The sequence below is a fragment of the Hymenobacter puniceus genome (assembly GCF_014333525.1).
In the GTDB taxonomy this organism is placed as follows: domain Bacteria; phylum Bacteroidota; class Bacteroidia; order Cytophagales; family Hymenobacteraceae; genus Hymenobacter.
This window is the reverse complement of sequence record NZ_JACSCX010000003.1, coordinates 690,959-747,897: the sequence shown is the minus strand read 5'-3', so window position 1 is coordinate 747,897 and position 56,939 is coordinate 690,959. Positions and strand designations below refer to the sequence as shown.

The 56,939-nt window shown below is 57.9% G+C and carries 51 protein-coding genes, 1 tRNA gene and 1 pseudogene (2 of these 53 running past the window's edge); 32 read left to right on the top strand and 21 right to left on the bottom strand.

Features of this window, described 5'->3' with window-relative positions:
- Window positions 1-303: the 3' end of a bifunctional phosphoribosyl-AMP cyclohydrolase/phosphoribosyl-ATP diphosphatase HisIE gene (hisIE, locus tag H8B14_RS11830; protein WP_187315834.1), read on the top strand. The gene continues 336 nt to the left of window position 1, outside the view; 303 of the gene's 639 nt are visible here — the last part of the coding sequence; its start codon lies beyond the left edge, outside the window; it ends in the stop codon at window positions 301-303.
- Between the two features lie 178 nt (window positions 304-481).
- Here hisIE and H8B14_RS11825 read toward each other — a convergent pair whose 3' ends face one another.
- The 5 genes from H8B14_RS11825 to H8B14_RS11805 form a co-directional block, all read right to left on the bottom strand.
- On the bottom strand, window positions 482-1,510 hold the full coding sequence (locus H8B14_RS11825) for a hypothetical protein (protein WP_187315833.1): 1,029 nt from the start codon (window positions 1,508-1,510) through the stop codon (window positions 482-484).
- 1,261 nt (window positions 1,511-2,771) lie between these two features.
- Window positions 2,772-3,914, bottom strand: a complete 1,143-nt coding sequence (locus tag H8B14_RS11820; protein ID WP_187315832.1) for a tetratricopeptide repeat protein — start codon at window positions 3,912-3,914, stop codon at window positions 2,772-2,774.
- A gap of 155 nt (window positions 3,915-4,069) precedes the next feature.
- Window positions 4,070-6,631, bottom strand: coding sequence for a DNA gyrase subunit A (gene gyrA / locus H8B14_RS11815; RefSeq protein WP_187315831.1), 2,562 nt, complete (start codon window positions 6,629-6,631; stop codon window positions 4,070-4,072).
- 125 nt (window positions 6,632-6,756) lie between these two features.
- The gene (locus tag H8B14_RS11810) at window positions 6,757-6,999 is read right to left on the bottom strand and encodes a hypothetical protein (protein ID WP_187315830.1); all 243 of its coding nucleotides are present in this window, start codon (window positions 6,997-6,999) and stop codon (window positions 6,757-6,759) included.
- 78 nt (window positions 7,000-7,077) lie between these two features.
- Window positions 7,078-7,737, bottom strand: a complete 660-nt coding sequence (locus tag H8B14_RS11805; RefSeq protein ID WP_187315829.1) for an HD domain-containing protein — start codon at window positions 7,735-7,737, stop codon at window positions 7,078-7,080.
- A gap of 388 nt (window positions 7,738-8,125) precedes the next feature.
- On the opposite strand from H8B14_RS11805, the gene H8B14_RS11800 reads away from it, so the two are divergent.
- The 4 genes from H8B14_RS11800 to H8B14_RS11785 all read left to right on the top strand — a co-directional run bounded on the left by H8B14_RS11800 (window position 8,126) and on the right by H8B14_RS11785 (window position 10,899).
- The gene (locus H8B14_RS11800) at window positions 8,126-9,469 is read left to right on the top strand and encodes a L,D-transpeptidase scaffold domain-containing protein (RefSeq protein ID WP_187315828.1); all 1,344 of its coding nucleotides are present in this window, start codon (window positions 8,126-8,128) and stop codon (window positions 9,467-9,469) included.
- A gap of 87 nt (window positions 9,470-9,556) precedes the next feature.
- Window positions 9,557-9,629, top strand: a tRNA-Thr gene (locus H8B14_RS11795).
- 278 nt (window positions 9,630-9,907) lie between these two features.
- Window positions 9,908-10,471, top strand: a complete 564-nt coding sequence (locus tag H8B14_RS11790) for a hypothetical protein (RefSeq protein WP_187315827.1) — start codon at window positions 9,908-9,910, stop codon at window positions 10,469-10,471.
- A 245-nt stretch (window positions 10,472-10,716) separates the two neighbouring features.
- Window positions 10,717-10,899, top strand: coding sequence for a hypothetical protein (locus tag H8B14_RS11785; protein WP_187315826.1), 183 nt, complete (start codon window positions 10,717-10,719; stop codon window positions 10,897-10,899).
- Between the two features lie 300 nt (window positions 10,900-11,199).
- On the opposite strand, the gene H8B14_RS11780 is transcribed toward H8B14_RS11785, so the two are convergent.
- Window positions 11,200-11,670 carry a DUF4199 domain-containing protein gene (locus H8B14_RS11780; protein WP_187315825.1) on the bottom strand — a complete coding sequence of 157 codons (471 nt, stop codon included), beginning with the start codon at window positions 11,668-11,670 and terminating at the stop codon, window positions 11,200-11,202.
- 290 nt (window positions 11,671-11,960) lie between these two features.
- Here H8B14_RS11780 and H8B14_RS11775 point away from each other — a divergent pair, with 290 nt between their 5' ends.
- Both H8B14_RS11775 and H8B14_RS11770 read left to right on the top strand, forming a co-directional pair.
- Window positions 11,961-13,586, top strand: a complete 1,626-nt coding sequence (locus tag H8B14_RS11775) for an ABC-F family ATP-binding cassette domain-containing protein (protein WP_187315824.1) — start codon at window positions 11,961-11,963, stop codon at window positions 13,584-13,586.
- Between the two features lie 14 nt (window positions 13,587-13,600).
- Window positions 13,601-14,425: a hypothetical protein gene (locus H8B14_RS11770; RefSeq protein ID WP_187315823.1), complete on the top strand. Its 825-nt coding sequence runs from the start codon at window positions 13,601-13,603 to the stop codon at window positions 14,423-14,425.
- Window positions 14,426-14,533: 108 nt separating this feature from the next.
- Here the strand turns inward: H8B14_RS11770 and H8B14_RS11765 are convergent, their stop codons facing one another.
- Complete coding sequence (locus H8B14_RS11765) at window positions 14,534-14,704, bottom strand: lmo0937 family membrane protein (protein WP_187315957.1); 171 nt, start codon at window positions 14,702-14,704, stop codon at window positions 14,534-14,536.
- 354 nt (window positions 14,705-15,058) lie between these two features.
- Here H8B14_RS11765 and H8B14_RS11760 point away from each other — a divergent pair, with 354 nt between their 5' ends.
- Both H8B14_RS11760 and msrA read left to right on the top strand, forming a co-directional pair.
- Window positions 15,059-15,949: a 3-hydroxyacyl-CoA dehydrogenase family protein gene (locus H8B14_RS11760; protein ID WP_187315822.1), complete on the top strand. Its 891-nt coding sequence runs from the start codon at window positions 15,059-15,061 to the stop codon at window positions 15,947-15,949.
- A gap of 247 nt (window positions 15,950-16,196) precedes the next feature.
- Entirely contained in the window at window positions 16,197-16,739 is a 543-nt protein-coding gene (gene msrA / locus H8B14_RS11755) for a peptide-methionine (S)-S-oxide reductase MsrA (protein ID WP_187315821.1), read from the top strand.
- A 96-nt stretch (window positions 16,740-16,835) separates the two neighbouring features.
- Here msrA and H8B14_RS11750 read toward each other — a convergent pair whose 3' ends face one another.
- Window positions 16,836-17,627, bottom strand: a complete 792-nt coding sequence (locus H8B14_RS11750; protein ID WP_187315820.1) for a hypothetical protein — start codon at window positions 17,625-17,627, stop codon at window positions 16,836-16,838.
- Window positions 17,628-17,753: 126 nt separating this feature from the next.
- Window positions 17,754-18,578: a 2,3,4,5-tetrahydropyridine-2,6-dicarboxylate N-succinyltransferase gene (locus H8B14_RS11745; RefSeq protein WP_187315819.1), complete on the bottom strand. Its 825-nt coding sequence runs from the start codon at window positions 18,576-18,578 to the stop codon at window positions 17,754-17,756.
- Between the two features lie 132 nt (window positions 18,579-18,710).
- Between H8B14_RS11745 and H8B14_RS11740 the strand changes: the two genes are divergently transcribed.
- From H8B14_RS11740 to H8B14_RS11720, 5 genes are all read left to right on the top strand, one after another.
- Window positions 18,711-19,922, top strand: a complete 1,212-nt coding sequence (locus tag H8B14_RS11740; protein ID WP_187315818.1) for a glycosyltransferase family protein — start codon at window positions 18,711-18,713, stop codon at window positions 19,920-19,922.
- Between the two features lie 76 nt (window positions 19,923-19,998).
- The gene (locus H8B14_RS11735; RefSeq protein ID WP_187315817.1) at window positions 19,999-21,009 is read left to right on the top strand and encodes a 3-oxoacyl-ACP synthase III family protein; all 1,011 of its coding nucleotides are present in this window, start codon (window positions 19,999-20,001) and stop codon (window positions 21,007-21,009) included.
- Between the two features lie 120 nt (window positions 21,010-21,129).
- Entirely contained in the window at window positions 21,130-21,801 is a 672-nt protein-coding gene (locus tag H8B14_RS11730; protein ID WP_187315816.1) for a metal-dependent transcriptional regulator, read from the top strand.
- Window positions 21,802-21,880: 79 nt separating this feature from the next.
- The gene (gene mnmE / locus H8B14_RS11725) at window positions 21,881-23,272 is read left to right on the top strand and encodes a tRNA uridine-5-carboxymethylaminomethyl(34) synthesis GTPase MnmE (RefSeq protein WP_187315815.1); all 1,392 of its coding nucleotides are present in this window, start codon (window positions 21,881-21,883) and stop codon (window positions 23,270-23,272) included.
- A 231-nt stretch (window positions 23,273-23,503) separates the two neighbouring features.
- Window positions 23,504-24,793: a citrate synthase gene (locus tag H8B14_RS11720; RefSeq protein ID WP_187315814.1), complete on the top strand. Its 1,290-nt coding sequence runs from the start codon at window positions 23,504-23,506 to the stop codon at window positions 24,791-24,793.
- A 92-nt stretch (window positions 24,794-24,885) separates the two neighbouring features.
- Here H8B14_RS11720 and H8B14_RS11715 read toward each other — a convergent pair whose 3' ends face one another.
- From H8B14_RS11715 to lepA, 7 genes are all read right to left on the bottom strand, one after another.
- Window positions 24,886-25,245: a hypothetical protein gene (locus H8B14_RS11715; RefSeq protein ID WP_187315813.1), complete on the bottom strand. Its 360-nt coding sequence runs from the start codon at window positions 25,243-25,245 to the stop codon at window positions 24,886-24,888.
- Window positions 25,246-25,555: 310 nt separating this feature from the next.
- Window positions 25,556-25,918, bottom strand: a complete 363-nt coding sequence (locus H8B14_RS11710) for a hypothetical protein (protein WP_187315812.1) — start codon at window positions 25,916-25,918, stop codon at window positions 25,556-25,558.
- A gap of 290 nt (window positions 25,919-26,208) precedes the next feature.
- A complete protein-coding gene (locus tag H8B14_RS11705) occupies window positions 26,209-28,149 on the bottom strand; it encodes an OmpA family protein (protein ID WP_187315811.1) in 1,941 nt (646 codons plus the stop codon).
- 11 nt (window positions 28,150-28,160) lie between these two features.
- Window positions 28,161-28,742, bottom strand: coding sequence for a 7-carboxy-7-deazaguanine synthase QueE (locus tag H8B14_RS11700; RefSeq protein WP_187315956.1), 582 nt, complete (start codon window positions 28,740-28,742; stop codon window positions 28,161-28,163).
- Between the two features lie 336 nt (window positions 28,743-29,078).
- On the bottom strand, window positions 29,079-29,990 hold the full coding sequence (locus tag H8B14_RS11695) for a bifunctional 5,10-methylenetetrahydrofolate dehydrogenase/5,10-methenyltetrahydrofolate cyclohydrolase (protein ID WP_187315810.1): 912 nt from the start codon (window positions 29,988-29,990) through the stop codon (window positions 29,079-29,081).
- A 12-nt stretch (window positions 29,991-30,002) separates the two neighbouring features.
- A complete protein-coding gene (locus tag H8B14_RS11690; RefSeq protein ID WP_187315809.1) occupies window positions 30,003-30,194 on the bottom strand; it encodes a hypothetical protein in 192 nt (63 codons plus the stop codon).
- Between the two features lie 275 nt (window positions 30,195-30,469).
- Complete coding sequence (gene lepA, locus H8B14_RS11685) at window positions 30,470-32,257, bottom strand: translation elongation factor 4 (protein WP_187315808.1); 1,788 nt, start codon at window positions 32,255-32,257, stop codon at window positions 30,470-30,472.
- 286 nt (window positions 32,258-32,543) lie between these two features.
- Between lepA and H8B14_RS11680 the strand changes: the two genes are divergently transcribed.
- From H8B14_RS11680 to H8B14_RS11665, 4 genes are all read left to right on the top strand, one after another.
- A complete protein-coding gene (locus H8B14_RS11680) occupies window positions 32,544-32,963 on the top strand; it encodes a GlcG/HbpS family heme-binding protein (RefSeq protein WP_187315807.1) in 420 nt (139 codons plus the stop codon).
- 41 nt (window positions 32,964-33,004) lie between these two features.
- Window positions 33,005-34,237, top strand: a complete 1,233-nt coding sequence (gene fdhA, locus H8B14_RS11675) for a formaldehyde dehydrogenase, glutathione-independent (protein ID WP_187315806.1) — start codon at window positions 33,005-33,007, stop codon at window positions 34,235-34,237.
- Window positions 34,238-34,431: 194 nt separating this feature from the next.
- Window positions 34,432-35,286: a carboxypeptidase-like regulatory domain-containing protein gene (locus tag H8B14_RS11670; protein WP_187315805.1), complete on the top strand. Its 855-nt coding sequence runs from the start codon at window positions 34,432-34,434 to the stop codon at window positions 35,284-35,286.
- 51 nt (window positions 35,287-35,337) lie between these two features.
- Window positions 35,338-35,940, top strand: a complete 603-nt coding sequence (locus H8B14_RS11665) for a Uma2 family endonuclease (RefSeq protein WP_261989974.1) — start codon at window positions 35,338-35,340, stop codon at window positions 35,938-35,940.
- 8 nt (window positions 35,941-35,948) lie between these two features.
- On the opposite strand, the gene H8B14_RS11660 is transcribed toward H8B14_RS11665, so the two are convergent.
- A complete protein-coding gene (locus H8B14_RS11660) occupies window positions 35,949-36,419 on the bottom strand; it encodes a DUF6188 family protein (protein WP_187315804.1) in 471 nt (156 codons plus the stop codon).
- 111 nt (window positions 36,420-36,530) lie between these two features.
- On the opposite strand from H8B14_RS11660, the gene H8B14_RS11655 reads away from it, so the two are divergent.
- The 5 genes from H8B14_RS11655 to H8B14_RS11635 all read left to right on the top strand — a co-directional run bounded on the left by H8B14_RS11655 (window position 36,531) and on the right by H8B14_RS11635 (window position 44,551).
- Window positions 36,531-40,049: a methylmalonyl-CoA mutase family protein gene (locus H8B14_RS11655; RefSeq protein WP_187315803.1), complete on the top strand. Its 3,519-nt coding sequence runs from the start codon at window positions 36,531-36,533 to the stop codon at window positions 40,047-40,049.
- A 64-nt stretch (window positions 40,050-40,113) separates the two neighbouring features.
- A complete protein-coding gene (locus H8B14_RS11650; RefSeq protein WP_187315802.1) occupies window positions 40,114-40,686 on the top strand; it encodes a hypothetical protein in 573 nt (190 codons plus the stop codon).
- Window positions 40,687-40,839: 153 nt separating this feature from the next.
- Window positions 40,840-41,475 (top strand): ABC transporter ATP-binding protein, encoded by a 636-nt coding sequence (locus H8B14_RS11645; RefSeq protein ID WP_187315801.1) that lies wholly within the window; start codon window positions 40,840-40,842, stop codon window positions 41,473-41,475.
- Entirely contained in the window at window positions 41,472-42,593 is a 1,122-nt protein-coding gene (locus tag H8B14_RS11640) for a hypothetical protein (RefSeq protein WP_187315800.1), read from the top strand. Before H8B14_RS11645 ends, H8B14_RS11640 begins: the two co-directional genes overlap by 4 nt.
- Before the next feature lie 134 nt (window positions 42,594-42,727).
- Window positions 42,728-44,551 (top strand): peptidoglycan D,D-transpeptidase FtsI family protein, encoded by a 1,824-nt coding sequence (locus tag H8B14_RS11635; RefSeq protein ID WP_187315799.1) that lies wholly within the window; start codon window positions 42,728-42,730, stop codon window positions 44,549-44,551.
- 42 nt (window positions 44,552-44,593) lie between these two features.
- Here the strand turns inward: H8B14_RS11635 and H8B14_RS11630 are convergent, their stop codons facing one another.
- The gene (locus H8B14_RS11630; RefSeq protein WP_187315798.1) at window positions 44,594-44,959 is read right to left on the bottom strand and encodes a hypothetical protein; all 366 of its coding nucleotides are present in this window, start codon (window positions 44,957-44,959) and stop codon (window positions 44,594-44,596) included.
- The gene (locus tag H8B14_RS11625; RefSeq protein WP_187315797.1) at window positions 44,946-45,443 is read right to left on the bottom strand and encodes a DoxX family protein; all 498 of its coding nucleotides are present in this window, start codon (window positions 45,441-45,443) and stop codon (window positions 44,946-44,948) included. The genes H8B14_RS11630 and H8B14_RS11625 overlap by 14 nt, the downstream gene beginning before the upstream one ends.
- Before the next feature lie 258 nt (window positions 45,444-45,701).
- On the opposite strand from H8B14_RS11625, the gene H8B14_RS11620 reads away from it, so the two are divergent.
- The 3 genes and pseudogenes from H8B14_RS11620 (at window position 45,702) to H8B14_RS11610 (ending at window position 48,886) form a co-directional block, all read left to right on the top strand.
- Window positions 45,702-46,754, top strand: a complete 1,053-nt coding sequence (locus tag H8B14_RS11620; RefSeq protein ID WP_187315796.1) for a serine hydrolase domain-containing protein — start codon at window positions 45,702-45,704, stop codon at window positions 46,752-46,754.
- 57 nt (window positions 46,755-46,811) lie between these two features.
- A pseudogene (locus H8B14_RS21135) lies at window positions 46,812-47,690 on the top strand (aldo/keto reductase).
- Between the two features lie 77 nt (window positions 47,691-47,767).
- On the top strand, window positions 47,768-48,886 hold the full coding sequence (locus H8B14_RS11610) for an OmpA family protein (RefSeq protein WP_187315795.1): 1,119 nt from the start codon (window positions 47,768-47,770) through the stop codon (window positions 48,884-48,886).
- Between the two features lie 117 nt (window positions 48,887-49,003).
- On the opposite strand, the gene H8B14_RS11605 is transcribed toward H8B14_RS11610, so the two are convergent.
- Entirely contained in the window at window positions 49,004-49,501 is a 498-nt protein-coding gene (locus tag H8B14_RS11605) for a hypothetical protein (RefSeq protein WP_187315794.1), read from the bottom strand.
- Window positions 49,502-49,759: 258 nt separating this feature from the next.
- Here H8B14_RS11605 and H8B14_RS11600 point away from each other — a divergent pair, with 258 nt between their 5' ends.
- The 6 genes from H8B14_RS11600 (at window position 49,760) to H8B14_RS11580 (ending at window position 56,421) form a co-directional block, all read left to right on the top strand.
- The gene (locus tag H8B14_RS11600) at window positions 49,760-50,758 is read left to right on the top strand and encodes an alpha/beta hydrolase (protein WP_187315793.1); all 999 of its coding nucleotides are present in this window, start codon (window positions 49,760-49,762) and stop codon (window positions 50,756-50,758) included.
- 170 nt (window positions 50,759-50,928) lie between these two features.
- Window positions 50,929-51,063, top strand: a complete 135-nt coding sequence (locus H8B14_RS21130; RefSeq protein WP_261989973.1) for a hypothetical protein — start codon at window positions 50,929-50,931, stop codon at window positions 51,061-51,063.
- Between the two features lie 254 nt (window positions 51,064-51,317).
- A complete protein-coding gene (locus H8B14_RS11595; RefSeq protein ID WP_187315792.1) occupies window positions 51,318-51,953 on the top strand; it encodes an FKBP-type peptidyl-prolyl cis-trans isomerase in 636 nt (211 codons plus the stop codon).
- Window positions 51,954-52,054: 101 nt separating this feature from the next.
- Entirely contained in the window at window positions 52,055-52,609 is a 555-nt protein-coding gene (locus tag H8B14_RS11590) for a hypothetical protein (RefSeq protein WP_187315791.1), read from the top strand.
- 121 nt (window positions 52,610-52,730) lie between these two features.
- Window positions 52,731-54,665, top strand: coding sequence for a KUP/HAK/KT family potassium transporter (locus H8B14_RS11585; protein ID WP_187315790.1), 1,935 nt, complete (start codon window positions 52,731-52,733; stop codon window positions 54,663-54,665).
- Window positions 54,666-54,855: 190 nt separating this feature from the next.
- The gene (locus tag H8B14_RS11580) at window positions 54,856-56,421 is read left to right on the top strand and encodes a S8 family serine peptidase (protein ID WP_187315789.1); all 1,566 of its coding nucleotides are present in this window, start codon (window positions 54,856-54,858) and stop codon (window positions 56,419-56,421) included.
- Window positions 56,422-56,573: 152 nt separating this feature from the next.
- Here the strand turns inward: H8B14_RS11580 and H8B14_RS11575 are convergent, their stop codons facing one another.
- A protein-coding gene (locus H8B14_RS11575; protein ID WP_261989972.1) for a M61 family metallopeptidase crosses the window boundary here: on the bottom strand, window positions 56,574-56,939 show its 3' portion. 1,440 nt of this gene lie beyond the right edge of the window; the window shows 366 of its 1,806 coding nt (coding positions 1,441-1,806); its start codon lies off the right edge, out of view; it ends in the stop codon at window positions 56,574-56,576.

Below are 56,939 nucleotides of genomic sequence, written 5' to 3'. Positions count from 1 at the left end.
GTCGGGGAGCTGGAGCGCTTGGTGCAGCGCCGCCACCAGCACCCCGATGAAGACCCCAAGTCGTACACCGCCTCGCTGTTTCGCAAGGGCATGCCCAAAATTGCCCAGAAAGTGGGAGAGGAGGCCGTAGAAACCGTCATCGACGCCGTGGGCGGCAACGTGGAGGGCTTGAAAGGCGAGGCCGCCGACCTGCTGTACCATTTGTTGGTACTGCTGACGGCCTCCGGACTTTCCATGGAAGACGTGGTAGACGTGCTCAAGCAGCGCCACACCACCATTTCTGGCGGGGTGCGCCGGGAGTAGCCGACGAAAGTTGCGGAAGGGACTCCGGTTTGGTGGTTCTCTCCGCTGCCGGATCGGAACCTCCTCCTAACGGCCGCCGCATCGTTCGTAACTTGGGTTAGCCAAATGCTTTAAATCAAAAAAGCCCCTTGCCAACTACACGTCGGTAAGGGGGCTTTTTTGATTTAAGAGGAACTATCTATCTGTTAGCCAGATTCTTCCTGATTTTCTCCAGTAGGATCCTGACAATATCCAGGTCGTCTACGTCCTGAATGCTCAGTTGGGTGTCCAGACCCGGCCCGGCAATGTGAATAAGGTAGCCCTCAGTGGGTGGGGCCACTGTCGGTTCGGATACTCGGGGGGAAGCCGGCGGTGCCGGCCGGGGTGTCGGTGCCGATAGGGGCTCAGGCGGGGTGGCATCGGCCGGAAGTATAACAGGAGGTACAACCGCTGCTTCCGGGTTATACTGTGTGGCCGGAGCGGGAGTTTTCCGGTTTAAACCAAACAGGGCCGATACCGGATCCGAGTCCATTGTAGCGTCAGTAACCAACTCAGAAGGCGCAGAAGGTACAAGACTAGTTTCAGGGAATGTGCTGTCTGTAGCGTAGCGCTCTGTAGGGTCTAAACGGGGGGGCTGAGAATATGCTACGGCAGGAGAGGAGGAAGATGCATCGGGAGCGTCTGAAGCCTTGAACAGATTCAGCGGCATCTCGCCACTGGCAAGTTCGCGGCGCGGGCCCTGCTGTGCGGCCAGTTGGTCGATATCGGCAATTACGTTGCGCTCATCCAGAATCCCGGCCATGCGGGCGCCATCTACGAATGCCTTGGCCACATTCTGCGCATTAATTTCTTCCACCCCAAATTCCCGGATCAGCATGATGTCAAACATCTGCACGGGGAGTTCCTTGTTCCTGAACTTGCGGCTTATCTGGGAGAACAGCGGCGGATGCAGGAAAGCTTCGCGATGGTAAAGCAATTCCTCCTGCTTATCGTACGCGTGCTTGATGCGGCGAAACAGATTCGTTGTGGTGAGTAACTCCCGTTTGCTGGTAAGCAATCCAAACTTCACCGCTGAACCCAGAATAGCTTTGAAGGAGCCACTAACCTTACGATTGAGCTTACGGGCGCAAGCTTCGATAGAACACTTGCCACCCGTGTCGTCAACTACTTCTGCTACTTCCCAGGCACCGGCATAGGAAGTTCTGGGATAGTCTATAGTCTTTGGCATATAGCAGGTGAGTCTTATGTGATGAAACAGTACGTAAATATAAGAGCACAAACGTAAATTACCAGTAGTAAAAAGCACAAAATAGTTAATAGAGGTAATACTTTTTTGTACTTTATATGCTTTTATTTACTATTTTGATATAGATGCCTTATAATTCCCCTCAATTTGACTATTACCTTAATAGAAACAATAGTCTATACCTCTGTAATTTATATACCACACTAATACAAGGCGGGGCGGGGCCTTGCTAGATCCTGCATGAGGACTTCATATCGATCCTTACTAGAGTACTCATAGAGTTCGTTTCTGAACCGTGACAATTTCGCCTATCGCTGAACTGGGGCCCAGACGAGTGCTAATATGCCTAAGCATGACATGCCCGTGCAAATGCCTGTGCATACAGGATTGTTCAGATATACTAAATAGGAGAGAGGCCCCCAGAAAAAAATCACCCGGGTAGATAGAGTCTCGTTTTCTAAACCAATGGACCATGCTTGCTGGAAGGGAAACCAAGCTTTATCAAACGAATCCTCAAATGCTACTTAGCTTCGACAGCAACTGGAGCCAAGAGCAATTCGGCGACGGCAATTTGAAACCATGAATCTATTAGTCGGGTGCACATACACAGTCCGACTAAGGAATTAAGTACCAGTCGTTAAGTAATTACCGCGCTGGCCAGCGTCCAGGCCGGACACGGCCAAGAGCGTATCACGTGGTGAATCATCTGGACTCTGGTAGTTTCATTTTTATCGTCCACTATGACACGGCCGCAGCCGCGGGCTCAACTATAGCTAATCACCGCCGGATCGAAGCTTGTAACTCTCCAGTAACGCCACACTTGTAAATTTCGAACGTCGCCTTCTTTTCCTCGTTGGTCCAGGTGCCCAGCGGAGAAAGGGTTTGTGCTGAATGAGGTTCTAATGCGGCAACAGGCGTCCGCTGAAGCTTGCGGCCAATGCCTCATAGAGAAAGGCCTCGGCTGCGTCTATACATCACTAACGCTTCCGCAGTACACGAGCAAACAGGCTCATGTTATCTTGCCCATAATCATCAGGCGTGCAAAGCCCGCCGTTAATCTTCTACTAAGCTCATACATGACAATCCATAGCCGCTAGAAACCGGCATCGAAAGAACTAAATCTATTTGTCTTATAATTTATATTATGTTAAGTGATAATCAGAAAACCATCCCGACTGGATGCCGGGATGGTTCATGGTGCTACCCTATTGTTATAGTGACAAGAACCATAACAAAGACAATGTTACTTTTTTAGAGCGTCAAGGCGAGCATTCATCCGCTCAGCATCAGCATTCCGACCTAGCTTAGTATAAACTTTACCAAGTGAAGAAATCGTAGCACGATCATCAGGCTGAGCGGCCAGTGCCTTCTCAAAGTATGGCAACGATTCTGAGAAGTACTTCTTGCCGTCAGCTTCGAACTTCTTCCCAGACTTGTTATAGGTAGCTAAGTCCATCTTGCTGGCCTTAGTGTACAAATCAGCGGCCTTGTTATAATTATACACGCCCAAGTTGAAGTTAGCATCAAAATTATTGGGCTCAGCTTCAACTGCCTGACGATATGCTTTCAAGGCTTCCTCAGGCTGCTTTGCTTGATCCAGCAGCGAACCTTTTACCGCATACAAGTTGGCATTCTTAGGATCAGCGGCAATTGCTTTGTCAATTTTAGCCAGTGCCTCTTTCCCGCGACCAGCGCTAAGGTCAGCGTTCAGGTCTTCCAGCATAAAACCCTTGTTCGTTGGGTATGCCTGAAGCGCCTGCTGCAACACTTTTGAAACCTCTGCTTCGTTTTTTTCCTGCTTCGCAATCTGCAGCATGCGCCCATACATCTGTGGCGACTTATAGTTCATAGCAATCAGCTGGCCATAGGTGGACTTTGCGGTTGCAAAATCGTTCTTAGCTTCTGCAGCATAGGCCGAGTACAGATAGGCCGTAGTATCCTGCGGACGAATCTGCTGAGCCAACTGGTACGCCTTGATGGCGCCGTCGTAGTCTTTACCGTTGTAGCTTTCTACACCGGCATTCAGCGCTATGCCATACAGGTTATCGAGCTTGGCCGCGGCCTGCTTGCCATACTCACCATCTTTGCCTTCCAGCTCGATGGCTTTCTTATACGACTCAAACGCCATGCGCGTACCCTCACCGGCGCCCAAGGACTTGCCATAAATTGGGCTGGCGGCCATTGCCTCGTAGATTTCACCTCGCGTGTACCAGGTTTTAGCTTTGGTAGAGGTCTTTTCGTTGAGGACTGCTTTGTCGATATCCGTGCGGGCTTTGTCGAGCAGGCCCTGGCGCTGGTTCAGAATGGCGTTGGTAACGGCCGAAGTCTGAGCCGAGGCAGAAGTCAGTGCCGCCGCAGCGACAAGCGTCAGAAGGATCTTCTTCATAGGGAGGTTTTTCTGAAGAATGGTCAAAAAGAAAAAAAGGAAAGAATTTCAGGGAAAACGGGGAAACTGGCCTTGAAGTTCAGCCAAACGGCAGACAAGCCAGGAAAGCAAGAGGCTGGTCGTAAAACCAGCCTCTTCCCTCCTTTTGCGCAATATTATTTGGTTTCGGCCGAATCTGCATCGGCAGCAACTTCCGGGTCTGCCACGACGTCAGCTATTTCAGCATCCGATACAGCACCTTCAGCAACCAGCGACTCCAATTCAACTTCTTTTTCTTCCTCGGCCGCCACTTTAGCTACCGAAGATATTTCATCACCTTCGTTGATTTTCAGAAGCCGGACGCCTTGCGTAGCCCGACCAATGATGCGCAGATCAGCCACACGTAGACGAATAGTGAGCCCCGACTTATTGATTATCATCAGATCGTCGGTATCGTTTACGTCCTTAATGGCCACCAGCGCACCGGTTTTCTCGGTGATTTTCATGGCCTGCACACCCTTACCACCGCGGTTGGTGATGCGGTACTCCTCCAGCTCCGAGCGTTTGCCGTAGCCGTTTTCCGATACCACCAGCAGTTCCTGCGTAGGGTCCGAAACACATACCATGCCTACTACCCGGTCGGTGTCCGAAGCCAGCGTGATGCCACGCACCCCGGCGGCCGTGCGGCCCATGGAGCGCACTTTACCTTCGGGGAAGCGTACGGCCCGGCCGGAACGCAGCGCCACCACAATTTCCGAGTTGCCATTGGTCAGGCGCACATCAAGCAGACGGTCACCCTCGTTGATGGTAATGGCATTGATGCCCGCCGTCCGCGGACGCGAATAGGCTTCCAGCGGCGTCTTTTTCACGGTGCCCTGCTCGGTGCAGAACATCAGGTAGGTATTTTCCAGGTAGTCCGGGTCGCGCAGGCCACGCACATTCAGCACAGAACGTACCGAGTCTTCGCGCGGAATCTCAATCAGGTTCTGGATAGGCCGGCCTTTGGCATTTTTGCCGCCCTCGGGCACTTCGTAGACTTTCAGCCAGAACACCCGGCCCAGCTCCGTAAAGAACAACAGGTACTCGTGCGTGGTAGCTACAAACAGGTGTTCAGTGAAGTCGTCCTGCTTGGAGCCGGCGCCGCGGGCACCTACCCCGCCACGGCCCTGCGACCGGTACTCGGCCAGCGGAGTACGCTTGATGTAACCGTCGTTGGAGATGGTGATTACCATGCTCTCGTCGGCAATCATGTCTTCCATCGAGAAGTCGCCGCCGGCGTACTCAATGGCCGTGCGGCGCTTGTCGCCGTACCGCTCCCGAATATCGATCAGCTCGTCCTTGATGATCTGACGCTGCATTTCCTCAGACGCCAGCACCGACTTCAGGTAATCGACCAGCTTCATCAGCTCGTCGTATTCCTGCACAATCTTGTCGCGCTCCAGGCCCGTAAGGCGCTGCAGACGCATATCCAGGATGGCGCGGGCCTGCACCTCACTCAGTGAGAACCGCTCGATCAGCTGGCCGCGGGCTACTTCGCCGTCGCGCGAGCCCCGGATCAGGGCAATCACCTCGTCGAGGTGGTCCAGCGCAATCAGCAAACCTTCGAGGATGTGGGCCCGCTTCTGGGCTTCAGCCAACTCGTAGCGCGTCCGCCGCACCACCACGTCGGCGCGGTGATCCACGAAGTAGTGAATCAGCTCCTTCAGGTTGAGCGTCATCGGGCGCCCTTTCACCAGACACACATTGTTGACGCCAAACGACGACTGCAGCTGTGTGTAACGGTAAAGCTGGTTGAGCACCACGTTGGGCATGGCGTCGCGCTTCAGATCGTAAACGATGCGCATCCCGTCCCGGTCGGACTCGTCACGCAGGTCGGCAATGCCTTCGATGCGCTTCTCGTTGATGAGGGCCGCCGTTTTTTCAATCATCGACGCCTTGTTCACCATATAGGGAATTTCGGTGATGATGATCTGCTCTTTGCCGCTGGCCAGGGTTTCGAAGTGCGCCTTGGCCCGCACCACAATGCGGCCCCGGCCCGTTTCGAAGGCCTGCTTGACGCCTTCGTAGCCGTAGATGGTGCCACCGGTCGGGAAGTCGGGCGCCAGCACGTGCTCCATGAGCTCGGCAATGGTGATGTCCGAATTTTCGAGGTAGGCAATGATGCCGCTCACCACTTCGGTGAGGTTGTGGGGCGCCATGTTGGTGGCCATACCCACAGCAATACCAGTGGTTCCGTTCACCAGCAGGTTCGGGAACTTGGCCGGCATCACGCTCGGCTCTTCCAGCGAGTCGTCGAAGTTGGGCTGGAAGTCAACGGTTTCCTTGTCCAAGTCGCCGAGCAGCTCGTCGGCCAGGCGCTTGAGACGGGCCTCCGTGTAGCGCATAGCCGCCGGCGAGTCGCCGTCGACCGAGCCGAAGTTGCCCTGCCCGTCCACGAGCGGGTAGCGCAGGCTCCAGTCCTGAGCCATGCGCACCATCGTGTCGTACACCGAGGAGTCGCCGTGCGGGTGGTATTTACCCAGCACCTCGCCCACAATACGGGCTGATTTTTTGTAGGACTTATTATAGGATACGCCCAGCTCGCTCATGCCGTAGAGCACACGCCGGTGCACGGGCTTGAGGCCGTCGCGCACGTCGGGCAAGGCCCGGGAGATGATAACCGACATCGAGTAATCGATGTAGGCGCCGCGCATCTCGTCTTCGATGTTAATCGGAATGATTTTTTCGCCTTCCGCCATAGGGAGAACTTAGTCGGCTGGCTACTGCCCTGAAAGGCCGCGCCAGCACTGTGAATGAAGGGTGCGTTAAGCCTGCAAGATAGGCAAAAAAGGCCGTTTTTCCAACCTCTGACCGCGCTTCCCCCCTACTTCAGCGACTTACTTTTATCAGCTTTGTGCTTACCGGCCTTGGGGTTGTAGGTCTTGATTTTTTCGCCGATTGCCGGGTTCTGTTTCTTCAGGATCGGCTGCCCCCGGTACTTCACGCCGTCGTGGAAATGCACCTTGCGGGTATGGCAGGAATTGATGGGGCAGGTACGGCAGGAAGCGGCCAGCAGCAGCACAAGCCCGGGCACCAGCAAACGGGAATAAAACGAGCGGAATGTCATGTGGCAAAGATGGCAGTTTCTGGTTGTTCGAGGCGGCTTAGGCTTATACCCCATAGTGGGCCCGGCTGAAATTAGGCTTTAGCTCAGATCCTGACCCTCCCACTCGCGCAGGAATTGTGTCAGGAAGGTTTCCATGAACGCATGGCGCTGCTCAGCTACGCGGCGGGCGGCGGGCGTATTCAGCCGCTCCCGCAGGTGCAGCAGCTTTTCGTAGAAATGGTTGATGGTGGGGGCCACGTTCTGCTTATAGCTCGCAAACGAGGCGTGCTGCACCGGCGGCACCGTGGGGTCGTGCAAAGGCCGGCCTTTATGACCACCATAGGCAAAGGCCCGGGCTACGCCAATAGCCCCGATGGCATCAAGACGGTCGGCATCCTGGACCAACGCACCTTCGATGGTGCTCATGGGCGTAGGTACGCCAAGGCCTTTAAAGCTGACTTCGCGGATAATGGTTTCTACGGCCTCAATGACGCTTTCGGGCGCATGCTGGCTTTCCAGCCAGGCTCGGGCAGCCCGGGGGCCGGCTTCCTCATCGCCATCGTGAAACTTCCAGTCGGCTACATCGTGCAGCAGCGCGCCCAGTTCGGTGTGCAGTAGGTTGGCGTCCGGAGTATCGAGGGCCAGGGCCCGGGCCACCTGCCATACCCGGCGGATATGCTCCCAGTCGTGCCCGGAACCTTCGTGTAAGAACTTTTCCCGAACGAAGTCGGCAGTGCGGCTAATAAGGGCAGTTTCCAAAACCTGAGGGTGCTAGTGAGGCTGCAAAGCAACAACACCCGCACCACAAAGTAACCAGCCTACTTGCCTGAACCGGCACCCGCACCGCCAGATTCGCGAATAAGTAGCTGACCACAACACGCCTGCCCCGCTGCGACGGCACGCCCTCGTTTGTATTCACCGGCCGCAATTCGTATCTTATGGAAGTGTGGTGCCAGCCGGATACCCTTTCTCTGCCTATACAAAACCGCTTTGCTTTCCTACAGCCATGGACCGGTTAAGACGTTGCAGCCGTGTAGCTGCCTGCTGGGCTTTGATAGGCGGTCTGCTGCTGCTGGCACCATTGCCTTTACCGGCAGAAGGCTTACGCAATGACCCTCCACTCCTACTAGCTTCGGGCCCGGGCGCAGTGGTTTCGCTGCGCACACTGCTGGATACGGTGGCGCTTGGCTCGACGGCTACCTACGAGAAACTGGCCCTGAAAGCCGGTTTCGCGGTCCAGTCTTTCTATCTGCAGCGCAACTTCGCCCCGGCCTGGACGCACCCCGACTCCGGCTGGAACCACACTGCCCTACAGGCCCTTTCGCTGCTGAAACGCGCCCCTGAGTTTGGGCTCAACCCGGCATCCTACGCTTGGCCAGCACTGCAAACCCTCCCCGACTCCTTGCACCAGGCTGCCAGTGGGGCCGCCAGCTTAGGTGGCTTTGAGTTGCGCCTGACGGATGCCTTGCTGCTCTATGCGGCCCACTTGCGCTACGGCCGGCTCCAGCCCTACACCACCAGCCCAACTCAACTACACGGACCGATAGGCCAACAAAGCATTACCCGGCTCACAAGTGCATTAGCAGCCGTGGAATTTGAGCGAACATTTTTAGAGTGCCAACCCACAACCCGGGCTTACCAGGCGCTTCAGCAGGCCTGGCACCGCACCCTTCCTACTGACTCAGCTTCAGTTACCCAGCGCCACCCAATTTATGGTAATGCCGCTGATTTTCGCCGGGTGGCCCTCAACCTGGAGCGGCTTCGCTGGGATGTTGCCCTACCCGATTCGGAGGCATATATTCTGGTAAATATCCCGACGTATTCTCTTCAAATTATAGAGCAGGGGCAAGTGGTACAGATGCACCGTGTAGTAGTTGGCAAGCCTGATACCCCCACTCCTACTCTTGACAGCCGCATTACTGTATTTATGACGGCACCAGAATGGCGCGTACCACACAGTATTGCCGTTCGGGAAATTTTGCCTGAGCTACAAGACGATCCTGGCTTTCTGGCTGACAATAACTACCGATTGTTCGATGTCCGAAACCGCCTCATCAATCCGTGGCGAGTCCAATGGGGCCGCATTACGCCACAAAATTTCAATTTTACGATCCGGCAAGAGGCCGGCCGACATAATGCCCTTGGCAGCCTGGTATTTTACTTCGCCAACCACCATGCTGTATACTTGCACGACACACCAGCCCGGGCCTTGTTTAAGGAGCCCCGCCGTGCACGCAGCCATGGCTGCGTACGGCTGGAAAGGCCTCTTGAGTTAACGAGCTATCTGCTGCGGCGTGAGCATCAGCAAGCTGCGCTGCCTGACATTCGGCGGAATATAGCCACTCATACCACTTGCCGCTATGATTTAGCCCAAGGTATGCCCATTCGTATTCGATATACTACGTGTGAAGCCCAGAACAATCAGCTGCGCTTCTATCCGGATATCTACTGCTGGGACGAGGCCCTAACAAGTATTTTAGCAAATCCCTGACTATGTGCAGGTTTAAAAATAACTCAATTCTTTTTACTGCTCCCGCTTGAAAATCTAAATTTAGCCCCTAGTTTTGCACCACAATTCGCCTCCTTAGCTCAGCTGGTAGAGCAACTGACTTGTAATCAGTAGGTCGTTGGTTCGATCCCGACAGGAGGCTCATAAACGACGAAATTCCATTGTAAATCCTTGATTTACAATGGAATTTCGTCGTTTATGCTATTCTTTGTTTATGAACATAAAATCCCCGAACTGCCAGGCTATTCGTCACCGGCCACGGTTCCAACTAATTGACCGTGATATATACAAAGTAGAGGTTGCTAACGACAAAGTGAACGTTCGAAGCCCTTTCTGCAACAGAGACAAATGGCACCCGTAGGAAGTACGTCGTTGCAACGACACAAGTCTCTTCCAACTATTTTCAACCCGTCTATTGGTATGGCCAAGCAAGTTCCCGCTACGAAAGCTGATAAGCTTAATAGCTTATACAAAGAATGCGGCTTGATTAAGGAGGACGTGTTTCAGCACCAGCATTACACCATCCTAACTCGTTCAGGTATTGAGAAGGTGCAAGCGCACTACGGAATCCAGGTGCGCTATAAAGCCCTGAAACTGGAACCCAAATACGCTGTTATCAAGGCTGTAGCAAAGATGGAGGAGGCGACAGTTGAAACCTACGGCAGCGCCGTCCCCGAGAACTGCAAGAACAGCTACTTTGCCGAAACAGCTGAAAAAAGGGCGCTAAGCCGGGCAGTGCTTAAGTTAACAGGCCTCTACCAGCACGGCTTTTTCGGGGAAGAGGAATCCGAGCAATTGACGGCAGAAGCAAAAGCTGCCCCACAACAGCAAGCAGTAGATGCTACCCTCACTGACGCTATGAGCCGCTTACAGAGTGGCGACGCCCCTGGCACCGTCTGGAAAGCGTATCCTGGGCTACACGAACACGAAGGTTTCAAGGCTGCAGTAAAGGCGGAATCAGAACGACGTAAAGCAGCAGCATAGCATCACCCAGATCAGGCTGTTCTTGAGCACTTGTATCCCGCAGACCGGACAGCAGTCCGTAACCAGCTTTACTCACGAGTCCGAATCATTATGAGCTGAGAACTGGGTTAGGCATATAAGTGTATAAGAGATAGCAAGCACACAAGGGTGGAAATAAGAGCGGAAAGGCGGCTATAAGGCTTGCTCTAGTTCTATTTCATCCTTACTCCGTTTCCTCTCTACTTATTGTTCAGCTTCTTGTAATCATGGATACGACCAACCCAGAGCAACCAGAATCACCGGACAGCGCGTCTCATATCCTTCCCAAACTGGAAGACCTGATTGCCGTGACAGGTTTGTTCACGCCCGAGCTGATTGTTGAAGAACTGCAGGAATTAGAGCAGTTGGATGAGCAGCAGGAACAGACAGAACAGAATAATCAGCCGTAGCAACAACGCAGATGGCCTCGCATAACCAGGTGATAAGCCGGCGGCTGTCACCTGGTTATGCGAGGCCATCTGCGTTGCTATCTACGACATACAGGTTGCTGAACATGCGTGTGGCCGCTTGGTAAAAGTCAGCAAGCAACAGGTCTTTTTTCCGGTTACTCAACAGGCGGCGCTTCATTCCCTTTTACAAACCCAAGAGGTATAAAAGAGAATGAAGCGCCGCCTGTTGAGTAGTATAAGCTACTACTCTGTTACATCTGGTATGCCCAGCGAGGCTGGAATACTAGCTGGTTGGGCAACCTATTCAATACCTTCAATGGGCTTGTGGTCGGGGCTTTTGAAATACTGCATAGCAACCAGAGAGATAATAACTCCCACCATAGCTCCTTGCAGAAGAATAGCCAAAAACGCAATCAACGCTGATAGTTCCAGCCCAAACAGGTCACGGGCATGGATCTGGTCCATGATGTCGGGCCGCAACGCGGTAAAACCAATAAAGAAAAACCCAAACACCAGCGACGACACAGCAGCCGTGATAATACCCGTGCCAAAGCCCTGCAGGTAAGGCATGCGGTCATGCTTGTAACGCTTGAAATTGGCAATGGCCAAGCATATACCGACAGCCATGATGGCAAAGTTGAGAAAGCTGAATTCGATACGGCTGGTCAGATCCAGGAAGGAGGCTACCACGAAGTACAGCATCATGCCAATGGAAGTGAAAAGACCATAGCGGACACCATTGGTTTCCGGAGTTATGCGGGAGTCGTTCATGTAGAAAATTGGTTAAGGGTGGAAGAGAAAACCCGTACGACTGGCGGAACCGGAACTGAAATAGACGCTGTTGTTCAGCAGCTTGCCCAAAGTACCGCCTCTCTCTATACCATTTTGCGGCTGTGTTGTTGCACCAGAAGCCTAAATTTGTACTTCCGGCCAGCTGTTGCGCCCGGCTCAGGCCGTTGGTTCGGGCTTTGGTGCGGAGACGCAGGGCATTTTCTGTATTTTTGCGGGCCCGCAGGCCGGTTGCGCCTCGTTTCGCCTGATTTTTCGACCTTTCTTTTCTTATGATTAGCACCTCCAATGTCAGCCTGCGCTATGGTAAGCGTGTACTGTTTGAAGACGTCACCATCAAGTTCATGCCCGGCAATGTGTATGGCCTTATCGGCGCCAACGGCGCGGGCAAGTCTACATTTCTAAAGATTCTGGCCGGCGACATTGAAGCCAATACTGGCTCAGTGATGATGCCAGCCGGCTCGCGCCTGTCGGTGCTGCGCCAGGACCAGTTTGCCTACGATACGCAACCAGTGCTGCAGACCGTGATTATGGGCCACCACCGCCTCTGGAAGGTGATGGAAGAAAAAGACGCCCTCTATGCCAAGCCCGACTTCTCGGACGCTGACGGTGAGCGGGCCGCGGCGCTGGAAGGCGAGTTTGCCGACCTCGAAGGCTGGAACGCGGAGTACGAAGCAGCCGAGCTGCTGTCGGGCCTGGGTATCGGCGAAGACAAGCACTACACGCTGATGGGTGACCTGGGCGGCTCCGATAAAGTGCGGGTGCTGCTGGCGCAGGCCCTGTTCGGCAACCCCGACGTGCTACTGCTCGACGAACCTACCAACGGCCTCGACGCCGAAACAGTGTTGTGGCTGGAGAACTTCCTCGACTCGTTCCAGAACACGGTGATTGTGGTGAGCCACGACCGTCACTTCCTCGACGCGGTGTGTAACTACATGGCCGACCTCGATTTCTCGAAAATCACCATGTATCCCGGCAACTACTCGTTCTGGTATGAGAGCAGCCAGTTGGCTTTGCGCCAGCGCCAGGATGTAAACAAAAAGACCGAGGACAAGCGCAAAGAGCTGGAAGAGTTTGTGCGCCGCTTCTCGGCCAACGCCTCCAAAAGCAAGCAGGCTACCTCGCGCCAGAAGCTGCTGCAAAAGCTGACGCTGGAAGAAATCAAGCCTAGCTCACGCAAGTACCCGTACATTGCCTTCAAGCCCGAACGTGAAGCCGGCAACCAGCTGCTGACGGTGGAAAACCTGAGCAAGTCGGTAGACGGGCAGGTGGTATTCCGCGACGTCAGCTTCTCGCTGGACAAGAAGGATAAGGTGGCCATTATCAGCCGCGACGACCGGGCTCCTTCCCTGCTGTTTGACATCCTGTTCGGAGAATCCCGGCCTGATACCGGCGACATCAAGTGGGGCACCACCATCACGCCCAGCTATTTCCCGAAAGAAAACTCCGAGTTCTTCGCTACCGACCTGAACCTGGTAGACTGGCTGCGCCAGTACAGCACCGAGAAGGACGAGTCGTTTATCCGGGGCTTTCTGGGCCGCATGCTGTTTTCGGGCGAAGAGTCGCAGAAGAAAAGCAACGTGCTAAGCGGCGGTGAAAAAGTGCGCTGCATGCTTTCCAAAATGATGATGGAATCGGGCAATGTGCTGGTGCTGGACGATCCGACGAACCATCTGGACCTGGAAAGCATTACGGCTCTAAACAACAGCCTGCGCGAATTCCAGGGCACCCTGCTGTTTGTGTCGCACGACTTGCAGTTCATCGAAACCATTGCCAACCGTATTATTGAGCTCACGCCCGACGGCATCATCGACCGGCGCATGAACTACGAGGAATACCTGGCCGATGAGCAGATCAAGACGCTGCGCCAGCGCAAATACCAACTCGTCTCTAAATAGCGTTACCTCCCGGTATGAACGTTTCCCTCCGTTTTCTGCTGGCAGCGGCCCTCACCACGGGCACTGGGCTGGCCCTGGCACCGTCGGTGGCGCTGGCCCAGCGCACCGATAGCACGTCCACTGTGAAGCCCCAGCTGAACACGGCTCCTCCTGGCACTGCCCCGCGCCCGGCTACATCGGCCCCACGCCCGCAGGATCAGGCTGTGCCGGTGCCCGCCCCAGCCCCGGCAAATGCGCCCCTACCAGCCCAGCAGCCTTCGTCCGACAGTCCTTCGGGCCTGGACTTTCCGGCCGGTAGCCGGGCCAGCGAGCAGCCCAAGCCGCTGCGCAAGTATTTTCTGTACACCAACTTCGGGCTTGGGTACAGCAGCTTCTACGGTGATGGGCAGTTCAACGCCAGCATTGCGCCGGCCCTGGGCATCCGGCTAACTGAGAAGCTGGCGGTTGGGCCGGGCATTAGCTACTCGTATACCAACGTGAGCTACTCCGACTACAACCAGCAGGTGAACAATTACCCTCCCAACATTGTGGCTAATAATGTGGGGCTGAAGGTATTTGCGCAGTACATGGTGTATAAACAGTTTTTTGCGCATGCCGAGTACGAGGTGACACGCACCAACGTGCGCTACACCTACCAGGGCCAACGGTACTCCTTCGGGCAGACGCTGAGGACGCCGCTGGCCGGGGTTGGCTACCGCAACGAGTTCAGCGACCGGGTAGCCTTGGATATCGTAGGTTTGTACAACTTCAACAACGGTCTGAATCCGGACGGCACGAGCACTTCGCCTTATGGGCAGCCGGAGTTTCGGATAAACCTGCTTATCAATCTGGGCAAATAGAGCTGGTATTGCTTACGCTCCAACACAAAAACGCCTCCCGGATATCCGGGAGGCGTTTTTGTGTTTTTCAGACGCATTTTTCGGCCTGCCAGGGCAGACCAGACGTAGCTAGACTACGCGGCCACCGCGGATAACACGCAGCAGGATGGCAATGATGGCAATAACCAGCAGAATGTGGATCAGGTTGTTGCCCTGCATGCCGGTACCGAGCACGCCAAAGAAGCCCAGTGCCCAGATGAGGATGAGAATTACGGCGATGATGTACAGCAGATTGCCCATGGTGGTTGGATTGAGTTGGTGGAGAGAGATTTGGAAGATTTTCAACCCATGCTGCAGTAGGGCTACAAGCATAAGCTGATTTGCGGATTTGTACGCGGGGGTTATCAAAAGGATATAATCTTGTTATTAAAATTTCGGAGTCATTCTGGCTGATTTCGTTAAAAACCCGCTTACAGCCCTGAAAACGGGTTTTTCGGAAAGCAAACTTTTTAGCGCTCCGGCTGTTTTCCGGCGGCTCCGGCCGGCACCTAAGTCTGTTTCCGTTGGATTGACCCCGTTTTTCGGGCTAGCTTTGCCAGCGGCCGGCTCCTGCTGGTCTCCGCTCCTCTTCCCACCCTTCCTTTTCCACTCAGTATGATCAACGTTGCCGTTATCGGCTCGGGTACCATGGGCAATGGCATTGCGCACGTATTTGCCCAGCACGGATTCCCAGTTGCCCTCATTGATATTAATCAGCCCGCTCTCGACAAGGCCCTTGGTACCATCGCCAAGAACTTGGACCGTCAGGTAGCCAAAGGCAGCCTCAGCGAGGACGACAAAACGGCTACCGTCGGCCGCATCCGCACCTTTACCAGCATTGCCGAAGGCGTGCGCGACGTACAGCTGGTGGTAGAAGCCGCCACCGAAAATGTAGACCTCAAGCTCAATATCTTCCGTGAGCTAGACCAGCACGCGCCGCAGGATGCCATCCTGGCCTCCAACACGTCTTCCATTTCCATCACCAAAATTGCGGCCGTTACAAAGCGCCCCGACAAGGTGATTGGCATGCACTTTATGAACCCGGTGCCGGTGATGAAGCTGGTGGAGGTTATCCGGGGCTATGCTACTTCCGACGAGGTAACGGCACGCATTATGGAGTTGTCGCGGCAGCTCAGCAAGACGCCTACTGAGGTCAACGACTATCCTGGCTTCGTGGCCAACCGCATTCTAATGCCGATGATCAATGAGGCCATTATCAGCCTGCATGAAGGCGTGGCGGGCGTAGAAGAAATTGACACAGTAATGAAGCTGGGCATGGCGCACCCAATGGGTCCGCTGCAGCTAGCCGACTTTATCGGGCTGGACGTGTGCCTGGCCATCATGCGCGTGCTGCACGACGGCCTCGGCAACCCCAAATACGCGCCGTGTCCACTGCTGGTAAATATGGTGATGGCCGGCCGCCTCGGCGTGAAGTCGGGTGAGGGCTTCTACAGCTGGGGCCACGGCACCAAAGACCTGGTGGTGGCCGAGCGCTTCCGCAAATAACCTACTGGCGGCACTGGTGTGCGCTTTTAAATGAGTAGTTAAACGGCCTTTCAATTGTTTGAAAGGCCGTTTAGCGTGTGGGTGGTAGTTCGAGGACGGCTTTCAGTAGGCTAACTGTGGCAGTTGATGCGCCGCAAACTTTTTCGGCTGGAAATGGCTTTTAAGCGTATGCCACACGCTGCGGCCCCGCACGTTGTGCCGGCGCTGTGGGCATATTCTTCTCTCTTACCTACGACATCTAAATAGAATGGAAAAGGCAACTTTTGGAGCCGGCTGCTTCTGGTGCGTTGAGGCCGTGTTTCAGGACCTCGAAGGCGTGGAAAAAGTGGTATCCGGTTATTCTAACGGGCGTATCTCCAACCCTACCTACCGTGAAGTATGCAGCGGCCTGACCGGCCATGCCGAAGTAATTCAGCTCACCTATGACCCGGCCGTTATCAGCTTCGAGCAGCTGCTGGAGATATTCTGGAAAACCCACGACCCCACGACCCTCAACCGCCAGGGCGCTGATGCCGGCACGCAGTACCGCTCCGGCGTGTACTACCACAACGACGAGCAAAAGCACCTCGCCGAGCAGTACAAGCAGAAACTCAACGAGGCCAAGGCCTTCGACCAGCCCATTGTGACGGAGATTGAGCCGCTCAAGAGCTTCTACCCGGCCGAAGACTACCACCAGAACTACTACAAGCAGAACGGCCGCGAGCCATACTGCCAGTTTGTGGTGCGGCCTAAAGTAGATAAGGTGCGTGCCGTGTTCGGCGACAAACTGCGAAAAGGCGCGCTTCAATAGGCTGCGCCCAAACAACTGAAAACCCCGGCTTACACGTGTAGGCCGGGGTTTTCTGTTGTTTGGGCGTATTCAGCAACAGACGACCAGCTGCCTGGGTTAGCGTTTGATGGCAAACGGACCGTTTTCCTGGCCCAGCAGGTAATACATAGCCACTCTGTCAATCACGGCGCGGGTGGCGGGGGCGGCCATATACTCCACAATGCGGCCGTTCTTCATCATGATGAAGCCGGCTGGCTCGCCGGGCACTGCGCCGTCAGCCCCAACTTCCGGTACCGGCGTGAGGAACTTGTGGGGCGCAATCCGGATGGCGCTTTCGTCTTCGGGCAGCACCAGCGTGGTATTTTCCTGCCGGGGTTTGAAGCCGAACGTGGCTGAGTAGGAATAATGTGGGTTGTGCACCCAGTCGCCGTTGAACACATAGTATTCGTCGGTGCCGACGCGCAAAAACTCCCGCACCGAGCAGTTGATGACGAAGCGTGGGGCCCGGCGGTCCTGCAGGTTTTCCAGAATCAGGCGGGTGCGGGTGGGGTCCGAGAAGTCAGTGAGGGGCTGGGTAAGGCGCGCGGCCGTGGCTACCTCGCAGCCGGCATAGAGGTTGAGCAACTGCTGGCGCCACTCATTCAGGCCGCCCAGCTGGCGCGTATCGCCCACGTTGAGTTCGGGCAGATTATACGTGTACGGTCCCGTAACAGCTACGCCGTTGGCTAGGCCGGCAAACCATTCCACCAGGTAGCACGGCTGCACGGTCCCATCTACCCAGGGCAGGTCCATGTTGAAAACCACTTTGGTTTGCACCTCGGCAGCAGGCTTCTCATACTCGGCAGCAACGTAGTTCCGGATTTCGTCGCGGGCTTCTGCCGCCGATACCGGCCCAGATTTCGTGTTCATTTTTGAAGTAAGTGAAGAGGTGATTGGGTGAGGAGGTGAACCGTGACAGGCAACAGGTGGTCAGGAAAAGCAAGAACGAAATTCCAGTTACTTCTCACCTGCCCCAATTCACTTCATCACGCAAAACTATACTGCCACGTTATGTTCGCGCAATGCGTCGTTGAGGCTGGTTTTGAGGTCGGTGCTGGGCTTGCGCTGCCCAATGATGAGGGCGCAGGGCACCTGGTAGTCGCCGGCGGCGAAATGCTTGGTGTAGGAGCCCGGAATTACCACCGAGCGGGCCGGTACCGTACCTTTATACTCGATAGGCTCCGAACCCGTCACGTCGATGATTTTGGTGCTACCCGTGATGGTGACGCCCGCGCCAATGACGGCCTCGCGACCCACAAAGCAGCCTTCCACTAGGATACTGCGCGAGCCCACAAAGGCCCCATCCTCGATGATAACCGGCGCGGCCTGCACCGGCTCCAGCACGCCGCCGATACCCACGCCGCCGCTCAGGTGCACGCCCGCGCCAATCTGCGCGCAGGAGCCTACCGTGGCCCAGGTGTCCACCATCGTGCCCTCGCCTACCCACGCGCCAATGTTCACGTAGCTGGGCATCATAATCACGCCGGGGGCCAGGTAGGCACCGTAACGGGCTACGGCCGGCGGCACTACGCGCACCCCTTGCTGCTCGTAGTTGGTTTTGAGGCGCATTTTGTCGCGGAACTCAAACGGGCCTACTTCCAGGGTTTCCATCTGGCGAATGGGGAAATACAAGATGACGGCTTTCTTAACCCAGTCGTTTACCAGCCAGGCGCCTTCCTGGTCGGTGGCGGGCTGGGCCACGCGCAGGCGGCCCTTGTCGAGCTCCTCAATAACATGCTGAATGGCGTCGGTGGTGGTGGCATTCGTGAGCAGGCTCCGGTCGTTCCAGGCTGCTTCAATGGTTTGCTGCAGATCAGTCATTCTTACGCTGGTTGAATTGATACATGTTGGTACATGCCCGTGTCCTGAAGCACAACGCAGAGCATCCGGCCATAACTCCCCACTGCTGCATGCAGCCCGGCAGTTTGTTGCAGAAGCGTTGCTTGGCGCTCCATGACGAGCGGGAAGCGCAAACTTACCATCTTCGCTGCCACAATGCCGCATCTGCCGCCTCCAACCGTTATTTTATTGGCCTCGGTGCTTAAGCCCCTGGATGATACCCGCATGTTCGGGAAATTTGGGCGCACCCTGGCAGCGCGGTCTGGCACAGCCGTACACGTAGCCGGCCGGGAAGCAGCCCTCCCCCCCGACACCCCCGACAACCTGTACACCCACAGCTTGTTGCGCGGCACTCGCCTGAGCTGGGCCCGGCTGCAGGCCCAGGTGCACTACTGGCGCCTGCTGCGGCAGCTGCAGCCGCAGTTGGTTGTGGTGCACGCCCCAGAACTGCTACCGCTGACGCTGCTGTGGCAGGCCCTGGGTTTCCGCCGGCAGTTCCTGTACGACGTGCGTGAAAACTACGCCCTCAACATCCGTACGCAGCACGTGTATCCGGCCTGGCTGCGCGGATTGCTGGCCGGGGCCGTACGCACCCTCGAAACCGTGGCCGCCCGCCGCGCCGCCCGCATACTGCTGGCTGAGCGCAGCTACGCCGCTGAGCTGCCATTTGCAAGTCCTCAAAACACGGTGGTGCTGGAAAACAAATACCAGCCCCAGCCTACCGAAACCCTGCCGACGCAAGCCCGCTCACTACCGGCATTTGGCCAGCCCCTGCGGCTGCTGTATTCAGGCACTATTTCTGAGCTGAATGGCGTATTTGAGGCGGTGGAGTTCACGCAGCGGCTGCGCCGTCATTGGCCCAACGCCCAGCTCACAATTGCCGGATTCTGCCAGCAGCCTGCCGTGCTGGCCCAGCTGCAGCAGCTGGCTGCCGCCGACGACGCCATTGTACTGGTTGGTGGCGACGAGCCGGTGCCCCACGCCCATATTGTAGCTGAAATCCAACGCAGCCACCTGGGGCTGCTACCCTACCGGCCACATCCCAGTTCGGCGCACTGCATTCCTACCAAGCTCTATGAGTATCTGGCGCACGGCCTGCCGCTGCTGCTGCCTCCCAATCCGCTCTGGCAGGAAGTGGCCTGCCGGTACCAGGCGGCTGTGGTGGTAGAGTTTCCGCACGTTTCTGAAGCAGTGCTTACGAAGCTGACGGCACAGCACTTTTACCCAACTGGTCCATCCGCCGCGGCACTTTGGGCTACCGAAGCTATAAAATTGGGGGCAGTAGTGGATTCTATTCAGCAACTGCCGACCTTTGCCGGCCGTTAGAGAACGGACAGCCGACTTTTTCTTACTTTCAGCCCCTTCGGTCCCGTCTCTCTGCCTGCTTAATTCCCCTCTCCCTATGTCAACTCTCCGACATTCTGAAATTGCCGGCGTCGGCCACTACGTACCCGCGCGGGTCGTAACGAATGCTGACCTCACCGAACTCATGGAAACCACCGACGAGTGGATTCAGGAACGTACCGGCATTCGGGAGCGGCGCTGGTTCGAGGAAGGCAAAGACACCACCGCCAACATGGGTGCCAACGCGGCACGCAAAGCCCTGGAAATGGCCGGTCTCACCCCCGACGACGTGCAGATGATTGTGTTTGCCACCTTGTCGCCCGACTACTTTTTCCCGGGCTCGGGCGTTCTGCTGCAGCGCGAGTTGGGCATTGCGGCCCCCATTCCGGCATTCGATGTGCGCAACCAGTGCTCCGGCTTTGTGTACGCGCTGAGCATGGCCGACCAGTTCATCAAAACCGGCATGTACGATACGGTGCTGGTGGTGGGCTCCGAGATTCACTCCTCGGGCCTCGACATCAGCACCCGGGGCCGGGGCGTATCCGTAATTTTCGGGGATGGCGCGGGCGCGGTAGTGCTGCGCCCCTGCACCCGCGAGGGCCACGGCATCCTGAGCACCCACCTACACTCGCAGGGCGAGCACGCCGAAGAGCTGATTGTGAAAGAGCCCGGCTCCAACCGCAACAACCGGGTGGACTACGTGGTGGCCAATGAGCTGGAGATGTACCCCTACATGAACGGCCAGAACGTGTTCAAGCACGCCGTAGTCCGGTTCCCGCAGGTAATCCGCGAGGCGCTGGATGCCAACGGCTACGAGTCCAAGGACATCGACATGCTGATTCCGCACCAGGCGAATCTGCGCATCACGCAGTATGTGCAGCAGAAAATGGGCCTCACCGACGACAAGATCTTCAGCAACATTCAGCGCTACGGCAACACCACCGCCGCCAGCGTGCCCATTGCCCTGAGCGAGGCCGTGCAGGAAGGCCGCATTAAGCGCGGCGACCTAGTATGCCTGGCCGCCTTTGGCTCCGGCTTCACCTGGGCCTCGGCGCTGATTAAATGGTAATGAAGTCAATTAAGAATTGAGAAGTAAGAATTAAAAATGGCCGCTTCCTGACGCTACTACAGCTCGGAAGCGGCCGTTCTTAATTTTCACTTCTCAATTCTTAATTTTTAATTCAAACAGATGCCCAGCTTCACCGAGGAAAACTACCTGAAGGCCGTGTACAAGCTGGCGGAGGCGGCGCCGGGCTCCGATGTGAGTACCAACAGCATTGCCGAGGTGCTGCAAACCCGCCCGGCTTCGGTCACGGATATGCTGCGCCGCCTCAGCGAGAAGGGCCTGCTGCACTACCAGCGCTACCGCGGCGTGTCGCTCACGCCCGAAGGGCGGCAGTTGGCCCTACTCACTATTCGCAAGCACCGGTTGTGGGAAGTGTTTCTGGTGCAAAAGCTGGGCTTCAACTGGGACGAAGTGCACGAAGTGGCCGAGCAGATGGAGCACATCGACTCTCCACTGCTGGTGCGCCGCCTCGACGAGTTCCTGGGATTCCCGCGCCTCGACCCGCACGGCGACCCTATCCCGACTGAGGACGGGGCCATGCTGCGCCCCACCCACCGCCTCGTGGCCGACCTGCAGCCCGGTGAGCAAGGCCCCGTGGTAGCCGTCAAGAATACCTCCGTCACCTTTCTGCAGTACCTGGATAAAGCTGGCCTCAAGCTGGGTTCTTACATTGAAGTGCTGGACAAGGTGGCCTTTGATAACTCTTTAGAGGTCAGAATCAACAAGCAGGCAACCACTATGCTGTCGGCGGAAGTAAGCCGCAACCTTTTCGTAGCCGGGCAGGCCGCCAGCTGATTGCCATAGGCCTGCTCGTTCGGATACTTGTGCCCGGTGTGGGTTGCGTACCTTTGCAGCCGAACCAGCCTTTTTGCCTGTGGCCGTCGCCTACCCTCCCGCGCTTTCCGATACCATCATTGCCCTCTCGACGCCACTGGGCGCGGGCGCCATTGCCGTACTGCGCCTTTCCGGTCCGGATGCTATTGCCCTTACTGATGCCGCTTTTGCCGGCAAGCGCCTGCGCGACCAGCCGGGCCACACGCTGCACTATGGCACCATCCGCGACGCCGACCGGATTCTGGATGAAGTGGTGGTGTCGTTGTTTCGGGCTCCGCACTCCTACACCCGCGAAGACGTGGTGGAAATCAGCTGCCACGGCTCCGACTACATCGTGCAGGAAGTGCTGCGCCTGTTCGTGCGGCGCGGCGCCCGGCTCGCCGAGGCCGGCGAGTTCACCAAGCGCGCCTTCCTGCACGGCGCCTTCGACCTGGCCCAGGCTGAAGCTGTAGCCGACCTGATTGCCGCCGACTCGCAGCTTTCGCACCAGGTAGCCATGCAGCAGATGCGGGGCGGCTTCTCCCGCGAGCTAAAGGACCTGCGGGGCCGCCTCGTGCAATTTGCGGCCCTATTGGAGCTGGAGCTGGACTTCGGCGAAGAAGACGTGGAGTTTGCCGACCGTACCGGGCTGGTAACACTATTGCAGGAAGTCCAGGCCCTGGTTCGCCGGTTGCTGCGCTCGTTTGAGTTGGGCAACGTCATCAAGCATGGCGTGACTACCGTTATTGCCGGGCGGCCCAATGCCGGCAAAAGTACCTTGCTCAACGCCTTGCTCAACGAAGAGCGGGCCATCGTGTCAGCCATTGCCGGCACCACTCGCGACCTTATCGAAGATGAAGTGAGCCTCGACGGCATCCGCTTCCGGTTCGTGGATACCGCCGGCCTGCGCACCACCACCGACGTGGTGGAATCTATGGGCGTAGAGCGGACCATGAAGCGGGTTTTACAGGCGGCTTTAGTAGTGTATCTGTTTGATATTACGACTACTACGCCCGCGCAGCTTCAAGATGAGATTCAAGCATTGGGGCTGGCCCCCGGTGTGCCGGTGCTGGCCGTCGGCAACAAGCTCGACACAGCCTCCGATCCGGAACTGGATGCCTTCCGCAACCGCCCCGACACCGTGCTCATTGCCGCCAGCCGCGGCGATGGCCTCGACGAGCTGCAGCAAACGCTGCTGCACCTCGTTCGGGGCGAAGGCCTCGACCGGTTGGGCGGCAGCACCATCGTCACCAACCTGCGCCATGCCCGTAGCCTGGAGGCGGCCGCGCAGGCCCTCGGCGCCGTGCTGACGGGTCTGGCTACCGGAGCTGGCACCGAACTGCTGGCCGCTGATTTGCGCCACGCGCTGGCCGCTCTCGGCGAAATCACCGGCGAAATTTCCTCCGACGACTTGCTGACCAGTATTTTCACCCAGTTCTGCATCGGCAAATAAAGCTCGGCCAGTAGCTTGCAGGCGAATTTTCGCTGACCAGCACATTTAATCTCGATTAAAATGACGGCTGGCGTGCTACCCGTACGGCCAGACTGCTTTTCTTTGCGGATACATTCTTTCTCAAACAACCCAAGGGCACGGTTTGTAGTAGCAGTACTCAAACAAGCGCAGGCTTTCCGGCTAGCCGGTAATTCTTTAGCTTCGCCCCCGAACCACCTCTAATCCTCTCTTATGGCAGAGTCTGCTGAATTGATCCTCGATGGGAAATCTTATTCCCTTCCCGTCATCGAAGGTACCGAACACGAAAAGGCATTCGACATCGGCAAGTTGCGCGACCAGACCGGCTACGTAACCCTCGACTCGGGCTACAAGAACACCGGCGCCACCAAAAGCGCCATCACTTTCCTCGACGGAGAAGAAGGTATCCTACGCTACCGGGGCTACCCTATTGAGCAGCTCGCGGAGAAATCCAGCTTCCTGGAAGTGGCCTATCTGCTCATCTACGGCGCATTGCCCACCCAAACTCAGCTCGACGAGTTCCAGCACCAGATCACCAAGCATACACTGGTGCACGAAGATGTGCGTAAGATTTTCGACGGTTTCCCGTCGGCAGCTCATCCAATGGCCATTCTGAGCAGCCTGATCTGCTCGCTCACCGCTTTCTATCCCGAAAGTGTCTCTCCCGACCTGAGCAAGGAAGAAATTGACCTCAACGTTATCCGGTTGATGGCCAAGATTTCGACCATTGCAGCCTGGACGTACAAAAACAACATGGGTCACCCGCTGAACTATCCGCGCAACGACCTTGACTACTGCTCCAACTTCCTGTACATGATGTTCAGCTTCCCGACGGAGAAGTACGACATCAACCCCACCGTGGTGCGCGCCCTCAACAAGCTGCTCATCCTGCACGCCGACCACGAGCAGAACTGCTCTACCTCGACCGTGCGCCTGGTAGGCTCGGCCAACGCCAGCTTGTACGGCTCGGTTTCGGCGGGTATCAACGCGCTGTGGGGCCCGCTGCACGGCGGCGCCAACCAGGAGGTGCTGGAGATGCTGCAGGAAATTCAGAAAGATGGCGGCGACACCAGCAAGTTCATTGCCAAGGCCAAAGACAAGAACGACTCGTTCCGTCTGATGGGCTTCGGCCACCGCGTATACAAGAACTTCGACCCGCGCGCCAAAATCATCAAGAAAGCGGCCGACGAAGTGCTGACCGCACTGGGCATTGATGACCCGTTGCTGACCATCGCTCAGGAACTGGAGCAAGCGGCCCTCACTGACCCTTATTTCGTTGAGCGCAAGCTGTATCCCAACGTTGATTTCTATTCCGGCATCATCTACCGCGCCATCGGTATTCCTACCGAAATGTTCACGGTGATGTTTGCATTGGGCCGTCTGCCCGGTTGGATTGCACAGTGGAAAGAAATGCGCGAAAACAAAGAGCCGATTGGCCGTCCGCGCCAGATTTACACCGGCGAGCTGGAGCGCGACTATCAGGACATTGCGCAGCGCAGCTAGTCTGCCCCCGTAAACTGTACTGAAACAAGAAGAAGGCCCGCTCTCGATTGAGAGCGGGCCTTCTTCTTGTTCTACTTACTAAGCGAAGCGTACTAGCGGCTGCCGAAGGCCATCAGATCTGCTTTGGCCTGGGTATAAGCCACCATCTGGCGGGGCCACAGAATCGTGGCCAGGTCCCACTCGTAGCGGGCCTGCACTTCTGCCAGCTGCTGATCCAGAGCGGTGGCATCGTTGGCGAAGCGCGACTGAACAACCTGCATTTCACTGAGCAGACGCAGGTTCAGCTGGCGTACTTTCACGTATTGGCCTTCATTCAGGGGTGTTACGCGGGCCATCTGCCGGGTGAGCGTGGTGGCACGCGCCGTAATCTTCTGTTGGTCGCCGGGGCCGGCGGCAGCCACTCCCGTAGTCAGCAGTAGCAGGAGCATTAAGAGTGCGGAGAGGTTTTTCATGATAGTTGGGAGTTTTGGTGGAGGTGAAAGGCTTACTAGTTCATCAACCAAGGCTACTCAATAAACAGCAACCCATGGCAGCATTTACGCATATGAATATAACACATTATTGCTTAATATCAACATATTTTAACGATTTATTTACAAATAACATTAGATGGTATTTTTTCTCTTCCATCTTGCTCAGCCTTGTTGCTTTCCGCTGGCCGGCTTAAAGCGTATGCAAAGTCCGGTACAGTTTCGGTGCCACTGCCTTATTCATAGGAACGCCCGTTTGCACGAGCTGCTCCTATGAATAACAGTTCGCTTTTTACTTTGGAGCTGACGTGCTCAGCGCCGTCATGGAGGTGCGTGACTGCTGGAACACGGCAAGTTGCGCAGGACGCATAATGGCAGTCAGTGCCATTTCGTAGTGGGCCTGCGCTACGGCCAGGCGTTCATCCATAATAGCAGGATCGGCAGCAAAGCGAGTCTTTAGGTCTTCCATCTCCGAAAACATCCGGATGTTGAGTTGCTTCACTCGCAGGTATTGGCCCTCATCGAGGTGGGCCTTTTCTGCCTGAATGCGGGTGAGCGCCGTTGCGCGGGCTACCAGGGTTGCTTCGCCATTCGATTTAGCCTGCGCTACAAAGAACAGGGCCACTGCCAAGCCAGTGAGAAAAACTCGTTTCATACTACTAGGGGGTTGGAAAGTGAAAGATGAAATGTCAGATGATACCCGGGGCGCACCAGTAGGAGGGAGGAGTCTGAGCGTTCAGAGTAATCAAATGTACAACAAAAATTTAATAATACAAATTATTTTTATAACTATTCTAATTACAAGCTTTTGCAGCCCTCCCTCCTGCTGTTGACAATCAGCATCTTATAATCCTAGCCAAAAGGAATAATGCAAACAAAAAAATCCGACAGCTACTGCTGCCGGATTCTAAAATGGTGCTGGGTTGCCCCTGGCGTCTTTGGGAACTACAGTATTCTCAACTCAATACGCCGGTTTTGTTGGCGATGAGCTTCTGTATCATTGGCTACCAACGGTTTGCTTTCCCCATAGCCTTTAAACCGCAAGCGGTTGACTTTCACTCCCTGACTAATCAGGTAGCTATACACAGATTTGGCGCGGTTCTGCGAGAGTACCTGGTTGTCGTCGTCGGACCCGACATCGTCGGTGTGGCCTATTATCTCTACCTGAATTTCCGGATACTGCTTCATAAAGCCTACTAGCCGGTTGAGCTCCGTGCGCGATTTGGGCTTGAGGGCAAACTCGCGGGTATCGAAAAACAGGTTATTCAGCACAATACTGCGGCCGGAGCGCACCGGCTCTAGGTAAATGTCCAGCACCAGCGGGTCGAAGCTGCGTTTGTCGCTGTAGTCAAAGCTAAGGCTATTCATCAGGTACTTGTCAGCCGAGGCGTACATAGCGTATTGCCGGCCTTCGTTCAGCACCACCGTGTAGTCGCCGTTTTCCGAGTCGGAGGATACATACTGGGTCAATTCATCCGTGTTCAGGTCATAGAGCTGCACATCGGCCTGGATGGGCTTCTTGGTGACGGCATCGAAAACGCGGCCCTGGGTGTAGGTGCTGGTTTCACGTGCCCGCACCTGCGGCGGCACTTCAAAGCTGAACAGCTCTACCGGGCGGTCCTGCTCTTTGCGCACGCCCGGCTCTGCGGCCCGTGAGCGGGAACAAAAGCCGCGGCGGTTGTCGGAGGAAATGAACAACGACGCTTCATTCTCATGGGTGTTAAGCGGATAGCCCAGGTTAACGGGCTCACTCCAGCTTGTAGCGCTCTGCATTTCGCAGCGGTACACATCCAGCCCACCCATGCCCACCAGCCCATCCGTAACGTAATACAGCGTGCTGGTGCTGGCATGTATAAAGGGTGCCATGTCCTTGCCGGCAGTATTCACAGGGCGTCCCAGGTTACGGGCGGGGCTCCAGTTGCCATTGGTGCCCAGCGTAGTTACGTAAATATCTTCCTGGCCTTGCCCGCCCCGACGCGTAGACGTGAAATACAGCGTGCGGCCATCGGCCGACAGGGTTGGCTGCGAATCCCATTCCACCGAGTTTACGGTGCGGCCCAGGTTCTGCGGCTTGCTCCAGTTGTTGCCGGTGCGGCGAGAAATATACAGGTCGCAGTTGCCAACCGAGTTTGGCCGGTCGCAGGACGCAAAGACCAGCGTCTTGCCGTCGCCGGAAATGGTTCCGGCGCCTTCGTTGTAGGGCGTATTGATGAAGGGCGAGATGGAAGCAGGGTCGCCGATGCTGCCATCCTTGTTCATACGCGACACAAACAAGTCCTCACCACTTTCGGAAGTAGGGCGTCCCGTGAAAAGCAGGAAGCGGCTGTCGGCAGTGAGCGCAGGAAAATACTGAAACCGGAACGTGTTCAACGGTGCCCCAAGCCGATCGGGTTGAACTCCAATGGGGTTGGCAATGGCCTTGGCTGCAAACTCACAGTTTAAAAGCTGCCGTTGGGCCTTGGAGGCAAAACGCTGCCCTTTGGGGCCGGTTTTAAGCAGACGCCGGTAGCTTTCGGCGGCGGTTTGGTACTCGCCAAAGCTCATGGCCAGTTCGCCCAGCGTATAGTAGTCGGTAGCACGGTTGGCGTCAGCAGGTAGCTTAGCCAATCCGTCGCGGTAAGCCTCAAACGCCGGACGGTTTTCGCCCATGGCTTTGAGCAAAGAGCCGCGCAGCACATACGGCTCGCCCAACGACGGAAACTTCTGATTGAGTACCGTCAGGGTTTCAATGGCCTTGGTGAAGTTGCGTTCCTTGGCTTGTGTTTGGGCTTTGTCCCAAAGACTGCGCGCCTTGGTATTGGCTGTGGCTAAAGTGGTTTGCGCTGCCGCAACCAGTGGAAGCAACGTACAGGCCAGCAATGGCAAGGCAGACAATATTCGGCGCATAAAGCAGGCAACTACGGGATATCAAGGAATTTATGCGTCTGTAACGACACCTGCCACTGTGGATTGTCTTTCACATAGTCCACAATCAAAGGCATCATCTGCGACGCCCTGCTCCACTCCGGCTGCAGGTACAGCCGGCACTGCTGGCCTACCTGCGCGGCGTGCTGCTCGGCCCAGGCAAAGTCCGAAGTATTGAACACGATAATCTTGAGTTCGTGGGCCTGCTGCAGCGTTTCGGGCAGCGGAGCCTTGAATTTTTTGGGCGACACGCAGATCCAGTCCCACTCACCACTAAGCGGGTAGGCGCCGGAGGTTTCAATCCAGTTCTGGCAGCCGGCGGCGTGCAGCGCCTGCGTGAGTGGCCCCAACTGGTGCATGAGCGGCTCACCGCCGGTGATGACGACGTTGCGGCCCGGATGGGCAGTGGCCGCCGCCACCATGTCGGCAATGGCTACGCGCGGGTGCTTGTCGGCGTCCCAGGATTCCTTAACGTCGCACCAGACGCAGCCGACGTCGCAGCCGCCCAGGCGCAAAAAGTACGCGGCGCGGCCGGTGTTGTAGCCTTCGCCCTGAATGGTATAAAACTGCTCCATGAGGGGCAGCGCAGCGGCCGGAACCTCAGTGTTGCCTGAGGCCGCCGATACAAGAGAAAGTTCGTGCAGCAAAATGAATGGGAAACAGGTAAAGCCGGACTGCCGGCAGGCGCTCCGAATCAAACCAGATTCGGCTCCAAATCCGTCGGCCCGACTTTAAAAGTAGTACAACGCCCCGAAATTCAAAAGCCCGGAGCTGGTTTTGTTGGATTTTACGGATGAGCTGCCGGTAATGAGTTAACAGGTGGTAGTTGTCGGTTGCCAGCATATGCTGGCGTGCTTTTGCAAACAAACCAGTAAGCGGCAACTGACAACCGGCAACCACCACCTGACAGCTTATTTCGGGTACACCTCCCCTTTTGCCGCCCGCAGCGTGTTGAGCAGCAGCATGGCAATGGTCATTGGCCCGACCCCGCCCGGCACGGGCGTGATGTAGGACGTAAGCGGCGCCACTTCAGTGAAGTTCACGTCGCCCTTCAGCGCCCAGCCCGACTTCTTGTCAGCGTCCTCCACGCGGGTGGTGCCCACGTCGATTACCACCGCGCCGGGCTTCACCATATCGGCCGTCACGAACTCCGGGCGGCCCAAAGCAGCTACCAGGATGTCGGCGGTGCGGGTAATGTCAGCCAGATTCTGGGTGCGCGAGTGGCATAAAGTCACGGTGCAGTTGCCAGGCTCTAAGTTCTTAGCCAGCAGAATACTAACCGGCGTACCTACAATGTTACTGCGCCCGATTACCACGCAGTGCTTGCCGTCCGTCGGCAGCTCGTAGCGGCGCAGCAGCTCCACAATACCTGAGGGCGTGGCGGGCAGCAGGGCCGGCAAACCGGCTACCATCCGCCCGATGTTCATCGGGTGGAAACCGTCTACGTCCTTCTCCGGCCGCACCGCCTCAATCACCTTGTTGGTGTCGATGTGGCGCGGCAGCGGCAGCTGCACGATGAAGCCGTCGATACGGTCATCCTCGTTCAGCTCCTGCACCTTTGCCAGCAGCTCGGCCTCCGTGATGGTGTCTTCGTAGCGCAGCAGCGTGCTCTCGAAGCCTACCCGCTCGCAGGCCAACACCTTGTTGCGCACGTAGGTTTCCGAGCCACCGTCGTGGCCTACCAGGATGGCAGCCAGGTGCGGGGTCTTTTGGCCAGCCGCTTTGCGCTGGGCTACTTCGGCGGCAATTTCTTCCTTGATGGCCTCGGCGGTTTGCTTGCCGTCGATGAGGCGGTAGGTGGTGGCGTCGGGGGCAGTGGTCATGGGGGTTGGCAGTTAAGCAGGGTCCTGGAATTGGTCAGCGGTTTTCTTGCTTTCGTGGGCGGCAATGGCGGCGGTGCCAGCAGCCTGCAGGGCGGCCTCCATCGTGGGCCAGTCATCTCTCCACCGGAACTTGCGTTCCTGGCCTTTGATGATCTTTTCCAGCTGTTCCTGGCTCGTACAGTTCTTGAGAAGGCTTGCGGACATGTCTTAAGATGAGTAAATCAGTACACGCCGTGTCAAGAAGTGTATGAGGTGGAAAATGGGTTGTTGGTTATTGTGTTGCCGGTTGTCGGTTGTTAGTGGATCAAAAGAACGTCATGCTGAGCGCAGTCGAAGCATCTCTACTTCTGGCGAACTCAATTGTGAAGACGAAGCGGTAGAGATGCTTCGGCTGCGCTCAGCATGACGTTCTTTTTACCTGTAACGAACGTTTTATCAGCACAAAAAAAACGCGCCCCGATGGGGCGCGTTCCACTTCATTAGTCGATTTTGAGGACGGCCAGGAAGGCCTCCTGGGGTATTTCTACGGAGCCCACCTGACGCATCCGCTTCTTGCCTTCTTTCTGCTTTTCGAGCAGCTTGCGCTTGCGGCTGATGTCGCCACCGTAGCACTTGGCAATTACGTTTTTGCGCAGGGCTTTCACGGTTTCGCGTGCAATGATTTTCTGCCCGATGCTGGCCTGAATGGCAATTTCAAACTGCTGGCGCGGGAGTAGCTCGCGGAGCTTTTCGCAGAGGCGGCGGCCCCACTCGTAGCTCTTGGAGCGGTGCACGATGGCCGACAGGGCATCCACCTTCTCCCCGTTCAGCATCACGTCCAGCTTCACCATGTCCGACTCGCGGAAGCCGATCAGCTCGTAATCCAGCGAAGCGTAGCCGCGCGAAATGGTTTTGAGCTTGTCGAAGAAGTCGAACACAATTTCCGACAGCGGCAGCTCAAACGACAGCTCCACCCGCTCCGAGGTCAGGTACGACTGCCCTTTGATGATGCCGCGCTTCTCCATGCACAGCGTGATGATGGGCCCCACGTAATCGGAAGCCGTGATGATCTGGGCTTTGATGTAGGGCTCCTCGATGTGCTTGATCATGTTCGGCTCGGGCATTTCGCTCGGCGCGTTGATGGTCAGCAACTGGTCTTTGGTGCCGGTGGCGTGAAACTGCACCGAAGGCACAGTGGTAATCACCGTCATGTTGAACTCACGCTCCAGGCGCTCCTGCACGATTTCCATGTGCAGCATGCCCAAAAAGCCGCAGCGGAAGCCGAAGCCCAGCGCCACCGACGTTTCGGGCTCCCACACCAGGGAAGCGTCGTTGAGCTGAAGCTTTTCCATGCACGAACGCAGCTCCTCGTACTCGGTGGTATCGACGGGGTAGATACCGGCGAATACCATGGGCTTCACATCGGCAAAGCCGTGGATGGCCTCGGCCGTGGGCCGCGCCACGTGCGTGATGGTGTCGCCGACCTTCACTTCGCGGGCCTCCTTGATGCCCGAAATGAGGTAGCCCACGTTGCCGGCCCCGATTTCGGGACGCGGCTCCTGGTTAAGGCCCAGGATACCGATTTCATCGGCACCGTATTCTTTGCCGGTGGCCATGAAGCGGAGCTTGTCGCCCTTCTTCATAGTGCCGTTTTTAATGCGGAACAGGACTTCGATGCCGCGGTAGGAGTTGAATACCGAGTCGAAGATGAGGGCCTGCAGCGGCGCGTCCGGGTCGCCCTTCGGGGCGGGAATCCGCTCACAGATGGCGTTCAGGATGGCTTCGATGCCGATGCCGGACTTGCCCGAGGCCGGAATGATTTCTTCCCGGTCGCAGCCGATCAGGTCCACAATCTCATCCGATACCTCCTCCGGCATGGAGTGGGGCAGGTCGATTTTGTTGAGCACCGGAATGATGGTCAAATCGGAACCTATGGCCAGGTAAAGGTTGGAAATCGTCTGGGCCTCGATGCCCTGCGACGAGTCCACGATCAGCAACGCGCCTTCGCAGGCGGCAATGGAGCGCGATACCTCGTAGCTGAAATCGACGTGACCGGGGGTGTCAATCAGGTTGAGCGTATACATTTCCCCTTTGTAGGGGTACTGCATCTGGATGGCGTGGCTCTTGATGGTGATGCCCCGCTCCCGCTCCAGGTCCATGTTGTCGAGCAGCTGCGCTTGCATGTCGCGCTTGGAGACAGTGCTGGTGAATTCCAGCAGGCGGTCAGCCAGCGTGCTCTTACCGTGGTCGATGTGGGCGATGATGCAGAAATTGCGGATGTTCTTCACTAGAGGCGGTTTTTTCCGAGGGCGAAGATACGGCAAAGGCCTTGTAAAAGCTAATAGCCTCGCTTCTGCCCTGCTGCCTGGAGGCAACTATCAACCATTGGCGTTCCACCCAAACAACGGCTGCAGTGCTTGGCTGGCTAACGGGATTGGCAGCGAAAGGCGCTGAGCTACACAATCGTCGCAAAAGTGGGTACTGATCGTCGCAACTGGGCGAGGCCGGTTGGCCGGAGGCACGTAAATTCCGTTGTTGAGGCATTGTTTCTTCACCTTCTCCTTCCCACAACCCATGAGCATCACCCTCGAACAAGCCCAGGCCGCTATCAAAGCCGCCCACCAGAAGTCATTGGAAATAGGCGTGAAGATGAACATTGCCGTGGTAGATGCCGGCGCCAACCTGACGGCCTTCGCCCGCATGGACGACGCGTGGCTCGGCTCGCTGGACATCTCCATCAAAAAGGCCAAAACGGCCCGCTTTTTCGATATGCCGACCGGCGTTATTGGGGGCCTCTCGCAGCCCGGCGGCTCGTTGTTTGGGATTGAGCATTCCAACAGTGGCCTCATCACCTTCCCCGGCGGCATTCCAATTAAGGACAGCAACGGCCGTGTAATCGGGGCTATTGGCGTGTCCGGCGACTCCGTGGAAAACGACCACACAGTAGCCGAAGCCGGCATGCAGGCCATCGTAAACGGCTGGCCCCGCGGCTAGGCTTACTGGCTTCGTTTTTTTCACTTTCTTAAGTTTCTATCATGGCTGACAACAGAGGCGTAGTCTATACCGGCCCCGGCAAAGTCGAGGTGCAGAACATTGCTTTTCCGGAGCTGAGGAACCCCAAAGGCAAGAAAATCACGCACGGTGTGGTTTTGAAAGTGGTGTCCACCAACATCTGTGGTTCCGACCAGCACATGGTGCGCGGCCGGACCACCGCACCATCGGGTTTGGTGCTGGGCCACGAAATCACGGGCGAGGTAATTGAAATGGGGGCCGACGTGGAGTTCCTCAAGAAGGGCGACCTGGTGTCGGTGCCGTTCAACGTGGCCTGTGGCCGCTGCCGCACCTGCCGCGAAATGAAAACCGGCATCTGCCTGACCGTGAACGAAGGCCGCGCCGGTGGCGCCTACGGCTACGTGGACATGGGCGGCTGGATTGGCGGCCAGGCCGAGTACGTAATGGTGCCCTACGCCGACTTCAACCTGCTGCGCTTTCCCGATAAGGACCAGGCCATGGAGAAAATCCGGGACCTGACCATGCTCAGCGACATTTTCCCAACGGGTTTCCATGGGGCCGTGAAGGCCGGCGTGGGCCCGGGCGCGACGGTGTACGTGGCCGGCGCCGGGCCGGTAGGGCTGGCTGCCGCCGCTTCGGCGCAGCTGCTGGGCGCAGCCGTGGTGATTGTGGGCGACATGAACAAGGCCCGCCTGGCCCACGCCCGCTCCTTCGGCTGCGAAACCGTGGACTTGACGCTGGACGCCACCCTTACGGAGCAAATCACCCAGATTCTGGGCGTGCCGGAAATCGACTGCGCCATCGACTGCGTGGGCTTTGAGGCCAGCGGCCACGGCACCGATTCCAAGACGGAAGTGCCAGCTGCCGTGCTCAACTCGCTCATGGAAATCACCCGCGCGGGCGGCTCCATCGGCATCCCCGGCCTGTACGTAACCGAGGACCCAGGCGCCAAGGATGAGGCGGCGCAGAAAGGCAGCCTGTCTATCAGGTTCGGGCTGGGCTGGGCCAAGAGCCACTCGCTGCACACCGGCCAGACGCCGGTGCTCAGCTACAACCGCCAGCTGATGCAGGCCATCCTCTACGACAAGGTGCAGATTGCCAAAGCCGTGAACGTGGAAGTCATCAGCCTCGACGACGCCCCGAAGGGCTACGCCGAGTTTGACAGCGGCGTGGCCAAGAAGTTCGTTATCAACCCACACAACCTGATTCCGGACGTGAAACCTAAAGCCAAGAAGAAGGACAAGGAACCCGCATAACGTCGACACTTCTTGCCTTCTGCATCAACGGCCGGGCTGCCCTACGGGGTGGTCCGGCCGTTTTGCATTCGGGCAGTTATGGGCCCGCCCGCTTGCAGCACCGCACCAGTCGCGGGGCAATATTTTATTTTGCGGGGCCCGGCTTTTGCCGCCTCACGGGCCGTAGGTTTGTGGCAGTGCTATTTTGCTGATTCATGTTGCGTCGATTGCTACTTATTACGGCCCTTTGCGCCGGTTCTTATCGGGCCAATGCCCAAACCCGCATTCTGGAAGGACAGGTACTGAACGACCAGACCGGCGAGCCGGTACCTTTTGCCACCCTGGGCATGGTGGGCCGCAGCGTGGGAACTGTGGCCGACGAGCAAGGGCGCTACCTGCTCCGCCTGCCACCCGGACTCTCTGATACGCTGGTGGTGACGAGTGTAGGATTTTTGCGTACGGCCGTGCCCCCAGCCGCGCTGATGAGCGGCCAGCGGGTGTTTCGGGTGCGGCCGTTGTCGGTGGCGCTGGCGGGGGCTGTAGTGGAGCACGCTCGGGTGCATCCGGCATTGTTGGGCCGCAACCAGGCCAAGGGCGACGTGCTCTGGACTGGCGGCTCCAGCGGCAAGGAAACCGTGGACGATGAGTGGGGCTGGGAGCTGGGCACGCTGCTCAAGCCCACGCGGCGCACCTATTTGGAGGAGTTTCACGTCTTTCTGGCCACTAATACCTACCAGCTGCTGCGCTTTCGCCTGAACCTGTACGCCGCGGAAAACGGCCAGCCCGGCGCGGTGCTGCTTTCCCAGGACATTCAGCTGGTGTGTACCAACCAGCAGCGCGGCTGGCAGACGGTTGACCTGCGCCCCTACGCTGTGCAGTTGCAGGCCCAACCCGTTGTGGCCACTATCCAGTGGCTGCAAAGCGAGAAAACTGATCCGGAAGACAAGTACTTTTCCATCCCTGTTTCCCGACAGCGCCAGCAGGTGATGGTGGAGCGCGAGAACAGCCAGGCCGCCTGGACCATCCACGCCCTGCAGCCCAGTTTGTACTTCACGGTACTGGAGGAGTAGGCGGGCAGCAGGCGTTTTGCGTATCTTCCAGAAGACAACCCGTTTTGTAGTATGCGCCCTACCATCACCGAAGACGTCATTACGCTCCGCAGTCCGGTGCTGGCTAACATGTCGGACGATGAGTTCTTCGACTTCTGCCAGTTGAATGCCGACCTGCGCATCGAACGGACGGCCTCCCACGAAATCCTCCTTATGTCGCCCACCGGCAGCCGCTCCGGCAAACGCAACGCCCGCCTTACCGGGCAACTTTATGCCTGGTTTTCCACACATGAAGAGCTTGGCGAAGTGTTCGACTCCAACACCGGCTTCACCCTCCCCGATGGCTCTGTGTTGTCGCCGGATGCGTCCTGGGTTTCAGCCGCTAATTGGAACGCCCTGACGGCCGCGCAGCAGGATAAGTTTGCGCCCGTGTGCCCCGAGTTTGTAGTGGAGCTGAAATCTGCCACCGACTCGCTTAAAACCCTGCAGGCCAAAATGCTGGACTACCTGCGCAACGGTGTGCAGTTGGCCTGGCTGCTCAACCCTGAAACCGAAACCGCCTACCTCTACCGTCCCGGCCAGCCCGAGCCCGAAACCGTGCAGGGCTTCGATAATGAGTTGAGTGGTGAGGCGGTGCTGCCGGGGTTCCGGCTGCGGCTGGCGGAGTTGCGGTGAGTTACGAGTTAATCAACATCCGGCTCGTAGAAGAATGTATTACGAGTTGCTACAGAATAATATCCCAGGCCTGAGTAGCCAATAGACCAACTATCAAAATCTTTGAAAGGAGCATCGTTCCAGATATGAAGTGAATAGCCATTCGAGAAATCAATAGTTAAATCTCCCCATGCTGTGAAAGTGGCACTGGCAACCGTACTGCTTTCCAATGTCTGTAAGGCAGGAGCCAGATTGGTACCGGCATCCTCGTGCCATGTGCAAATAATGTGCTCTGCCTTTACGATTCGCCACGCGCACCAAACCATCAACGAGAATTCTCCCTGAGTTTCATCAGTAGATGATAGCAGTCCAAATTGCAGCGTAAAAATGGATCCTGTCTCATTCCCGGCCCGGCTCCGCCACGCCGGTTGGTGCTGCAACTTCTCTATGACCTGCTTGAACTCGGCGAAGGAGACAACATGCTTTCTGGTTTCAGACATAGGATAGTGGAATTTTAGCTCCTGTAAATTCATCCAAACTTACGTGAATAGCCCCGCCGGGGCTTTTTGCGTACCTTCGCTACCCCAAATTCCACCCAACATCCCCGCGCTATGCAAGCTGCTCCCGCCGCTCCTTATAAGCCCCAGAACCATATTCGCATCGTGACGGCCGCCGCCCTCTTCGACGGGCACGATGCCGCCATTAACATCATGCGCCGCATCATTCAGAGCAGCGGCGCCGAGGTGATTCACCTGGGCCACAACCGCTCGGTGCAGGAAATCGTGGACTGCGCCATCCAGGAAGATGCTCAGGCTATTGCCATTACCTCCTACCAGGGCGGCCACAACGAGTACTTCAAGTACATGTATGACCTGCTTAAGGAGCGCGGCGCGGGCCACATCCGCCTGTTCGGCGGCGGCGGCGGCGTGATTCTGCCCACCGAAATCGAGGACCTGCACAGCTACGGCATCGAGCAGATCTACTCCCCCGACGCCGGCCGCGCCATGGGTTTGCAGGGCATGATCAACGACCTGCTCCAGCGCTGCGACTTCCCCACCGGCCAGAACCTGAACGGCGAAGTCAAGCACCTTAAAGAAAAAGACGCCCGCAGCATCGGCCGCCTCATTTCCGCCGCCGAAAACTTCCCCGAGGAGTTTGAAAAAGTTAGGGAGTTGTTAGTTGCTAGTTATCAGTTGTCAGTTGGGGGAGAAAAAGCCCAACAGAACGACCTAACAACTGACAACGAACAACTAACAACTAAACGAACAACTGACAACAAACAACTAACAACTAAAACCCCCATCCTCGGCATTACTGGCACGGGCGGCGCGGGTAAGTCGAGCCTGGTAGATGAGCTGGTGCGGCGCTTTCTGATGGACTTCCCTGAGAAGACCATTGCCATCATCTCCGTGGACCCCAGCAAGCGCAAAACCGGCGGGGCCCTGCTCGGCGACCGGATACGGATGAACTCCATCAACTCGCCGCGGGTGTATATGCGCAGCTTGGCCACGCGCCAGAGCAACCTGGCCCTAAGCAAGTATGTGCAGGACGCCGTGGATGTAGTCCGCGCTGCCGAGTTTGACCTTATCATCCTCGAAACCTCCGGCATCGGGCAAAGTGACACCGAAATCATCGAGCACTCCGACGCCAGCCTGTATGTAATGACCCCCGAGTACGGCGCAGCTACCCAGCTGGAGAAAATCGATATGCTCGACTTCGCCGACGTCATTGCCCTCAACAAGTTCGACAAGCGCGGCGCCCTCGACGCCCTGCGCGACGTGCGCAAGCAGTACCAGCGCAACCACGGCCACTGGGACAAGCCCCTCTACGATATGCCCGTCTTCGGCACCATCGCCTCGCAGTTCAACGACCCCGGCATGAACCGCCTCTACCGCGCTATTCTGAGCATGGTCGAAGCCAAAACCGGTGTGCCGTTTGCTTCCCAGCTGGCCACGACCAAAGAGGATTCCGAGAAAATCTATATCATTCCGCCGCACCGTACGCGGTACTTGTCTGAAATCGCCGAAACCAACCGCCAATATGACCAGTGGGTTCTTAAACAAGCTGACACCGCTCAGCAGCTCTACGGAATCCGACAAGCCGTCGGAGCCGTCCAAAGTCTCGGAAACGCCGCTGGCGGACCTGGCGCTGGGAACAGCGGCAACCAACCCGATGCCGGAAGCCTCGTGGCCGGCCTGGAGAGGACCTTCGAGGAGGTCAAACTCCGGCTGGACGGGCAGAACTGGAAACTCCTGGAAACCTGGCCGCAAAAAGTAGCCGCCTATAAAGCCCCGGAATTCGTCTTCAAGGTGCGCGACAAAGAAATCCGCATCCAGACCCACACCACCAGCCTCAGCAACCAGCAGATTCCGAAAGTCAGCTTGCCGCGTTACACGGCCTGGGGTGACCTGTTGCGCTGGCAGCTCCAGGAAAACGTGCCCGGCGAATTCCCCTACACCGCCGGCGTGTTTCCGTTTAAGCGCGAGGGCGAAGACCCCACCCGCATGTTTGCCGGCGAAGGGGGCCCCGAGCGCACCAACCGCCGTTTCCACTACGTGAGCATGGGTTTGCCCGCCAAGCGCCTGAGCACCGCCTTCGACTCGGTGACGCTCTACGGCGAGGACCCCGACCACCGGCCCGACATCTACGGCAAAATCGGCAACGCCGGGGTGAGCATCTGCTGCCTCGACGACGCCAAGAAGCTCTACTCGGGCTTCAACCTGGCCAACCCCAGCACCTCGGTGTCGATGACCATCAACGGCCCCGCCGCCACGCTGGCTGCCTTCTTCATGAACGCCGCCATCGATCAGCAGTGTGAGCTTTATATTAAAGAGCAGGGCCTGGAAGCCGAAGTTGACGCCAAGATCAACCAGATTTACGCCGACAAGGGCCTCAACCGCCCCCGCTACCAGGGCGAGCTGCCCCAGGGCAACGACGGCCTGGGTTTGATGCTGCTCGGTGTCACCGGTGACCAGGTTTTGCCCGCCGACGTCTACCACACCATCAAAACCCGCACCCTGAGCCAGGTGCGCGGTACCGTGCAGGCCGACATTCTTAAGGAAGACCAGGCCCAGAACACCTGCATCTTCTCCACCGAGTTTGCCCTGCGCCTGATGGGTGATGTGCAGGAGTACTTCATCAAGGAGAAAGTCCGCAACTTCTACTCGGTGTCGATTTCTGGCTACCACATTGCCGAGGCCGGGGCCAACCCCCTCACCCAGTTGGCCCTCACGCTAAGCAACGGCTTCACCTTCGTGGAGTACTACGTGAGCCGGGGCATGAGCGTAAACGACTTCGCGCCCAACCTCTCCTTCTTCTTCTCCAACGGCATCGACCCCGAGTACGCCGTGATTGGCCGCGTGGCGCGCCGCATCTGGGCCAAGGCTATGAAGCTGAAGTACGGCGCCGACGCCCGCTCGCAGATGCTCAAGTACCACATCCAGACCAGCGGCCGGAGCCTGCACGCCCAGGAAATCGATTTCAACGATATCCGCACCACCCTGCAGGCCCTCTACGCCATCTACGACAACTGTAACTCCCTGCACACCAACGCCTACGACGAGGCCATCACCACGCCCACCGAGGAATCGGTGCGCCGGGCCATGGCCATTCAGCTCATCATCAACCGGGAGCTGGGCCTGGCCAAAAACGAAAACCCGCTGCAAGGCTCCTTCATCATCGAGGAGCTCACCGACCTGGTGGAAGAGGCCGTGCTCATGGAGTTTGACCGCATCACCGAGCGCGGGGGCGTGCTGGGCGCCATGGAAACCATGTACCAGCGCGGCAAGATTCAGGAGGAAAGCATGCACTACGAGATGCTCAAGCACACGGGCGAGTACCCCATTATCGGCGTGAACACCTTCCTCTCCTCCAAAGGCTCGCCCACGGTGGTGCCCGCCGAGGTTATCCGCGCCACCGACGAGGAAAAGCAGTACCAGATTGAGATGCTCAACATCCTGCACACCCGCAACGCCGACCAGACCGAAGCGCGCCTCAAGCAGCTCCAGCAAGTCGCCATTGCCAACGGTAACCTCTTCGCCGAGCTGATGGAAACCGTCAAGTTCTGCTCCCTCGGGCAGATTACGAATGCGCTGTTCGAGGTTGGGGGGCAGTATAGAAGGAATATGTAAGCCTCTTTCGGACTAAGTTAAAAGGGCGCTACCTTGTCGGGGTAGCGCCCTTTTTTTCTGTTTTATGAAAACCATACTTATACTCTCAATAGTACTGACCACCTTCTTCGAGGCTTCAGCCCATAAGGAAAATGACAAAACCGTTCAGGATTCCACTAATCTTGCTATTGCAACGCAATACCTTGATGAAAAACTTGGCAAAGAGTACGTTAAGGCACACCTGAGATATGCTGGTCAATATGAAAGTGTATTGTCGATGGTCACGTTCGAAATAGTACCGCAACAGCCTATCAAAAAGAATATGATAATTGTCTCGCTTGATGGCAAAGAGGTTGAAAGCAAATACAACAGCAAAATCTCTATGTCAGATATCGAACTGTATAATCAAGGGAAGGAGGCACCTAATATCTTCTTCAATAAAGCTCACGCCCTTGCACAGGCGAAGAATCTTAAACTTAAAAAAGGTATTAAGCCTTGGGAAGTTGAGATGTCAGGAGTTGCCGGTGAAATATTTTGGATCGTCAAATCTTATGCAAAAGAGTATCACGAACCTATGTGGTCTGCATCTGGAACACACGTGAAAGTTGACATAAGAACTGGCAAAGCTTTAACAGGTAATTGGCGGGCAGTAGAATAGGCACCGCCTGATATAAAGACGCGAATACACGTCTTTACATCTGCCACGCCTTCGCTCACTGCACAACAAGCAGGCGGATTGGGCGTTGCTGACGGAAAAATATTACTGCTGGGCAGGTCTGCTCTGGAGCCTGCATCCAGCTTCTACTACTCTATGCTGACGCTACACAACTATCACAAAGCGTATAACGGCCACCTGATTCTTGACATCCCTGCTTTTAACATTGATTCCGGAATTCACTGGCTGCGCGGGCACAACGGTTCCGGCAAAAGCACTTTCCTGAAAACCGTAGCCGGTATTATTTCCTTTGAGGGAGAAATCAGCCTACATAACACGCTGAGCGTAAAAAAGCACCCGACAGACTACCGCAGCGCGGTGAATTTCGCCGAGGCCGAGCCTGTATTTCCTGATTTCCTGACGGGCACCGAGCTAATCCAGCTGTTCAAATCGGCTAAGAAGGCGCCCGTCCGGCAGGAGGAACAGTACGTGGAGAGCATGCGCATGACGGCCTACCTGCCGGACCGGATCAGCACCTATTCCAGCGGGATGCTCAAGAAACTGTCGTTGGTGCTGGCCTTCCTGGGGCGGCCGGCCTGTGTTCTGCTTGATGAGCCCCTGACCACTCTGGACGCAGATGCTTTGCCGATTCTGTACTCCTGGATTGCCAACCAGCACCAACAGGCGGGCACCACGTTTCTGCTGTCGTCGCACCAGCCGTTTGCAGGCGCCATTCTGCCTGATGTGCGGGAAATTCTGGTGGAACGCAATACGCTGCATCATATCATATGAGAAGTGCCCACACCCGCGTGCTGACCAAACTACTAGCCACAGGATTTTACCGGCAACACACCGGGCTATTGCTTTCATTGTTTGTTTTCATCTTCAGCAACTTCTTCTATACCAACGTTCTCAATCAAAGCCACCTGACGCCCGAACAACTTCTTGAAACGGCGCTGAAACTGGTACTATCCACCGTCAGCGAGCCGCTGGGCGTTTTCCTGTTTGCGGTTATTCTGTTTGTCTACAGCGCCAAAACCCGGCAATATGTAGGAGCACGCCTGCAGGCACCAGACACTTCGTTTGTATTCTACAGTCTCAACGCGTTGAGTATGACGCAGCAGCTGCAGGCCTGGGCGGCGGTGCAGCTGAGCCTGTTGCTGCCGGTTGTAGCGCTGGGCGGGTATGCCATGGTAGTAGGCGCGGCGTATGGGTATTGGCTGGTTCCACTGCTTATCCCCGTATATCTGCTGGCCCTGAACGTGTTCTGCGCCTGGCACTACGTAGGCCTGACCAACCGCCTGACGACCAAACCGGCCAGATCAGCTGGGGTGTCGTGGCTGCATGCCTGGCCGAAGCCGTTGTGGAGCCTGTTTCTGTTTGAGGTGCTTGTTCGGAAACGGGTTGCCTACGCCGTCACCAAGGCTACCTCATTCGCCGGCATAGCCCTTGTTTTCAGCGTATTTCCCGGCTCCCACTCCGACCCACGTTTGATTGGATTGGTTGGCCTGTGTGTTGCCCTGAGTCACGCTGTATTGATTTATCAGGCAAGTGAGTTCGAGCTAACCTATCTACGCTTTGCCCGCAACTTTCCGTACAGCAAAGGGCAGTTATACGGTCAGCAGGCAGCCTTATACAGCCTGCTGCTGCTCCCCGAGCTAGGGTGCCTTGTCGTTGCCACGGCCATGCCTAAGGCCCTGGCTGGGTTTCTGTTGCTGCTGAGTGTAACGCTGCTATTCCGGGCTGTCCTTTACCGTATAGGGCAGCACATCAAGCAGTACCTGCAGATTGTATTCGGGCTGTTTCTCATTCTTCTTTTTGCTGATTTGTTTGGGCTCACCACTCTGCTGGCTGTTAGCAGCTTCCTGGCGGCCTGGGTGCTGCTGTGCCGCCACAGCTACGCGGAGTAGGCCCGCTTTATCCGCTTTGGTCTTTGGGTTAGCTGTTCCGGCGGGTGGCCCTGTTCAGGTGGCATAGATGCCTGTTCATCGAAACCACGCCCGCGCCGCCCGGTAAAAGATTGGCAATTGGCTAGCTTTACCCCATGCGCACTGCTTTCTTACGGTGGAAAATCAGCCTACTAGCCCTGCTCGTAGCTCTGGCAGCCTGCTCTTCTCCCGACTCTCAACCCGGCCTGCCCACCGCCCAGGATGTGCGCGTGCGCTACACCGCCCGCCGCGTGGTACTACCCGATGTGCCGCAGCGCGGCCGCATCCTCGACCGCCACGATTCTGTGCTGGTAGACACGCGCCTGCAGTTTCTGCTGCAGCTGCCGAGCCGCCCCCCGCTTGACACGCTGGCCCTGGGCGAGTTACTAGGCTGGGACTCTACCACGGTACGCCGCCGCATTGCCGAAGCCCTGCCGTACCCGGATGCCCGCCCCGGCTACCCCGTGCAGCTGCGCCTGACCAAAGCGGAAGCAGCCCGCATCCGCCGCGACAGCAACGCCACCGTACCGCGTCTCACCCTCACCGAGCGCCCCCGGCGGGTGTATACCACCAGCGCGGGCGCCCCGGTGCTGGGCTACCTGAGTGCCGAGGCCCAGCCCTTTTTCCGCCAGGCCAGGCGCTACCGGCGGGGTCGTTTCTACCGCCTGCGCAACGGCGGGGTGGAAGCGTACTACAACGGCCTGCTGAGCGGCCACCGCGGCTACCTGCATCCGCTGCTCGATGCCAAAGGGCAGCAGCATGGTACCTGGGCCAAGGACACTGTCTTCCAGCAAGGCCAGGACCTGCACCTGACCCTGGATGCCAAGCTCCAGACCTACGCCGAGAAACTGCTGGGCGGCCGCCGTGGCTACCTCGTAGCTCTTGATCCGCGCACCGGCGAAATCCTGGCTTATGTATCCGGCCCCGTGTATCCCGCGGCCACCCTTACGGCCCCCGATCAGGCCGGCGTACGCGCCGAGTTGCTGGAGCACGAGGATATGCCCCTGCTCAACCGGCCCGCCATGCTGGCCAACCCGCCCGGCTCGGTGTTCAAGCTGGTAAATGCCGCCGTGGCACTGCAGTTGGGTGCCATCAGCCCCGCCACCGGCTTCCGCTGCGACCAGTCGCTGGTGAGCTGCGTGCACCACCACCCCAGGCCCGGCAGCCTCACGGTAGGCCTGAAGTACAGCTGCAACCCTTACTTCTATCAGGTGCTGCAAACCGTCATCAACCACGTGCCCGACTCGCTGGTGCAGGATACCGTGGCGGCCCGCCACGCCAACCTCGCCCAGTGGCGGCGCTACGCCCGCTCCTTCGGGCTGGACTCGGTGCTGGGCGTGGATATGCCCCGCGAGGCGCCCGGCTTCCTGCCCACCCCCGCCTACTACGACAAGGCCCGCCGCACCACTAACTGGACCTACCGCTCCATCTATTCACTCAGCATTGGGCAGGGTGAAATCAACCTGACGGGCTTGCAGATGGCCAATATGGCCGCCATCATTGCCAACCGTGGCTGGTACTATCCGCCCCATCTGGTGCGCGGCATCGGCGAGGCTGGCCCATTGGCCCGCTTCACCCGCAAGCACCACACCCTCATCGACAGCGCCAACTTCGCCGCCCTGATTCCCGGCATGGTGGCGGTGCTGCAGCGCGGCGGCACCGCCGACGCCTCCAGCCTCGCCGATGTAGGCATTACGGTGGCAGGCAAAACCGGCACCGTGGAAAATGACGAAGGCGACGACCACGCCGCTTTTGTCGGCTTTGCCCCGGCCGATAACCCTAAAATAGCGGTGGCTGTGTACCTGGAAAACGGCGGCTTCGGGGCTACGGCGGCGGCACCGTGCGCCGTGCTGGTGATGGAAAAATACCTGCGCGGCAGCATTGCGCCTAAGCGCAAGCGCTGGGAGGCCCGCATCCAGCGGCGCGCCCGGCAGGAGTAGGCAGCATCGTGGCAGCGCAAACCTGATAAGTGGCAGTGCTGGCTACTTCCGTGCATTAAACCGGGCCCGGTACACGGTGGTGTCGCCGGGGCCAAATACGATGCGGCGGTTTTCCGCTTCTTTCAGCTCAAACTCCCCGTTAACCGTGAACTTCACTTCCGTGATAAGAAAGCCGGTGTGCGTGGTTACGGTGGCACGATACAGGCTGCTGTCGGGGCCCACGGGCATGAGTTGCAGATCCTGGTCCCAGCTTAGGGGTTTGTCGCGGCCACGCAGGCCCACCTGCCGCACATTGGGCAAGCCGCGCACGTCCAGCTCGTACACTACGGTTTTGTCGTGGGCGGGCTGCACGCAGCCGGGCAGCAGGCTCGCCAGCGCCAGCCAGCCAAGCAGGTTATAGCGTTTCATGGCGGCGGGGTTTGGCAAGCACATAATCAAGTCCGAAACGGCCGGAGCCCAGCACCACTGCCGGCAGCGCGGCCCACAGAAAACCGGCAGCGGGCAGCGCGTTCCACATACCCTGGGCAAGCTGCTGCATGAAAATGGCCACCAGCATCGTGCAGATTATCAGGAAGGCCGATAGGCGGGTGCCCAGCCCCAGCAGCAACAGCAGCCCGCCCACAGCTTCGCTGAATGCCCCCATCCAGGCAAAGAAATTCGGCAGCAGCGCAAAAATGCCCCCATACGCCGCCACATCGTTCGGAAACCAGAAGGCCACTTCAAACAGTCCCAGGTTGTTATCGGGTGGCGACCAGGGCAAGCCGAATTTGGGAGCCCCAAACTCAGTGGAGAGCAAATAACCGCACACCAGCCGGGGCAGCAGCAGCAGCGCATCCTGCCACCAATGAGGCAGCACAAGCGGTTCAATAACAGGGCGCAGCAAACGTACCATAGTCAGCGGGTTGACGGGTGAGTGGAAGTGAGGTAACAGGCTTCGCTGGCCGCAGTAGCCGGGAAGTGGGTTAAAGCACGGCACCCTCGACCTATCTGGTGCCCCAATTCATATATTGATACCTCAACCGGGCCGATATGGGCCTCATTTCGAGGATCTGCGCCTTCGGTAGCGCCTGCCAAGTGGTTCTGCGGACGCCGCTGTCCACTAGCTGCATTACCATTATCTTGCCCGGGTTCCGTATCCAGACTATCGTTTATGCTTCGTTTCCTATTCTGGCTGCTGCTGTCTTTGCCGGCCGCCGGCTATGCCCAGCGTACTATTCCCCGGCTGCTCGATGCCGAATACAAAGCTGGCCACTTCAATGGCACGGTGCTGGTAGCACAGGAGGGCAAGGTCGTTTCCCGCGTTAGCAAGGGGCTGGCCAACCTGCAGTTTGCAGTGCCCATCAGCCCTACTACCCGCTTCCCGATTGCCTCGATGAGCAAAACGTTTACGGCCATTCTGGTGCTGCAGCTCTGCCAGAATGGCCAGCTCAGGCTCGCCGACAAAGCAGCCACGTACCTGCCCGAGCTGCCGGCCAACTGCCAGCACATCACCGTGGCAGAGCTACTAACGCATTACTCGGGTCTGAAAAACGAACCCCTTGAGGCGTACAAAGCAGCCTACTCCCCGGCCGAGTACGTTGCCCGGTTTGCGGCACTACGGGAAACCGGTAAGCCGGCCGGCTTCAACTACAATAATGTCGATTACGTGGTACTGACCCGCATTCTGGAGGTAATAACGAAGAAACCTTTCGCCCAACTGCTGCACGACAACATTCTGGGGCCGCTGCGCATGACCAATTCCGGGGTGGTGCAGGCGGCACGCGTGATTCCGCAGCTGGCCTACGGCTACCACAACTACACGTTTGGCGCGGGCACGGCCAACGACACGCTCCAGAACGACCTGCTGGTGCACATGGCTAACTACGCCGGGGCTGGCGCCATCTATTCCACCACCGACGATTTGCTGAAGCTCGTGCTGGGCTTACGCCACCACACGCTGCTGTCGGCCGCAGGCATGGCCGCGCTGCTACGGCCGCAGCAACCCGCTTTTCTGGACTATGCCCGCGGCTACCCCACCATGGGCTTCTACTACAACGACAAAACGTTTCCACAGCCGGTTCTCGAACGCCGGGGTAGTATCAACGGTTTCAATTCTGTGCTTCTCACTGACCCTGATTTCCGTCGTGTCGTCATTCTGCTGACCAACACCGACACGGCCGACCTGGAAGTACTCGCCGACCAGGTGTATCGCCTGCCGCGCTAAACAATTTACCCGCCAGCGCTCTATTTCTGCATCTTCTATCCGGTTTTTCCATCCGACATGCATCCCACTACCATCACCATTGCTCCACACTCCAACCAGCCGCTCACCGTTGCGCGGCTGGGCTACGGCACCATGCGCCTGCCGGGCCCCGACGTATGGGGCGAACCAGCCAACCGCTTTGAGGCCCTGCAGATTTTGCGCGAAGCCGTAGACGCGGGCGTCAATTTTCTGGACACGGCCGACTACTACGGCGAAGACGTGACCAACCGCCTGCTACGCGAAGCGCTGCACCCCTACCCGGCCGACCTGGTTATCTGCACCAAAGTGGGCGCCACCCGCCGCCCCGACAAAAGCTGGGTGCCCTATAACCGCCCCGAGCAGCTGCGCGCCAGCATTGAAAACAACCTGCGCACATTAGGCTAGGAGCAGATTCAGCTGGTGCACCTGCGCCTGATGGGCGCGGGCCCGGTTCCGTTTGATGAGCAGTTGGGTGCCATGTTTGCGCTGCAGCGCGAGGGCAAGATCCTGCACGTAGGGCTGAGCAACGTCTCACGGGCTGAGTTGGAAGCCGGCCTTGTGCTGGGGCCCATTGCTACCGTCGAGAACATGTATGGCCACGCCCAGCGTACCACGCTGGTGCATCCGCATGGCGCCAACCCCGGCGGCGCGGAAGTGCTGGATTTGTGCGAGCAGCACGGTATCCCACTCGTTCCGTTCTTCTCGCTGCTGCACGCCTTGCCCCAGGCCGATACCCGCGTGGCAGAGGTAGCCCGCCAGCACAATGCCACCGAAGCTCAGCTGAATCTGGCATGGCTGCTGCACAAGTCACCCTGGATTCTGCCCATTCCAGGCACCTCCCGGCTCGCGCACCTGCGCGAAAACCTGGCCGCCGCCACTATTCAGCTGAGTGCCGAGGACATGGCATATCTGGAGTAAGCGCCCCGCGGGCAGCTGGTTGCAACCTGAGCCTCCCCGGCCCGACTCTTTCCGGCAAATCCGTTTTATTTCGTGGCATGAAACGCAGCTTTTGGTTGATGGTGCTGGCTTTGCTGAGCCTGGCACCCGCATATGCCCAATCCCTGACGGGCGAATGGCAGGGCGTAGAAACCGATACCGGGGAGCCGGGCGCCGTGTGGCCGGCCGTGCTGCGGCTGCAGAAAAGCAGCGGCCCCAACTTGTTTGGCGTGCTCTACCAGGAAGTAGGCGGCGAGCCTGGCGTGTCGGCTACGTTTCAGATGGCCGGTACGCGCACCGCCACCGGGTTGCGTTTGGAGCACGTCCGCAAGCTCACTGAAACTGGCAGCACTCCTTTCTCCTATTGGTGCGAGGGCTCCATCACCTTCACCTACGACCCCACTCAGGAAAAACTGACGGGCCGCGCCACCTATGCGCCCCTCGGCGACTGTGACAAAGGCACGCTCACGTTTTACCGCATCAGGCTGCAGTCGGCCGCTACGGTGCCGGCCGGCGCTGCCACCACGTTGCGCGTGTCGGGCCGCAACGTGCTCTGGTACGCCGATGCCAGCCTGAAACAGCCGATAGCCACCGGCAACACGTACCGTACCACCCTCAACAAAACCACCACCTTCTACCTGAGGCAGAGCTACTACCCCACCCGCCAGAGCACGGCGGTGCCCATCACCATCCAGGTGGCCGGAACGCCTTCAGTGCCAGTGCCAGCCTCAAGTCCGGTAGCTCAGGTGGCGCCACTAGTGCCCTTAGCGCCACGTGCCGTGGAGGTGCCTCCCACCGATACACCCCGGCCGGCACCGGCCAGCCCTGCAGCGCCCGTCTTATCGGCGGCACCCGTAGCACTGCCTACCGTGTTATTTAAGCTGGGCACGGCCGAGCTATTGCCCGAAAGCCAGCCTGCCCTGCAGCAGCTAGCCACTGAGCTACTGGCCCGCCCCACCCTACGCCTGCGCGTGGCCGGCCACACCGACCGGATTGGGGAGCCCCAGAAAAACCAGGTTTTATCAGAGCAGCGGGCCGAAGCCGTGAAGCAGCAGCTGGTGCAGCTGGGCGTAGCGGCGGCGCGCATCAGTACCACCGGCTACGGCGACGCCCGCCCGCTTCACCCCTCACCGGATGCCCGCAACCGCCGCGTGGAAGTGTCGGCCGAGCCAGAGTAATGTTGCTGAACGCAAGCACCACGGCCGGGCATAACCGGCCTGCAACAGCCAGCGGCTACCTCTACAATCAGAGGCAGCCACTGGCTATTGCTGACAGCTCCTGCCGACAAAAACTTCTTATTTAGCTGGCACTGGCTGGGCGGCCGGCTGGCGGCGCTGCTCTTCTTTCTGATAGAAAGCCAACTCCTGCTGGTAAGGGGCGTAGTTCCAGTCGGGGCGGGCGGTGGCGGCCGTGCGGGCGGCCGTGGTCAGGGCCGTTAGTTGCTCCGGCGTCAGCACCGAGGCAGTGGAGTCGGCCAGCAGAGCCTGATGGCGCTGCTCCAACAGAGCTTCCAGGGCTTGAATCTCGGGGCCACCTTTGCCTTTGAAGGTTTCCGGGGCTGTGCGTTTGCGCTGGATACTCTGCCCATGGTAGCTGAACAGCGTAACGCCCCGGCCCAGCGTCGGCGTAGCAGCAGCCCCTTCAGCTTTTGGAGCGGCGGCTTTCGCCTTTTTCTGCCGGGCAGCCAGCGTTGCCACCGACACGGCGGCCCGGGTTCCGCCCATTATCAGCCCAATCTGCGCTTGCGCCTGCTGGATGGTAAGCACTGCTGCGAGAGTAAAGATGTACTTCATATAAGAGAAAAAACGGTAGCGTTAGAAGCACGCAAGCTACGCAAGAATTCAGCTTCATCAGAGCCTGAATGTTGGGTTAAACGACGAAAAGACAACGACGCAATCTGCACTTCAGGGCAGCTGCGGCACCAGGTCTTCTCACAGATTAAGAGCCGACCGGGAATCCGCGAATCAGGTTCCGGCCAGCCTGTTGGCTACAGCCGGGCCGTAAGCTGTAGTTTAGAGGCATCATCCTCGTCTTTATTGTCTGCCTGCCATATGCTGCGCCCCATCTTTTTCCTGCGTTCTGCTATAGTGCTGCTAGCCGGAGTGCTGTGGCCATGCGCCGCCAGCGCCCAGCAGCCCGCTGTTCCCCGCGACACGTCGTTCACCACGTACAGCGCCTATACCAAAGCCAAAGTCCAGCACCCTACTATTAGTATTGCCCGGCCGCCGGTTCCCAATTCCATCCGCAGCCAGAACAACCTCTCCTACTGCACCGAAAACGGGCGTAGTCTGCAGCTGGACGTGTTTTACCCAAGAAAGGCTAAGCGACGCCAGACGTTTCCGGGGGTGCTGATTGTGCATGGCGGGGGGTGGCGCTCCGGCGACCGGAGCCAGCATGTGCCGCTAGCCCAACAGTTGGCGGCGCGAGGGTTTGTGGCTGTTACGGCCGAGTACCGCCTGTCGGCAGAAGCCCCCTACCCGGCCGCCGTACAGGACCTGAAAGCGGCCGTGCGGTGGATGCGCGCCCACGCCCGCTCCTACGCCCTGGATACCAGCCGCGTGGCAGTGTGGGGCTTTTCGGCGGGTGGCCAGCTGGCGGCCCTTGTGGGGGCTACCAACCGCAACCCGCTCTACGAAACGGGCACCTGCTTCCGCACTTACTCCAGCAGCGTACAGGCAATCGTGGATGTGGATGGCATCCTGGCGTTCCTGCACCCAGAGTCAGGCGAGGGCGACGACAGCAAAAGTGTTTCGGCGGCCACACAGTGGTTTGGCAGCAACAAGCTCAGCCGCCCCGACCTGTGGCAGCAGGGCTCTGCGCTCAGCTATGCAGGCCTCAACACGCCACCCACCCTGTTTATCAACAGCGGCGTGGCGCGCATGCACGCCGGCCGCGACGATATGATGCGCCAGCTTACGGCGGGGGGCATCTACACGGAATTGCACCAGTTCCCGGAAGCTCCACACCCGTTTCCACTGTTCAACCCCTGGTTTACGCCCACCCTCAACTACACCGTAAACTTTCTGAAAAAGGTGTTCCTTATTCCCTGATGGCAAGCAAGCGGCGGAGCTGTTAGCCTGGCCACCGTGGAGAGAATAGCCTGCTCGTAGCAGATAAGCCGCAGGCAACAAATATATGATGCTTGCATAACAATTTATCAATGCAGCCGTATTACCTTTGTAGCCATCAAGCTGATTTGCATTTACATAGAACCTTTGCCATGAAAAAGAGCACTGTCGCCTTCTCCTCACTGCTGGTCCTAGGGAGCCTTGGCTCGTTGAGCTACCTGGCGGCTCAGGTCCTGGACCTGAACCTGTTTTTTGATCTTCGCGACGAAGAGGAGCTGCACTTTTAAGCAGCCGCTTTTTTGCTGTCTTCTACGAACCCTGCCCTGCGGCAGGGTTCGTTTGGTTTAGCGCTCCGCACAAACCCTGATTCAGAATCAGGAGTTTAGCAGATTCAGCACAAAAAACCACATCCATTCCCGGCTGTTTTCGGTACTTCACAGTCTGGAAGCCCACGGTGGGCTCTGGTATCTCTCATCGGCTGTTCTTTGGGCCGGGTGGCGTAGCGCCGCCTCGGTCCGGCGTCAGCCACATTCACTGATTTATGAACCTGAGTAGCCTCAAAGAGCAGATCAGCTACATCATCGGGCGCGACATGGCCCGTAATTTCTCCCAGCAGGGCCTGGACCTGGACGTTGACATTCTGGCGGCCAGCATGAAGGAAGGCCTGAGCGGTGAGCCCAGCCGCCTCAGCCAAGAGCAGGTGCAGGAAGCCATGATGCAGCTGCAGCAGCAGATGGGTGGCGCTGAAGAAGACGATGACGACACTTCAAACGACGGAGCGATGAACAACAACAAAGCAGAAGGCGAGGCATTCCTGGCCGAAAACAAAAGCAAGCCCGGCATCACGACGCTGCCCAGCGGCCTGCAGTATGAAGTGCTGACCGAAGGCAGCGGCCGCAAGCCCGGCCCTACTTCGCAGGTAACCACCCATTACCACGGCACCCTGCTCAACGGCAACGTATTCGACAGCTCCTACCAGCGCGGCCAGCCGGCTACGTTTGGCGTAAACCAGGTAATTGCGGGCTGGACAGAGGCGCTGCAGCTGATGCCGGAGGGCTCGAAATGGCGCCTCTACATCCCGTCGGATATGGCGTATGGCAAGCGTGGTGCCGGCCGCGACATCGGACCGGACTCGGCACTTATCTTCGACGTTGAGTTGCTGAAGGTCAACAACTAATGTAACCGGTTTTTCGCCCGGCTACTGTGGCAGCTGCCGCCCCGCCCGGGGCGCGCGGCAGCCACAGCAGCCGGGCGAACTTGTTGTAGCCCTGCCCTGCCGTGTCTGCTTCCTCTTCCGAAGACCTTTCGCCTGATTCTGCGATGCCACCGCAGCCTACCTATTCGCCTGCCCCGAACCCAGGGCCGTCCATACCGCTGCCCACCCTCCGTAGCGACGACGGTCGCCTGGTGCTCACCGACGATACGCTGCAAGTGAACGGGCAGCGCTATGCGCTGCTGGAGCTGGAGGCCGTGGAGGTACAGCACGTGCGGTGGCTGCTCTGGGTTCTGCTGGGCGGTTTCACGCTGGCGGGCTTCCTGCTGGGGCTGCTGCAGAACTGGGTGCGCACCATGCCGGCGGCGCTGGGCCTCACGGTGGGCGCGCTGCTGCTGGCCTGGGGCCAGCGCGGCACCAACCGCCTGCGCCTGCACCGCATAGGACGCGAAACAGCCAACTTTGCCTTGCCCGGTGAATTGTTTGACTGGCAGAAGCTGGTAGCGGAAACCAACCGCCGCATTCAGCGCCGCCAGGAAGAGGCGGCCCGGGCTGCTGCCGAGGCGCTGTGGGCCGCGCAGGCGGCCATGCTGCCGCCGGAACTGCCGCCGGCCGAGTGAGTGCTGCCAATTTTTATTTCGTCCCGGCTTTCTTTCCGCGTATTGCGTAAGGCCACGTTTGTGCGCCTTCCCCTACCTTTGGGCGCTTTTCCCGGCACCATTTCCTTCTCTTATTCCACACATGGACGCCAAACATTCGCACACGGCCATTTCTACGGCAGGTTTGCTCATTGCCCTCGGCATTATCTACGGGGACATTGGCACGTCACCGCTCTACGTAATGAAGGCCATTGTGCCGGAACAGATAACGCCGATGCTGGTTTACGGCGGCATCTCCTGCGTTTTCTGGACGCTTACGCTGCAAACCACCATCAAGTATGTGATGCTCACGCTCAACGCCGATAACAACGGGGAAGGCGGCATCTTTTCTTTGTACGCATTGGTGCGGCGGCGCGGGCCCTGGCTGTCGGCGGTAGCCATCATCGGGGGTTCAGCATTGCTGGCCGATGGGGTAATTACGCCGCCCATTTCAGTTTCCTCGGCTATTGAGGGCCTGGAAGCCGTGTATCCGGAAATTCCTACGGTGCCCATTGTTATTGGCATCATTGCCGGGCTGTTTTTGCTGCAAAGCTTTGGTACACAGATTGTAGGCAAGGCATTTGGCCCCATCATGTTCATCTGGTTTTCGATGCTGGCAACTCTGGGTATCAGCGGCATTATGCAGCACCCGGAGATTCTGAAGGCCCTCAACCCATACTACGCCTACGATCTGCTGGTTAATTATCCGGGAGGCTTCTGGCTGCTGGGCGCGGTGTTTTTGTGCACCACCGGAGCCGAGGCGTTGTATTCCGACCTGGGGCACTGCGGCAAAGGCAACATTCGTATCAGCTGGATATTCGTTAAAACCTGTTTGGTGCTCAACTACATGGGCCAGGGCGGCTGGCTACTGGCGCATCAGGGCGAAATGCTTAACAAGCGCAACCCGTTCTATGAGTTGATGCCGGAGTGGTTTCTGCTTATCGGTATCGGCATTGCTACCATTGCCGCCATTATTGCCTCGCAGGCCCTCATTACGGGCTCGTTTACGCTGGTAGCAGAAGCCATCCGCCTGAATATGTGGCCCAAAGTGAAGCTCAACTATCCGACCGATGTGAAAGGCCAGCTGTTTGTGCCCAGCATGAACCGCCTGCTGCTGCTGGGCTGCGTAGCGGTAGTGCTGTACTTCAAAAAGTCGGAGAATATGGAAGCTGCCTATGGCCTGGCCATTACGCTGACTATGCTCATGACCACAGTGCTGCTCACCATCTGGCTGCGCACCAAGCGGGTGCCGCTGCCGGCCATTGCGCTGTTTGTGCTGGTATATGGCGCCATTGAGGGCTCTTTCCTGATTGCCAACCTGATTAAATTCCCGCACGGCGGCTGGGTGTCGCTGGCTATTGGAGCGGCCCTGATGGGGGTAATGTATGTGTGGCTGCGGGCGTATTACATCAAGCGCCGCCTCACGGAATTTGTGAAGATTGAGCCGTACATGGAGGCGCTCAAAGAGCTGTCCAACGACGAAACCGTACCGAAGTATTCCACCCATCTGGTGTTCATGACATCGGCAGAGCGGGCGTCGGAAATTGAGAGCAAGATCATCTACTCCATCTTCCAGAAGCGCCCCAAGCGGGCTGACATCTACTGGTTTGTGCACGTAGACACCACCGACGAGCCGTATACGATGGAGTACAAGGTGGTAGAGCTGGCCCCTGATGACGCCTTCCGTATCACGTTCCGGCTGGGCTTCCGCGTCGAGCAGCGCATCAACCTCTACTTCCGTAAGGTGGTGGAAGACCTGGTGCGCAACAAGGAAGTGGACATTACTTCCCGCTACGAGTCGCTAAGCAAGCAGCACGTCACCGGCGACTTCCGCTTCGTGGTGCTGGAGAAATTCCTGTCGGTGGAAAACGAGTTTCCGTGGGTGGAGAAGCTGGTTATGCAGGCCTACTTCTACATCAAGCAGTTCATTGCCTCCGAAGACAAATATTTCGGCCTCGATACCAGTTCCGTGAAAGTGGAGAAGGTTCCGCTGGTTATTACGCCGGTGCACGATGTAGCCCTGAAACGTATATCCTAGCGCCAGCCGCTGCGCCCACTTTACCTTGCTTGGAAGAGCCTCACTGCCAGTCAGTGAGGCTTTTTTATGTTGTAACAATTTCCGGAATCCGGCCCTGAAAAATTAGGCAAGCCGAATACTTGCATTTAGCCCGGATTTTCCTTCCCTTCAGGTATCGTTCTTTTTCCACAACCCAAACTCCCCCAAGCGTATGCATACTTCTACCCTATCTGGCGCAGTGCTGGCGGCGCTGCTACTGGCGGCCTGCCAGCGCCAGCCCGATGAACAACTGGCCCCGCAACCGGAAGCCGAGCCCACCGAGGCCCTCACCACCCAGCAACTCGACGAGCAGATACTGGCGCGGCTGCGCGAAACCGGCAAGTTCGATTGGAACCAGGCCAGCGCCCACACCGTGTGGAGCGCCCTGCGCCGCTCCGACTATGTGCTGTCGGTCGGTTACCAGCCCGCGCGCTTCTCTGGCCAGCTGCCCGCCGATGCCGCCAGTAACCCTGCCTGGCAGCAGGCCCGCGCCCAGGTGCTGGCCCTCATCCTGGCCGAAGAGCAGAAAGCCCATCCGGAGCTGACGGTGACTGATTTGGTGGCATACGACGAAACCGTACTGCCGACACTCGATGTGACGGTACGAGAGCTGAGCACTATCAAAGCGCTGCGGGCCTCCGGCCTGGTGCGCTACGCCGAGCCCATGGGCTACGAACCCAACCGCCCCATGGCCAACAAAGGCGCGGCGGCACTCAGCAGCAGCGGCTGCGGCAGCAACACCGCCACTGCCGGCCTCGTAGCCGGCTCCGACTACACCGTGCTCAGCAACGGCAGCAAATCGTCGTGGAACCAGGCCGACCAGTACCACGGCGTACGCACCGCCTGGAACCAGAGCACCGGCCGGGGCGTGAAGGTGGTCATCATCGACTCAGGCAGCTCGGACGCGCAGGAAAACCTCGGCTCGGCCTTCAACCAAGGCCTCAGCTCGGGCCGCACCATTGAACGCCTCGTAACGATGCCCCGCAATACGATATTCGGCATCCCGTACGGCGACTACGAGACGCCCAATGACGGCTGCGGCCACGGTACCAGCATGGCCGGCGCCTGCGCTGCTCCCCGCGGCACCGACGGCGCCGCCGTGGGCATGGCCTACAATGCCAACCTGATTACGGTGCGTGCCGCCGAGGACGTGTTCCTGGACGCCAGCCGCGAAGTGAAGGGCGTTTCTGATGCCTTCATTCTGGCCGGCAACCGCGCCGACGTGCGCATCATCAGCATGAGCATGGGCCGCCTGACCAGCTCCGGCCAGATGACCGACGCCATCCGCTACGCCTACGGCCGGGGCAAGCTCATCTTCTGCGCTGCCGGCACCTCCTTCGACTGGAGCGCCGGCGTGGTGGGTGTCATCTACCCGGCTTCCCTGCCCGAAGCCGTGGCCATCACGGGCGTGAAAGACAACCTCACCAGCCGCTGCGACGAGTGCCACGTGGGCACCGACGTGGAGTTTACGGTGGTGATGCAGCGCACCAGCATCGACCGGCGGCCGCTCACGCTGGCCATGTCCGGCGACGCACCCAGCACCGTGGGTGGCTCATCGGTGGCTACGGCCAGCATGGCCGGCCTCACGGCGCTGGTCTGGGCCCGCTACCCCACCGAAACCCGCGCCCAGATCATGAGCCGGTTGGTGGCCGCCAGCTCCAACCGCACCGCCCGCAGCAGCAGCTTCGGCTGGGGCCGCGTGAACGTGGCTACAGCCGTAGGTGGGTTGGTTAATTAGGAATTAGCAGTTAAGAATTAAAAATGGGCCGTTCAATGACTTCACAACGAAGCGTTGAACGGCCCATTATCATAATCAAAAATGGGCTGTTCAACGACTTCGTGACGAAGTGCTGAACAGCCCATTTTTAATTACTAATTCTTAATTACTAATTAATTCTTCACCGTCAGCCACTTGGCCAGCACGGCTTGCTGCTCGGCAGTAGGGTTTTCCATCCGCTCGATGCGGTAGCGCTGCATGGTGCTGGCTTGCAGCGGGAAGCGCAGCTCCTGCAGCTGCCCATCGCGCGACACCAGCATCTTCACTTCCGAGCCCACGGCGCGGGCACTGAGCTGCTGGGCAGGATCGGTGGTAAGGCGGGCGCCGTCGAGGGCCAGGATTTCGTCGTTCACGTTCAGGCCGCCCTGCCAGGCACTGCCTTCGCGGCTGGTGCTGGTTACGGTGTATTTGCCGTTGGCGCTGCTGATGGTGGCGCCCAGAGCCGCTTCGGCAGGGGCTGGCGTAATGGTCAGCTTCAG

Coding starts and splice junctions, on each gene's coding strand:
- H8B14_RS11825 (WP_187315833.1), bottom strand. CDS start 1,510: ATGCCAAAGACTATAGACTATCCCAGAACTTCCTATGCCGGTGCCTGG.
- H8B14_RS11820 (WP_187315832.1), bottom strand. CDS start 3,914: ATGAAGAAGATCCTTCTGACGCTTGTCGCTGCGGCGGCACTGACTTCT.
- gyrA (WP_187315831.1), bottom strand. CDS start 6,631: ATGGCGGAAGGCGAAAAAATCATTCCGATTAACATCGAAGACGAGATG.
- H8B14_RS11810 (WP_187315830.1), bottom strand. CDS start 6,999: ATGACATTCCGCTCGTTTTATTCCCGTTTGCTGGTGCCCGGGCTTGTG.
- H8B14_RS11790 (WP_187315827.1), top strand. CDS start 9,908: ATGGCCAAGCAAGTTCCCGCTACGAAAGCTGATAAGCTTAATAGCTTA.
- H8B14_RS11785 (WP_187315826.1), top strand. CDS start 10,717: ATGGATACGACCAACCCAGAGCAACCAGAATCACCGGACAGCGCGTCT.
- H8B14_RS11780 (WP_187315825.1), bottom strand. CDS start 11,670: ATGAACGACTCCCGCATAACTCCGGAAACCAATGGTGTCCGCTATGGT.
- H8B14_RS11775 (WP_187315824.1), top strand. CDS start 11,961: ATGATTAGCACCTCCAATGTCAGCCTGCGCTATGGTAAGCGTGTACTG.
- H8B14_RS11770 (WP_187315823.1), top strand. CDS start 13,601: ATGAACGTTTCCCTCCGTTTTCTGCTGGCAGCGGCCCTCACCACGGGC.
- H8B14_RS11765 (WP_187315957.1), bottom strand. CDS start 14,704: ATGGGCAATCTGCTGTACATCATCGCCGTAATTCTCATCCTCATCTGG.
- H8B14_RS11760 (WP_187315822.1), top strand. CDS start 15,059: ATGATCAACGTTGCCGTTATCGGCTCGGGTACCATGGGCAATGGCATT.
- msrA (WP_187315821.1), top strand. CDS start 16,197: ATGGAAAAGGCAACTTTTGGAGCCGGCTGCTTCTGGTGCGTTGAGGCC.
- H8B14_RS11750 (WP_187315820.1), bottom strand. CDS start 17,627: ATGAACACGAAATCTGGGCCGGTATCGGCGGCAGAAGCCCGCGACGAA.
- H8B14_RS11745 (WP_187315819.1), bottom strand. CDS start 18,578: ATGACTGATCTGCAGCAAACCATTGAAGCAGCCTGGAACGACCGGAGC.
- H8B14_RS11740 (WP_187315818.1), top strand. CDS start 18,711: ATGACGAGCGGGAAGCGCAAACTTACCATCTTCGCTGCCACAATGCCG.
- H8B14_RS11735 (WP_187315817.1), top strand. CDS start 19,999: ATGTCAACTCTCCGACATTCTGAAATTGCCGGCGTCGGCCACTACGTA.
- H8B14_RS11730 (WP_187315816.1), top strand. CDS start 21,130: ATGCCCAGCTTCACCGAGGAAAACTACCTGAAGGCCGTGTACAAGCTG.
- H8B14_RS11720 (WP_187315814.1), top strand. CDS start 23,504: ATGGCAGAGTCTGCTGAATTGATCCTCGATGGGAAATCTTATTCCCTT.
- H8B14_RS11715 (WP_187315813.1), bottom strand. CDS start 25,245: ATGAAAAACCTCTCCGCACTCTTAATGCTCCTGCTACTGCTGACTACG.
- H8B14_RS11710 (WP_187315812.1), bottom strand. CDS start 25,918: ATGAAACGAGTTTTTCTCACTGGCTTGGCAGTGGCCCTGTTCTTTGTA.
- H8B14_RS11705 (WP_187315811.1), bottom strand. CDS start 28,149: ATGCGCCGAATATTGTCTGCCTTGCCATTGCTGGCCTGTACGTTGCTT.
- H8B14_RS11700 (WP_187315956.1), bottom strand. CDS start 28,742: ATGGAGCAGTTTTATACCATTCAGGGCGAAGGCTACAACACCGGCCGC.
- H8B14_RS11695 (WP_187315810.1), bottom strand. CDS start 29,990: ATGACCACTGCCCCCGACGCCACCACCTACCGCCTCATCGACGGCAAG.
- H8B14_RS11690 (WP_187315809.1), bottom strand. CDS start 30,194: ATGTCCGCAAGCCTTCTCAAGAACTGTACGAGCCAGGAACAGCTGGAA.
- H8B14_RS11680 (WP_187315807.1), top strand. CDS start 32,544: ATGAGCATCACCCTCGAACAAGCCCAGGCCGCTATCAAAGCCGCCCAC.
- fdhA (WP_187315806.1), top strand. CDS start 33,005: ATGGCTGACAACAGAGGCGTAGTCTATACCGGCCCCGGCAAAGTCGAG.
- H8B14_RS11670 (WP_187315805.1), top strand. CDS start 34,432: ATGTTGCGTCGATTGCTACTTATTACGGCCCTTTGCGCCGGTTCTTAT.
- H8B14_RS11665 (WP_261989974.1), top strand. CDS start 35,338: ATGCGCCCTACCATCACCGAAGACGTCATTACGCTCCGCAGTCCGGTG.
- H8B14_RS11660 (WP_187315804.1), bottom strand. CDS start 36,419: ATGTCTGAAACCAGAAAGCATGTTGTCTCCTTCGCCGAGTTCAAGCAG.
- H8B14_RS11655 (WP_187315803.1), top strand. CDS start 36,531: ATGCAAGCTGCTCCCGCCGCTCCTTATAAGCCCCAGAACCATATTCGC.
- H8B14_RS11650 (WP_187315802.1), top strand. CDS start 40,114: ATGAAAACCATACTTATACTCTCAATAGTACTGACCACCTTCTTCGAG.
- H8B14_RS11645 (WP_187315801.1), top strand. CDS start 40,840: ATGCTGACGCTACACAACTATCACAAAGCGTATAACGGCCACCTGATT.
- H8B14_RS11640 (WP_187315800.1), top strand. CDS start 41,472: ATGAGAAGTGCCCACACCCGCGTGCTGACCAAACTACTAGCCACAGGA.
- H8B14_RS11635 (WP_187315799.1), top strand. CDS start 42,728: ATGCGCACTGCTTTCTTACGGTGGAAAATCAGCCTACTAGCCCTGCTC.
- H8B14_RS11630 (WP_187315798.1), bottom strand. CDS start 44,959: ATGAAACGCTATAACCTGCTTGGCTGGCTGGCGCTGGCGAGCCTGCTG.
- H8B14_RS11625 (WP_187315797.1), bottom strand. CDS start 45,443: ATGGTACGTTTGCTGCGCCCTGTTATTGAACCGCTTGTGCTGCCTCAT.
- H8B14_RS11620 (WP_187315796.1), top strand. CDS start 45,702: ATGCTTCGTTTCCTATTCTGGCTGCTGCTGTCTTTGCCGGCCGCCGGC.
- H8B14_RS11610 (WP_187315795.1), top strand. CDS start 47,768: ATGAAACGCAGCTTTTGGTTGATGGTGCTGGCTTTGCTGAGCCTGGCA.
- H8B14_RS11605 (WP_187315794.1), bottom strand. CDS start 49,501: ATGAAGTACATCTTTACTCTCGCAGCAGTGCTTACCATCCAGCAGGCG.
- H8B14_RS11600 (WP_187315793.1), top strand. CDS start 49,760: ATGCTGCGCCCCATCTTTTTCCTGCGTTCTGCTATAGTGCTGCTAGCC.
- H8B14_RS21130 (WP_261989973.1), top strand. CDS start 50,929: ATGAAAAAGAGCACTGTCGCCTTCTCCTCACTGCTGGTCCTAGGGAGC.
- H8B14_RS11595 (WP_187315792.1), top strand. CDS start 51,318: ATGAACCTGAGTAGCCTCAAAGAGCAGATCAGCTACATCATCGGGCGC.
- H8B14_RS11585 (WP_187315790.1), top strand. CDS start 52,731: ATGGACGCCAAACATTCGCACACGGCCATTTCTACGGCAGGTTTGCTC.
- H8B14_RS11580 (WP_187315789.1), top strand. CDS start 54,856: ATGCATACTTCTACCCTATCTGGCGCAGTGCTGGCGGCGCTGCTACTG.